This window comes from Pseudoalteromonas sp. A601, from assembly GCF_002165575.1.
Classification (GTDB): Bacteria; Pseudomonadota; Gammaproteobacteria; order Enterobacterales; family Alteromonadaceae; genus Pseudoalteromonas.
In genome coordinates this window covers 115,344-173,014 of sequence record NZ_MXQF01000008.1, presented here as the reverse complement: position 1 = coordinate 173,014, position 57,671 = coordinate 115,344, and the positions used below count along the sequence as shown (strand labels likewise).

Here is a 57,671-nt window from a genome sequence, read left to right as displayed (position 1 = left end):
CAAGCAGGTACGCCTCGCTTAAGTGTTAAGCAAGATTTTGATAAAGACAAGGGTATTTTGACCTTATCTGTTATGCAATCTGCACCTGTTAATCAACCCGATAATGCGCCTTTACATATTCCATTTGCAATCGAGTTACTAGATGAGAAAGGGCAGAGCATTACCTTATCATTTAATGGTAAAGAGCTTGATTCTGTACTTAATGTTACTGAATGCTCGCAAGAATTTAAATTTGATGGTTTAACTAAAAGTCCTGTTGCGGTGTTATTAGAGGACTTTTCAGCGCCTTGTATTGTTGAGCAAACAACGGATGAAGCCAGTTTATTGCATATCATGCGTTATGCGCGTAGCGATTTTTCGCGCTGGGATGCACAGCAAAAACTCTTTGTTATGGCAGTTAAGCAGGCGATAGCTTCATCAACAGAAGTGAAGTTAAGTGATGCTGTTATTAGTGTATTTACAGCATTAATTAATAATTTAGAGGGTGATTTAGCTCTGACAGCAGAACTGTTAAAACTGCCAAGTTTTGATACATTAGCTGCAGAGTTTGATGTTATCCCTGTAGATAGCATCTTAAATGTCACTGAGAGGTTCGAACTGCAGCTGGCTCAAGAGCTGCAGTCAGCACTGCATAATTGTTATAATCAACTTCATGATGATGGCTCAATCAATGCCAATGCAGTTGCTGTTCGAGCTTTAAAAGGGCAATGTTTACATTATTTGGCTAAAACTGAAGATAATCGCGTAACGACATATCTATCGCAAGTTGCTCAGTCAACAAATATGACCAATGTACTAGCGGCATTAAGTGCAGCAGTCAAAGCACAGCACCCGTTAACAGATGAATTGTTAAATGGTTTTGATGGTCAATGGCGCCATGACGTACTGGTTATGGATAAATGGTTTGCATTACAAGCTATGCAAAGTAAGCCTGATGCCATAAAACATATTCAAAGCTTGTATGAACACCCTTGCTTTGATTTTTCGAATCCAAATCGTGTACGAGCCCTGGTTGGTAGTTTTAGTCACTTTAATACTGCACAGTTTCATCGTATTGATGGAGCAGGTTATGCGCTATTAGGCGATTTGCTGATTAAACTCAATGCGATAAATCCACAAAATGCCTCAAGAATGCTTACACCATTTATGTCATGGCGGCGTTACGATGATACGCGTTCAATGGCAATGAAAGCTCAGCTAGAGCGATTGTCACAACTGGAAAATCTCAGTGATGATTTATTTGAGAAAGTTGAGAAAGCATTAGCTTAAGCATGCGCGAGTATTACTTTTTACTAAATCTGACGTATAAACAGTGTATGGATTATTACGATGGTAAATATACGTCAGTACAAGTAACTGAAGATGGTGGTAAAACAGTACGTTTTGCTGCCCATCATTTGCGACCTTTTATTTCATCTTTGGGGGTTAGAGGGCGGTTTAGGTTGTTGCTTACAGCCGAAAATCAATTTATTAGGCTTGAGCGAGTAAGCTAAAAAATTTAAAATATTCCACATTTATATTATCTTTTTGTTAATTCAATTTGTCCTATTGTTAATTTACGTGTATAAATTATCTGGTAGGACGTCTTACCATTACGTAAACGCTAACTAAATTGTAAATTAATGGTTGTTTCAACGCGTTCTATTTGTAATTTTTATGTTTCGGTTCTATCGTTACTACTACACTAAAAACAACAACTTGATCACAAAATGACCCGCGACAGGGGGAAACACACAATGATAAGAAGATCGCTTTTTGTTAAAAACAAAATAGTTTTAGGCCTAGCAGCTGCTTCGTTAGGTTTATCCACTGGCGTAGCTCAAGCCGCTAACTTTGATGTTGGTGGCTTTGATGTTACGTTCGATTCAAACTTTTCTTATGGACAAAGCATACGTATAGAAGACCGTGACTTTGCGCTGATTGGTAAAAGTAATAGCCCTGCACTTGATTGGACTGGTTATAACCCTTCAATTAACAACATTGTTTATTCTTCACAAGATGTGTGGGCACAACCCGGTGCTTATTCTAATAATGGTGATGCAGGAGATTTGAACTTTGATAGCGGTGAATCATTTTCTAAGTTACTCAAAGGCACACATGACCTATCTATAAGCAAAGACAATTTTGGCTTATTTACTCGTTTTATGTATTTTTATGATTTTGAATTAATGGATGGCGACCGCGCCTATGTTAATCCAACATCAGGTGGTGGCGTCGATCCATGTGATGACGACGACACTAAAGAGCAAGTGTGTGCTGATCTGCGTTTACTTGATGCCTATGTTTGGGCCAATTTTGATTTGAATGATGGTAATAACCCACTTTCAATCCGCCTTGGTCAGCAAGTGGTTAACTGGGGGGAAAGTACTTTAATCTCTCATGGTATTAACGTTAACCCTGTTGATATAGATCGTTTAAAAGCGCCTGGTGCAGAACTTAAAGAAGCGTTTATCCCTGTAGGTATGTTATGGGCGTCTTTAGGCATAACTGAAAATTTAAACCTTGAAGCTTTTTATCAATATGAATGGCATGAAACACGCTTGCCTGCTGCCGGTAGTTATTTTTCAACTAATGACTTTGCCTCTGAAAATGGTTATCAGCAGAATATCCAATTAGGTTTTACTTCAAACCCTGATATTGATTTGGAGTTCTTAACAAATAGTTTAAACAGCTTAGATGATATTGTCCGATCACAAGGTGTTGATCCAACCAGTGATCAAGGTAAAGAAATGATGGAAAAGATGTATCTAGCTTACCCAACTAAGGTTGCACTTAAAGGGAAAGGAAATGCTGGTAAATTTGAACCCAAAAATGGCGGTCAGTACGGTCTACGCTTAGGTATGTTCTTACCTGAATTAAACGACACGGAAGTTGCACTGTATCATATTAACTACCATAGTCGTCGACCATTAATTTCGGGTAAAGTTTCTAACTTCGTCGATAAAAAAATTGAATTAGATGAGAACGGAATAGAGAAAATAGTTGAAGTTAATTCTTTAGGACAAGATATTAACTATATTTTAGAGAACACTATAAATGCTGATAACGTTACAAGCCTAAATGCATTTACTCAGGGGGTTCTAGAATACCCCGAAGATATCAAATTGTATGGGCTTAGTTTTAATACATCATTAGGTGAAACTGCTTTTGCTGGTGAATTTGCGTTTCGCCAAGATGAACCATTGCAAATTGATGACGTGGAGTTATTGTACGCAGGTATGCCTGAACAATTAGCTGCTGCTGGCCTAAACCCTGAATTAGAACGCATATCACAGGTACCAGGTGATGCAAAAACAAAACTCCCAGATGGGACTGTTTTTAGTAGTGCTGTTGCGCCTGGTGACTTAGCTGCTGGGTATATTTTAAGAAACACAGCACAGCTTCAATTTACAGCAACACACCTGTTTGGACCATCGCTTGGTGCTGATAGTTGGGCTGTTGTGGGTGAAGTTGGCGGTGTTAGAATTAATAACATGCCTGAATATGACGAATTGCGTTTAAATGTTTCTGGTACTGGGCGCAGTGGTGTAATTACGGGCCCAGGCAGCGATGATTATTCAACACTTCACTTAGGTTTATCAAATGGCCCAGAAACGAACCCATTCCCGACGGCATCTGCTTGGGGTTATCGTTTAATCGCCAAAGGTGATTATTATAACTTCTTTAAAGGGGTTAACTTCTCACCTCGCTTTGTATTTTCACATGACGTAAATGGTATTACACCAGACCCTATGTTCCTATTTATTGAGGATCGCAAGTCATTGGGTGTAACTGCCAACTTTAATTACCAAAATGCATGGTCTTTTGACTTCAGCTACAACTCTTTCTGGGGTGGTGGCGCAACAAATACTTTCTCTGACCGTGATTACGTTTCTTTCAATATTAAATATTCAATTTAAGGGTATCATCATGATAAAAAAACCTACCCTCATCGCATTAGCTGTTTGTGGTTTACTTTCGACTACGTCAGCTGTTGCAAAAATGTCTGCAGAAGAAGTTGCACGTTTAGGCAAAGACTTAACACCTGTTGGCGCTGAAAAGGCCGGAAATGCAGATGGCTCTATTCCAGCTTGGACAGGTGGTATAACAAAAGCACCTGCTGGTTATACACCTGGTATGCATCACCCAGATCCTTATGCCGATGACAAAGTACTTTTTACAATAGACAAATCAAATGTTGATAAGTACAAAGAAAATTTAAGCCCTGGACAAGTAGCTTTATTTGAAGCCTACCCAGAGACATTTAAGATGAATATCTACAAAACTCACCGTAGCGCGTCTAACCCACAATTTGTGTATGATGCTACGAAGCAATATGCGCCAACTGCAGAGTTAATTGAAGGCGGTAATGGTATAAAAAATACCGCCATTGGTATTCCTTTTCCCATTCCAAAAGATGGTTTAGAAGCTATTTGGAACCACTTATTACGTTATCGTGGTTTGTCGATTGAACGTTTTGGTGGTCAAGCAGCCCCAACCGCATCGGGCTCTTATAATATGGTTGGTTTTGATGAGCAGCTACTTGTTAAGTACTCTGATCCAAAAGCAACGCCGGCCGAGCTTCAAGAGTCTAATATTCTGTTTAAGTTTAAACAAAAAGTGACACAACCTGCGCGCCTTGCCGGTACTGCACTGTTAGTGCATGAAACCATGGACCAAATTTTAACTCCTCGCCAAGCTTGGACTTATAACACTGGTCAACGTCGTGTTCGTCGTGCGCCAAATGTTGCTTATGACGCACCGGGTACAGCAGCTGATAGCTTACGTACTACCGATGATTTCGATATGTTTAATGGCTCACCTAATCGTTATTCGTGGACGCTAAAAGGTAAAAAAGAACTTTATATCCCTTACAACAGCTATAAATTACACAGTGATAAGCTAGAGTATGATGATATTTTAATGGCCGGTCACATTAACCCTGAGCATGTGCGTTATGAAAAACACCGTGTTTGGGTGGTAGAAGCAGATTTAAAAGAAGACACTCGTCATATCTATAAAAAGCGTGTTTTTTATATTGATGAAGACAGCTGGCAAATTCATGTAACTGATATTTATGATAACCGCGACCAGATGTATCGTGTGGCTATGGCACACGGCCTAAACTACTATGATGCATTAACAAACTGGAGCACGCTTGACGTATATCATGATTTGAACTCTCGCCGTTATCTAGCAATTGGTTTAGATAACCAAGAAAAGATGTACGATTTTTCTAAATCGTTTAATGATAATGAATTTACATCTAACGCGTTACGTCGCGCAGGTCGTTAAAATTTAACTGGCACCTAATAAGTTAGGTGCCTTTTTCAAGCCGCGTTTGTCTTTCTGACACGCTCTGGTATTTCCATTTGCATGTCTTTTTCAAACTCACTCTCCTCAAGGCGATTTTAAACTATGAAGTATTTGCTTTATGCAGGGTTAAGTACCTTAGCAAGTCTTACTTTTGTACTGTCGGCAGCAGAGCCTCTGCCTGCAATAAGCGCAACAAAGGCTGATAAAACACTGTTAACTGATATTGAATTTAATGGTGATAAACTTGTTGCAGTTGGCAAGCATGGGACAGTTATTACCAGTGCTGATGCTAAAACGTGGCAGCAAGCAACAGTGCCAACACAAGTTTTACTTACAGCAGTCAATTTTATTGACTCGCAACAAGGTTGGGCATGCGGCCATGATGCCACCATTATTAACACCACAGATGGTGGGGAGAAATGGCAACTGCAACACGTCAAAGAGTCGCTTGATAAACCATGCTTAGATATTTTATTTAATACTAAGCAGCACGGCTTTGCGGTTGGTGCTTATGGTATGTTTTATGAAACTTTTGACGGTGGCTTAAATTGGAACAAACGATTTTTAGATAGCCTGCTTTTTGCAGAGGACCGTGATTACCTCAATGATCTCAAAGAAACAGACCCACAAGGGTATGAGGCGGAAACGGCTTCTATTCTCCCACATTTCAATCGAATTTTTAAAGCAGATAATAAATTAATGCTGGTGGGTGAAATGGGTTTATTAGCACACAGTGTAGATAACGGTAAAACTTGGCAACGAGATGAAGAAATTTACCCAGGGTCTTTTTTTGCATACGCACAAAATACGCAAGGTGAAGAGCTTGTTGCTGGTTTAAGAGGTAATATTTTTACTCGCACCGCGCAAACTAATTGGCAACATATTCACAATGATAAAACCGCAACAGTAAACAGTATTTTGGATACTGGTAAAGATGGCTGGCTACTATTAGCAAATAGCGGGGTCATTTTTCACTATAAAGGTGGCACGCTTAACTTAGAGCAATTACCAGATGGTAAATCAATATTAGATGCTGTTTTATTCAAAAAACAACTTATTATGGCATCAGAAAATGGCATTAAAGTGAAGGAGATGACTCCATAATGCAGGGTTTATTAGACTTTTTAGAAAAGGCTGTGTTTCGTCATCGCCTCATGATGATTATTACTTTTGCTGTGATCAGTTGTGTTCTGGCATTTAAGGCAACACAGATTCAGCTTGATGCATCTTTTAACAAAAATATTCCGCTAAATCATGATTACATGAAAGTGTATTTAAAGCATGAAAAACAGTTTGGTGGCGCAAACAGTATTTTAATCTCGGTGTGTGATGACAGTGGTAACATTTTTAATCCTGAGTTTTTTACTCAATTAAAAGCCGTACACGATCAATTATATTTCATTCCAGGCGTTAACCGTCCCTTGGTTAACTCAATATTCTCTCCTAGTGCTCGGTTTGTTGAAGTTGTTGAAGATGGTTTTGCTGGTGGGCCAATCATCCCCGCTAATTTTAAGGCTGACAAACAGGGCTTAAGTGTTGTAAAAGAAAACATCGAAAAAGCCAAAGTTGTAGGCCGAATGATAGCGTCTGACTACTCGTGTGCCATGGTGAGCGCACAACTTTTAGAAACTGATCCGCAAACACAAGAAAAGCTCGATACACTGGCCTTTGCACAAAAACTAGAAACGCAAATTCGTGAGCCATTAAGTACAGATAAAGTCAGTATTCATATTATTGGTTTTGCTAAAATGGCCGGTGATATAGCAGAGGGTGCAAAAGGGGTTGTGCTGTTTTTTGCTATTGCTATTGCCTTTACTTTTATTATGGTTTGGTTGTTTTGTGGCAGCTTAAAACTGACTATTTTGCCCATTGCCTGCTCAATAATTGCAGTGGTGTGGCAGTTAGGCTTGCTCTCAAGCTTAGGGTTTGGTCTGGATCCTATGTCAATATTAGTGCCATTTTTAGTCTTTGCTATTGGTGTAAGTCATGGTGTGCAGATGATAAATGCCATAGGTAAGAAAGTAGCTGAGGGCCGTAGTACCCGTATTTGCTGCCAATCAAGCTTTAGGGCGTTATTGGTACCTGGTGGTATTGCTTTGCTTTCAGATACGGTAGGGTTTTTAACGTTACTTACTATAGATATTGGCATTATCCGTGAGCTTGCGATTACTGCTAGTTTAGGCGTTGCTGTTATTATTTTTACAAATTTGATTTTACTCCCTGTTTGGGCGTCGTACATGCGCTTTGAGAACACAGTAAAAATTAAAGCGGGCAACACAGCAAAACCAAATGTATTAGATGCTCTGCGTGAGTTGTTAGTAAAAGCGACGGATCCTAAAATTGCAAAAGTAATCATCGCATTAACCTTGGTGCTGTTTGCGGTTGGTTATTGGCAAGCAGACAAAATGCGCATTGGTGATTTGCATGCTGGCGCGCCGTCGTTACATCAGGATGCTCGTTACAACCAAGATACCTTTTTAATATCGGACAAATACACGATTTCCTCGGATATATTAAAAGTTATTGTTGAGGCGTACCCAGCAGCTTGTACTGAGCATGATGTAATGGAACGTATTAGTCGATTCCAATATAAGGTTGAGAACTTAAGTGGCGTTCAATCTGCGGTCAGTTTAAGTTCGGTAGCACAGTCAGTAAATGCCGGGTATAACGAGGGCAATTTAAAATGGCAAACCTTACCGCGCAATACCGCAAGCTTAGTTCAAGCCAGTGCGCGAGTAGAAACAAGCACCGGCTTATTAAATGGTGATTGCTCAGTTATGCCGGTTATTATCTTTTTAGATGATCATAAAGCTGAAACGATTGATAACGTAATAGCCCGTGTTAAACAATTTGCTGCTGAAGAGAAAACAGATAAATTGCAGTTTAAATTAGCGTCTGGCCCAGTAGGGGTGATGGCAGCAACAAATGAATCGGTTTCAGCTGCCCAACTGCCAATGATGATTTATGTTTATGGTGCGGTCATCATATTATGTTTGATCAGCTTCAAGAGCGTTAAAGCAACCATTGCAGTTGTTTTACCTTTGTATGTTGTATCGACATTAGCACAAGCGTTAATGGTGCAATTACAAATAGGGTTAACGGTATCAACATTACCTGTTATCGCGTTAGGTGTGGGTATCGGGGTTGATTACGGGATTTATATCTTGTCATCAATGATGGGGCAATTAAAGCAAGGTGTCGCGTTACCTATTGCTTATCGCAATGCATTAGCTGAACGTGGTAGTGCGGTTTTATTTACAGGTATAACGTTAGCGATTGGTGTGAGCACATGGATTTTCTCTGATTTGAAGTTCCAAGTCGATATGGGCATCTTACTAACCTTCATGTTCTTGGTAAATATGTTGGGTGCTGTGTTGTTATTACCCGCTATTGGCAGTCTACTCTGGACTGACCAGAAAAAATAATGTGAATAGTTTTGCTCCTAAATGGCCAGTAATGGCCATTTATATCTATAATTTGTGAATAGATGACCAAATAGCTGAAATGCTTAAAATGTTTTCATCGAAAGGGCTGTTTATTAGTTCTAAAAGGGTTAGAATTTAGCTGACTCCACACAATATAAATTGCTGTACAAATTTCCCCTCTATTTTAGATGGGTATAGATTTAAGGAACATGTAATGACACAAAATGAAGGGCAAGCCTCGGTTATCCTAGATAATGTCTGCAAGCTAATCCAGAAAAAAGTTCACGCTGATAATGTGTTACTCGTTGAGAAATTTGCCAAGTCCTTGTACAGCAATATGTCTAGAGAAGATTTGGCACATCGCAACGATAGTGACTTATATGGCGCTGCACTTAGCCTATGGAACTCGCTAGAAAAAAATAACTCTGATGATGCGGTGATCCGTGTTTTCAATCCAGAAGTAGCAAAAGATGGTTGGCAGTCGTCTCACACGATTGTTGAAATCATTGCTAAAGACATGCCATTTTTAGTTGATTCTGTACGTATGGCCATGAATCGAGCAAATATTGCGTCGCATTTACTTTTACACTCTCCATTAAAAGTAAAACGTGATAAAAATGGTAAAATATCTGCTATCTCCAATTTAAAAGTCGATCAAGAATCAACGTCTACTAAAACAGTTTTCTTTATTGAAATTGATCGTCAAACGGATTCGTCAGTGATTGACTCATTTAAGCAAGAGCTTGAATCGGTCATGGTTGATGTATCAACTGCTGTGGAAGATTGGCAGCCAATCCGCGAAAAGCTAATTGCGGTAAGCAAAGAGCTACCAAAGCGTAAAAATGTTGAAAACAAAGTTGAAGTTGCAGAAACCGTCGAGTTTTTAGATTGGTTAGTAAAAGATAATTTTACCCTAATGGGCTATCGCCAATATGACCTAGAGCCAGTGCAAGGCGACTATAAGTTGCAAGGCAAGATGGATACTAGCCTGGGTTTAATGAAAAACACCACTGATGAGCATGCCCGTTTATTATCAGAGCTGCCTGAAGCCGCTCGTCTTGAGGCGCGTAGCAGTAACCAGCTTATCTTAACAAAAACTAACTCGCTGTCTCGCGTTCATCGCCCTGCCTATATTGATTATGTAGGTGTTAAGCGCTTTGACGATAAAGGCAATGTGATTGGTGAAGACCGCTTTATCGGTTTATTTTCTTCTAGTTTTTATAATAACAGTGCTGTTGATGTACCTGTATTAAAAAGTAAGATTAACCGCATTATGGAAATGTGTGATTTTGCTAAAGGTACCCATGCATACAAAGCGGTGTTAAATATTTTAGAGACCTATCCACGTGATGAATTAGTTCAGGCTCGCGAGCATGAACTGTTAGAAGTTGCAATGGGTGTATTACAAGTGCAAGAGCGTGATATGTGTCGCTTATTTGTGCGTAAAGATGCATATGGGCGCTTTTTCTCGTGCATGGTTTATGTACCACGTGAGCGTTATAACACAGCGCTACGACGTGAAACACAATCAATATTAGCGAACGCATTTAATTCTGACGATAAAGTCGAATTTACTACTTTCTTCTCTGAGTCTACATTGGCACGAACTCATTACACTGTGCGTGTGACTAACAACAATATCGAATATAAAGTGAAAGACATCGAAAACAATTTAATTGAAGCGGCCCGTACTTGGGAAGATAAACTGCAAGCAGCGTTGCTCGAATCTGCAGGTGAAGCTCGTGGCAATGATCTGAACCGTAAATACTGCAGCGGTTTTGCACGTGCTTACAAAGATGAAGTATTACCAAGTGCTGCGGTAGTCGATATCGAAAAACTTGAATTATTAAACGATGAAAACAAGTTAGAAATGTTGTTTTACCGCCCTCAAGAAGAAGCGAATAGCAACATTGTACGTTTAAGCTTATTCCATAAAGATGAACCTATCCATTTATCAGATGTCATGCCAATGCTTGAAAACTTTGGCCTGCGTGTAATTGGTGAAACACCTTATTCAGTTAAAACCAGCGATGGTCGTATAAACTGGATCATGGATTTCTCAATGTTACTTGATAATCAAGGCGTTGCAGATTTTGATAAAGTGTCAGCGCGTTTTCGTGCAGCGTTAACCAATGTATGGGGTAATCGTTTAGAAAATGATGGCTTTAATCGCTTAGTGTTAATGGGTGGTTTAACAGGCCGTGAAGCGTCTATTTTACGTGCATACGCTAAATATATGCGCCAAATCGGTGTTACTTTCTCGCAAACTTATATTGAAAGTACATTTGCAAATTACCCGCATATTGCTACTCAGATTGTAAATCTATTCGCTAAAAAGTTTTCTGTTAAAAATCCTGCGAGTGAAAAAACACTCGAGAAGCTTGCTGCGCAAATTTACCTTGAACTTGAGAATGTCGCTAACCTAGATGATGACCGTATTATACGTTTATACGTTGATATGATTATTGCCACGTTACGTACTAACTATTTCCAAAAAGATGAAACAGGTCAGTTTAAATCATATGTTTCGTTTAAAGTGAAACCTAGCTTGATCCCAGATATGCCATTACCATTACCGGCATTCGAAATCTTTGTTTACTCACCTCGCGTGGAAGGTGTTCATTTACGAGGTGGTAAAGTTGCTCGTGGTGGCTTGCGTTGGTCAGATCGTCGTGAAGATTTCCGTACTGAAGTACTTGGCTTGGTTAAAGCACAACAAGTTAAAAATACAGTAATAGTCCCTGTTGGCTCTAAAGGCGGCTTTGTTTGTAAGCAATTACCGAGCGAGCGTGAGGCATTCTTCAAAGAAGGCCAAGAATGCTACAAAATCTTTATCCGTGGTTTATTAGATATCACAGATAACATCATTCAAGGTGAAATTGTGCCGCCGGTTGATGTAACTCGTCATGATGAAGATGATGCATATTTAGTCGTTGCTGCTGATAAAGGCACTGCAACTTTCTCTGACATTGCAAACGGCATTGCGAATGAATATAACTTCTGGCTCGGTGATGCATTTGCATCAGGTGGTTCAGTGGGTTATGACCATAAAAAAATGGGTATTACAGCCCGTGGTGCTTGGGAGTCGGTTAAACGTCATTTCCGCGAAATGGATGTTGATTGCCAATCAACCGATTTTACCGTTGTGGCAATTGGTGACATGGCAGGGGATGTATTTGGTAATGGTATGCTGTTATCTAAGCATATCCGCTTGCAAGTGGCATTTAACCATATGCACATTTTTGTGGATCCAACGCCAGATGCAGCTGCTACTTACCCAGAACGAGAGCGTTTATTTAACCTACCACGTTCATCGTGGGAAGACTTTAATAAAGATTTAATCTCTGCCGGTGGTGGTGTTTTCTCTCGTGCGGCTAAATCAATTAGTCTAAGCCCTGAAATGAAAAAAATGTTGGGCACTAAAAAAGCCAGCATGACACCAAACGAGTTGATCAAAGCATCACTCATGATGGAATTTGATTTACTTTGGAACGGTGGTATCGGTACTTACATTAAGAGCAGCAAGGAAAGTGATGCAGATGTAGGCGATCGGGCAAATGATGCGCTACGTATTAATGGTGGCGAACTCGGTGCGAAAGTATTTGGTGAAGGCGGTAACTTAGGCGCGACCCAATTAGGTCGTATTGAGTTTGCTGCTAAAGGTGGTCGTGTTAATACTGACTTTATTGATAACGTGGGCGGTGTTGCATGCTCAGATAACGAAGTTAATATTAAAATTTTACTGAACGGTTTAGTGACGGCGGGTGATTTAACACGTAAACAACGTGATGAATTACTTTACTCTATGACCGATGAGGTGTCTGAATTAGTATTAGAAGATTGTTATCGCCAAACACATACGCTTTCGATTACTCAATCTAAAGGTTCTTCAACTCTTAAAGAGAAAGTACGCTTTATTCATGCCCTTGAAAAAGATGGCAAACTTAATCGTGCTATTGAATTCATTCCTACAGACGAAGAGCTTGCGGAACGTGCTGCAGCGGGTAAAGACTTAACGCGTCCAGAGTTATCAGTGTTAGTGTCATATTCTAAAATGGTGCTAAAAGAATCCCTAGTAACAGAAGAGATCACTGAAAACCCGTATTATCGCCAACTCTTAGTTAACTCTTTCCCAGCTCCACTACGCGAGAAGTTTAATGACGCAATGGATAACCATCCACTGCGTAAAGAGATCATCGCCACTAAATTAGCCAACAATATTGTTAACGATATGGGCTTGAATTTCATGGTGCGCATGCAAGAAGAAACAGGCGCAAACGAAGCTGAAATTGCCTTGTGTTATTCTGTTGCGAATGAAATTTTCCAAATGAGTGATACATGGGATGCAATAGTAGCGCTTGATAATAAGATCCCTGCGGCGGTGCAAACAGAAATGTTATACCAACTTCGACGTACTGTTCGCCGTGCTACACGTTGGTTCTTACGTCATCGTAATAAAGCGTTAAATATTGAACAAACCATTGCCTTCTTTGCACCTACATTTAGCGATTTAAGCGAAAATTTAAATAGCTATATGGTAGAAAAAGAAAGCGAGCGTTTAGTTCAATCTGCAGAAAAATTAACCCAAAGTGGCGTACCTGCTGATTTAGCAACACGAATTGTTGCACTATCAAGCTTGTTCTCAGTAATGGATTTAGCAGAGGTTGCTAATAATTCTGGACGCAGTATTGATATGGTGTCTAATACCTACTTCAAACTAGGTGCACGTATGGGGTTACATTGGTTCTTAGAACAAATAACCAACCAGCCTGTGGCAAATCATTGGCAAGCCCTTGCTCGTGCATCGTACCGTGAAGAGCTAGATTGGCAACAACGTACACTTGCTGAAGTGGTACTTAATGGCTTTGAAGGCGATGACAAAGACGTTGATAGTCAAATAGATCATTGGATGGACAGCCAAGATTTATTACTTAAACGTTGGGAGCAAATGTTAGCAGAGTTTAAGACTTCGCAAAGTCATGACTTTGCCAAGTTCTCTGTGGCATTACGTGAACTTATGTTACTTAGCCATAACTGTGATACACCGGCAAAATAACTTACGCGTTTTCTAACGTGATAATAATGAGTTAATAGCTTACAATACCCCAGCCTAGTCTGGGGTATTTTTTTATATAGAGGATTTTTTAATGTTTTATGATCTTGCTCGCCGTTTTATGTTCACCCGTGATGCGGAATGGGCCCATGAGTTTGCATTACATAATTTACGCCGCTTTACTAATACACCATTTAGTGCCGCGTGGTCGCAATCAGTGGCTGATCGCCCAGTTGATTTTTTGGGTTTAACGTTTAAAAATCCCGTAGGTTTAGCAGCAGGACTTGATAAAAATGCTGAATGTATTGATGCATTTTCGCAAATGGGCTTTGGTTTTATTGAAGTAGGTACTGTTACACCACGGCCACAAGCGGGGAATGACAAACCACGTATTTTCCGTTTACCTGAGTCAAACGCAATAATTAATCGTATGGGCTTTAATAATAAAGGCGTTGATAATTTAGTAAATAACGTCAAGGCGGCTAAATATGATGGAATTTTGGGGATCAATATTGGTAAAAATAAAGATACCCCAAATGAGCAAGGCAAAGACGATTATATTCACTGTATGCGTAAAGTATTTGAACATGCGTCATATATTACAGTAAATATCTCTTCACCGAATACCCCAGGGCTACGTGATTTACAATATGGTGAAGCACTTGATGACCTTTTACAGAGCCTTAAAAACGAGCAGCTTGATTTAATTGCTAAACATAATAAGCAAGTACCTATGCTAGTTAAGATTGCGCCGGATCTGGATGAGGTGCAAATTGGCCAAGTTAGTGAGTCTTTGATCAATAATAAGATCGATGGAGTGATTGCCACAAATACCACTCTTGAGCGTACAGCAGTGCAAGGACAGCAATACGCTAATGAAGCAGGAGGCTTATCTGGTCAACCTGTGCGCGCACGCTCAACCCAAGTGGTTAAAGAGCTTAAGCGTCTTACACAAGGCAAGCTACCTATTATTGGTGTAGGTGGGATTGACGATGCTGCCAGTGCAAAGGAGAAGTTTACCAGCGGGGCTGATCTGGTACAGGTATACACAGGATTTATATATAAAGGCCCACAATTGGTAAAAACGATCCTCTCGGGCTTATAAGGATCAGTTATCTAAGCTTTTGATCGTTCAATAAATGTTCTAATAAAATATTTATTAAATGGTCAAAAGCCGCTATAATCCTCATTTATGCAGTAAGTTTTAGGAGCAATGGGGAAGCACATGTTACAAGCATCAAAACAATGGAAATGGATAGCTTGTCCTACAAATAATCGCTTATTGGTCGATCTAGACCAAGATATGCAATTGTGCACGCCTTATAAACTTCGACAACTTACCGACAGCGCTTTATCGGAGCCTAATTTTAGTTTAGAAGATGCAGCTTTTTATCAGCAAGTATATCAATATCTTGATGGTTTTAATTTATGGCAAGCAGCCCAGCTTTGTCAGATTGCGCTTAATGCTACTGCGGCAAAATTTCATTTAAAACCTGTGCTTGCTAAAAGTTGGTTTTTTGAACCGTATACAGGCCATGAGCCAAGTGTAGAGGCAATAATTAAGTTACAATCTCGTATTCAAACGGGAGAATTTTTAATAATTGACCACAGTGATGACGCATCCTTGTGTATTAGTTTGTCTGAGCATTATCAACTAGATGAAAACCTGAGCTTGAACCAGTTTGAAGCAATCCGTGTACTTAACAATCGAGTACACCCAATTTATACCCACGCACAAAACAGTAAAACAGCCTAAGCAAATTTTTTATTGTTAACCCCTTTATCACGTGTTTGTATGCCAACCTATGTTATAATCCCGCGTAATTAGCTACTAAGGGTTTTTACTTTGCAATTTATCGCGCTTACTTCTATCGGAATCGAAAATTTATTGGTTGATGAACTTACTGAAATTGGGGCTACTGTCACCAAGCAAACAGTGGGCTCTGTGCGTTTTGACGCGGATACAACACTAGCACAAAAAGTATGTTTAATGAGCCGTTTCGCGACCCGCGTTATGATGTTGATTGAAGAAAAAGAAGGCGTTAATGACAAAGATAGCCTGTACAAATTTGCCCGTCTACAACCATGGCAAGAATGGTTTGGGCCGACTCAGACTTTTGCTGTTGATTTTAATGGCACGAATGATTCATTGAAAAATACGCAGTTCTCTGGCCTTGTGATCAAAGATGCGATTGTTGATTACTTCAATGATTTATATGAACAGCGTCCTAATGTTGATAAGCAAGATGCTAACGTGCGTGTGGTAGCGCGTTTATCTCGACAAGGTGTGGCAATGTACATCGACTATTCTGGCCCGCGTTTGTCTGAACGTGGTTACCGTGAAGGACAGGGTAAAGCACCTATCAAGGAACACTTAGCTGCAGCACTTATTAAGCGCAGTGGTTGGCTTGATAATGTACAACAACCTTTATTTGATCCATGTTGTGGTGCTGGCACTATTTTAATTGAAGCCGCAGGTATGGCTCGAAATGAAGCCCCAGGCTTATTTCGTGAAGGGTTTGCTTTTGAAAGACTGCCAAGCTTTCGTGTTGCGAAATTCAATGCATTAAGAGAAGAGCTTATTGCTCAAATTACAGATCCTAAATTATGGCTAATTGGCCATGATTACGACGGGCAGGTGTTAAGTAAAGCCGTCGATAATGCCAAGCGCGCAGAGCTCGGTGATATTATTAAATTTAAGCAAAGTGATGCCACTAAGCTGACATCTGTTGCAAAATTACCTGGTGTAGTGATTTCAAACTTACCTTATGGTGAACGTATAGGTTCAATGGCAGAGTTGGTTGATTTACATCGTAGTTTAGGCACGGGGTTTAAAAAGCACTTTAATAATTGGAAGCTGGCTCTTTTGGGCATGGATGAAAGCCTCTTTAAGCTTTTAAAATTAGTTAAACTTAAACGTTATAAATTTAAAAATGGACCGCTTGATGTGGTATTAAATTTATATCAGTTAGACGATAAGCAAGTCAGTCAAACAAGTGAAGATAAGCCTGCGCTTAATTTTGAAGGCTCAATGTCTTTTGCAAACCGTGTTAAAAAGAACAAACAAGGTTTAAAAAACTGGCTCAAGCAAAATGATGTGCAAGCGTACCGCGTTTACGATGCCGATATCCCAGAATATAACGTGGCAGTAGACGTATATGGTGACTCAGCAGTTATCTTCGAGTATGCCGCGCCAAAAGAGATTGATGACGCAACAGCGCATAAACGCCTGCAAGATGTGATCACTTTAACCGCTCAGCAGCTTAAAATTGCCCCAGAAAATATCGCTGTAAAAGTTCGTAAAAAACAAAAAGGGGAGGAACAATACACCCCAATGGCTAAGCAAAACCGGACTCAAGTAATTGAAGAGTTTGGTGCTAAATTTAAAGTTAATTTGTTTGATTACTTAGATACAGGTTTGTTTTTAGATCACCGCTTAGCGCGTCGCTATATTCAACAAAATGCCAAAGATAAACGCTTTTTGAATTTATTTGCCTATACCGGAACTGCTTCTGTGCATGCCGCCCTTGGTGGAGCTAAAGCGATTACGACTGTTGATTTATCTAAAACTTACTTAAAGTGGGGGCAAGATAATTTTGAGTTGAACAATATTAGTAATACTCGCTACCGTTTTGAGCAAGCTGATTGTCTAAAATGGTTAGAATATGCAACAAGCCAGTATGATTTGATTTTTTTAGATCCGCCAACATTTTCAAACTCTAAGCGAATGAAAGATGCATTTGATGTACAGCGAGATCATATCAAGTTACTAACCTGGGTGAAAAAGATTCTTAGCCCATCAGGCACACTTATATTTTCAAATAACAAACGTGGTTTTGCGATGGATGAGGTTGGCTTAATCGGTTTAGGGCTCAAAGCGATTAATATTTCAGAACAAACATTATCGCCAGACTTTAAACGTAATAAGCAAATTCATAATAGCTGGTTAATTACGCATGGCTAATTGGACTTTGTACCATACCGATGGCTGTCACCTTTGTGAGCAAGCCCATGAGTTAATCGTCCCATTATTGCAAGACGAGCAGAATTTAAAGCTGGTGGATATAATGAGTGACGAAAAGCTCATTGCCGAGTATCAAATCAGTATACCCGTTTTAAAAAGCGAAAATGGCCAAATGTTATTTTGGCCATTTACTGCGCAACAAGTGCGTCAGTTATTTACGCAAACAGCATAAAAGAGTACATAAACAACATGGATTTAATCAGAATTTCAAAAGCGCAATTAGCTTACGGTACACACCCATTATTAGATGACGCTGATGCGGTGATAGAAACCGGTGAGCGAGTGTGTATAGTTGGTCGTAACGGTGCAGGTAAATCAACTTTATTAAAAGTTTTAGATGGCCAAGTTATTTTAGACGATGGTGAAATTAACCAGCTAGGCGGCATCAAAATTTCTCGTTTAGAGCAAGATCCGCCAAAAGGCGCCAGTGGTACTGTATTTGATTATGTTGCTCAAGGTATGCCTGAAATTGCAAACTTACTTATTGATTATCATCATGTCAGTACTCAACTACAAACTGAATGCACCGACAAATTATTAAACCAATTAGAGCGCTTATCGAATCAATTAGAAGCAGCGGATGGTTGGCGGTTTGATAGCCGTATTCAGCTTGTTCTTACTCGTTTAGAGCTTTCACCAGAAGCAAAACTTGAATCGCTTTCAGGTGGTTGGTTACGTAAAGTTGCATTAGCACGCGCTCTTGTCAGTGAGCCTGATTTATTATTACTTGATGAACCAACGAACCACTTAGACATGGACAGTGTTATGTGGTTAGAGCAATTTTTAAAAGAGTTTAAAGGTGGAATTGTCTTTATTTCTCATGACCGTGCATTCATCCGCGCGGTTGCGACCCGCATTTTAGATTTAGACCGAGGTAAACTGATTTCTTACCCAGGTGATTACGCGACTTATCTTGAGCAAAAAGCGCATGATTTAAAAGTTGAAGAAACACAAAATGCGCTTTTTGATAAGCGTTTAGCTGAAGAAGAAGCGTGGATCCGCCAAGGTGTTAAAGCACGTCGTACGCGTAATGAAGGGCGAGTACGTGAACTTAAGCAATTACGCGTTGAACGAAAGCAACGTGTAGAGCAGGTAGGTAAAACTGACTTTAATATCGAAACTGCGGATAGATCAGGCAAGCTTGTATTTGAAGCGAAGCACATTCATCATGCTTTCAAAGATAAAGTGATTGCTGATGACTTTTCTACTCTAGTAATGCGTGGCGATAGAATTGGACTGGTTGGCCCCAATGGTATCGGTAAAACGACACTATTAAAGTTATTATTTGGTGATTTAGCTGCTGATAGTGGTGATATCAAACAAGGCGTAAACTTAGAGTTTGCCTATTTTGACCAATATCGTCAAAAGCTTGATGAAGAAGCAACCGTGCAAGATAACGTTGCTGAAGGTAAGCAGGAAGTTATGATGGGCGGGCGTTCGCGTCACGTGCTTGGTTATTTGCAAGACTTTTTATTCCCGCCTGCGCGTGCTCGTACACCCGTTAAGGCATTGTCAGGTGGTGAAAAAAACCGCTTATTGCTTGCTAAGTTATTCTTAAAACCATCAAATATCTTGGTACTGGATGAGCCAACCAATGATTTAGACATCGAAACACTCGAATTATTAGAAGATATTATCAATCAATATCAAGGTACAGTGCTTATTGTAAGCCATGACCGTGAGTTCATTGATAACACATGTACCAGTGTATGGGCGTTTGAAGGTAACGGTACTATTACTGATATGGTAGGTGGGTATAGTGATTATGAAGCCTATGTAAACTACCTTGCGCAAGAGCAAAAAAAACAAGCGGCGGCACCCGTTAAAAAAGCAGAAAAGCCTGCGGTTAAAACAGCTAAAAACGACGAAAGTAAGGGCAATAAACTCTCTTACAAATTAAAGCTTGAATTAGAGCAATTACCCAGTAAGCTTGAGCAACTTGAACAAGCAATAGATTATCAGCAAGCGGTTGTTAATGATGCAGACTTTTTCAAACAAGACGCAAACATTACTTCTCAAGCATTGAACCATTTAGCACAACTTGAGTCTGACCTTGAAACCGCGTTAGAGCGCTGGGAAGAACTTGAAGATTTAAAGAATCAGTAGTAAGGACTAAAATGAAATATAAATTACTCGCTGCCAGTATTTTAGCGACAATAAGCACATCAGCTTTAAGTGCTACTTACCAATTGACCGAACTTGGTTCATTTGATGAAGCAAAACATAGTTATGTTACAGACGTAAGTGAAAACGGCCATATGATTGGCCTAGTAAATGGTTTATATAATTTACCTATTGATGTTAGTTATATTGATTTTACAGACAGTTTAATTGAAAGTGCTTATCGTGAGCGAGAAGAGTACTTTAAGCAAATTAAGAAAGAAATAAGCTTCACGCTTGACGATATTCAAAATAAAAACGCTGCGGCAACAAACTCTGATGCACACAGCTTTATGCTTTCTTTTTTAACTAATAAACAGGCAACTAATTCTGAATATCAAAAGCTCGCCAACCTTGCTGCGATAAGATTTTCAGAGGATGGTTCACCAGCGCAAGAACAAGTGTTTTTTGATATTGGTTCTGTTGATTTTAGTGGTTTAACCCGTTCAACCAGTAACATTTATAACGCCATTGCCGATGATGGTGTTTCAGTAGGTTGGGGCAGTGCACCTTATGAAAAAGTTTTATTCACACCAGATGGTCAAGATAAGGAAGAAACCCATTTTGAACGAGAGTTTATTTCTCGCGGTGTTGTTATTTCTGACTCAGGTGTAGCGTTCCCATTGTTCCCTGATTTTGATGAATATGGTGGTATTAGTTCAGCCGGTGATATCGTAAAGACTAATAGTGGCTACACAGTAGTAGGCCAGGTTTCAACGGGGATACCTGAAGATAGACAAGAAAATATTGATGATAACTGTGATGGAGAAGATGAATTAATCAGTGTTTGTATAGAAAATATACACAGAAGTTCATCGTCACAATTATTTGACTTACGGGCAGTCAAGTGGAAACTGGATTCTAGTTTGAATATCGTTGATACTGAAATACTCGGCCTTGGATTGACACCGGATGAAGATGAGGGTGCTGCATTTATAAGTAATGCGGTAGGGGTTAATAAAAACGGTATAGCAGTAGGCTATTCTTCAGTTCGATATGTAAAAGACTCTGACACCATTTTATCGTTACCCGTTTATTTTAAAGATGGTAATGTTACAGAGATAGTCGATCAAGAAGATGATTGGTTTGGTGGTAAAGCTATTAGCATCAATGAGAATGATGTAATAGTTGGCTACGCTACTAAGTATATTGAAGGTGCCTCACGGTTTAAATTTTTCTATCATGATATCGCATCGGGTAGCACGGTTTTTCCGACTGATTACTTTAATAGCTCAAGCTCATTTGCCAATGATATTAATGATAATGGTTATATTGTAGGTGAAGGTGAAACTGATGTATTTAATGTTGGGTCTCGTCGTCGCGAAGGTTTCTTGTATAAGATAGGTGAAGATAGCATTACTAACCTTAACGACTTGCTACCTTGTTATGAGGAAGACGGTGAAACACGTTACAAATACGTTGTTTCAGAGGCGAAGTCTATTAATAACAACAACGAAATCTTTGGTGTTGCAACCAAAACGGTTGAAAAAACAGATACATTAGGCGGTGTAGTTACTGATATCAACGGCGATATAGAATACGAAAGTGTTTCTGTAGCAGTCAAGCTAACCCCAATTGATGGTGAAGTCGATAGTTGTACAGATCCAGAAACAGAGACCTATGAGCGTCAATCAGCAAGCTTCCCATGGTATACCTTACTATTGCTGCCACTAGTTGGTTTGCGCCGCGTATTTCGTTAATTTTAACTAGCTCTAAAAACAAAAAGCACGCTATTTAGCGTGCTTTTTCTATCTATTTAGCCATTATATTTAACGGCTCAGTTCACCTCGTAAATTATCCTGCATTAAGTGACGAATGGTTTCCACTTCAAGCTGCTGACTGAATAAGTAATGCAGTTTAGTTAAACATGCTTCTAGTGTCATATCATAGCCGCTTATTACGCCAATATTTAATAAGGCGTTCCCTGTCGCATAGCCACCCATATTGACATGACCTTTTAAGCACTGAGTCAGGTTAATAATGACCATACCACGTTTACTGGCACTAGATAGTATGTCTAAAAAATCAGGGTCCTGAGGGGCATTTCCTACACCAAAACTTAATAACACCAATGCTTTTATGTTGTCGTTAACCAAGCTTTTAACTACAGCGTGGCTAATACCTGGGTAAAGGTATAAAACGCCAATAGGTTGTGGGGTGATATTGGTTACTTGGAGTTCGTTTTCAACATAGGGGCTAAGTTGCCCTTTTAATAATTGTATGTTGATACCAGAGAGCGCGAGAGGGTCTAAATTTGGGGATGCAAATGCATCAAAGCCATCTGCGTGCGCTTTGGTAGCTCGATTACCTCGAAAAAGCTGGTTGTTAAAAAACAAGCTAACCTCAGCAATTGGGTAGTTAGCTGCTAAGTACATGGCATTAAGTAAATTAACTTGTCCGTCAGAGCGAAGTTGTGATAATGGAATTTGTGAGCCGGTCACAATAATAGGTTTAGTGAGGTTTTCAAACATAAAAGATAATGCCGACGCGGTATAAGCCATGGTGTCAGTTCCATGAAGTACAACAAAACCGTCATAGTCTTGGTATTTATTTTTAATATCATCGGCAATGAGCTGCCAATGTTCAGGAGACATATCAGAGGAATCTATCAAAGGGCAATATTCGTGAATGTCAAAAAAAGGCATTTCATCACGGTTAAATTCTGCGTTATTAGCCACTGTTTCGGTCAAAAAGCCTTCTGCAGGAATATAGCCGCGGCTTGATTTTTTCATTCCTATGGTACCGCCAGTGTAAGCGATATAAATACGTTTACGTTTCATAAAAAAGCCCAGTAAAAAAACTGGGCTTAGTATAACCTGTGTAGGTATAGAGTACAGTCGAGAAGGACTAATTTACTGAATAACGTTACACACTAAACAACGAGAATAGATATTCTGTGGATCATTATAATCTTTTAAATCATTGATCTCAGTACTTAACTTTTTCACGATAGAGTTAAGATCTGTTTGACTCGCTAGCACACTTTGTGTGGTGGTTGAGTTGCCAATAAATGCTTTAACAGAGGCATTACCAAAAATGTCCTGCATCATCTGCTCTTGTGGTGTTAAGCTTTGTTTAATTGTTTTGACTTCATAAAAATCGAGTTTTGCTAGAGCTGCGGCCGCTTCAATGGCATCTTGCTTGTTACCTAGCTTATCGACTAAGCCAAGCTCTTGCGCTTGTGAGGCAATCCAAACACGCCCTTGTGCGATACTATCAACTTGTTCAGGTGTCATGTCACGTGCATCAGCCACAACATCTAAAAAGCGACGGTAAGCATCTTCAACGCTAAGTTGAATAACCTGAGCCATTTTTTCGTTTAGTGGGCGAGTGATTGATAAACCAGCCATTTCAGTGGTCGCGACACCATCAGAATATACGCCAAGTTTAGCCATACTGTTTTCAAATGTCATAAAACTACCAAATACACCAATAGATCCAGTAATCGTACTTGGTGCAGCCCAAATTTCATTAGCGGCAGAGGCAATCCAGTAACCTCCTGATGCCGCAACAGAGCTCATTGAAGCAATAACAGGCTTACCAGCTGCTTTAAGTGCAAGTACTTCGGCACGAATAACTTCAGATGCAAACATGCTACCGCCACCTGAATCAATACGTAGTACCACTGCTTTTACTTTATCATCTAGGCGTGCTTTACGAAGTAGGGCTGCCGTTGAGTCACCACCGATTTCACCCGCTTTACGTTCACCATCAACAATAGTTCCTTTAGCAACAACAACAGCGACTTTTTCCGTAATTGGGTTGTCAAACTCCATGGGTGGTTTAACTAACGATAAGTATTCATGGAACGACACTTGATTGAATGTTTTACCGGTTTCTTCAGCGCCTACAATATCAATTAACTGTTGACGAATTTGCTGATTGGTTTTTAATGAATCAACCCACTGATTTTCTAATGAGTATTTACCAGAGTCACCATTGACCGCTTGCATTTTTGTAAGTAACTCATCCATCGTTTCATCAAAATTTGATTCATCAAAAGGGCGTACTGCTGCAACATCACGCTTATATTCTTGCCATAAAGCACCTAACCATACACGGTTAGCTTCTTTTGCTGCATCAGACATATCATTGCGAATAAAGGGTTCAACAGCTGACTTGAACGTACCAACACGGAAGATATGTTGGGTAACGGCAAGTTTTTCTAAGGCATCTTTAAAGTACAGTGGGTACATGCCATAACCTTCAATTGCTACTCCACCATAAGGGTGCATAGCAATCTCATCAGCATGAGCGGCAATGTAATACTGCGCTTGGGTGTAATAATAACCTGTTGCAATAACTTGTTTATTTTGCGCTTTAAAACGTTCAATAGCGTCAGTGATTTGTTTTAACTTATTAAGGTGTGCACTGGGCATTTTTTGAAGATCAAGCAGCATTACGCTAATTCGCTCGTCTTTAGACGCTTGATCAATGACTTCAATAATGTCATCGAGTAGTATTTCAGCCGGAGCTTCGTTACCCATAGTGGCATCATTAATCGCAGCTTCAACAGGGTCGACATAGGTTTTCTCTTCAACGATTGGTCCGTTGAGGTTTAACCGTAATACAGACGTATCTGCAACTTTAATTTCATCCTCATCACTTGTTATTGCAACGATAAAAAGAATAACAAGTAATACGAATAATAAATTGAGAACTAAACGGCGGGAAAAATTTAACCCAGTCCAAAGTCCTTTAAATACCTTTGCTATCAAAATAAATCCTTAATTTGGTACAGCTTATAACTAGCACTATCTTAGCTCAGAATAAAAAATAATTTAACTGTTAAATCGTAACTAAGTATTTATGAAAGGCAAAACTAACCTAAACTTATTGACATATTTTACATTTATTACCTGATTTGTTGCTTATTGCTTGCCAATCAAGCAGAATTCACTAATGTATAGAGGTTAGACCAGTTGATTGGGGCACAGAATGTTAGAACAACAATTACAATTAAAGCACACACAATTACGCAATCGTTTAGTTATGGGCTCGATGCACACAGGCCTTGAAGAAGGTTGGCACAATCGAAAGCGTTTAAAAGCGTTTTACGAAGCACGGGCGAAAGGCGGCACAGGTATGATCATTACTGGTGGTTACAGCCCTAACCTAAGAGGTAAATTAACACCTATATCGTCTTCATTTAATAATTTTTATGATGTGATCAAACATAAAGCATACACCGATGTTGTGCATCAACATGGCGGAAAAATTTGCTTACAATTATTACACGCAGGGCGTTATGCATATCACCCCTTTAATCAAGCACCGAGTGCAATTAAAGCGCCTATTAATCCGTACAAGCCAAAAGCAATGTCATTGGGCTCAATAAAAAAAACCATCAAAGATTTTGCTCACTCAGCAAAACTTGCTGAAAAAGCAGGCTACGACGGTGTTGAAATCATGGGCTCAGAAGGTTACTTAATTAATGAATTCATGGCTCCTCATACAAACAAGCGGATTGATGAATACGGTGGCAGTTTAGAAAATCGAATGCGATTAGCAATCGACACCGTAAAATCTGTACGTGAAAAAGTGAGTGATAAGTTTTTAATTATTTTTAGGTTATCAGTGGTTGATTTAATTCCTAATGGCTCGACTCCTGATGAAGTGGTAATTCAAGCAAAAGCTTTAGAGCAAGCGGGTGTAGACATATTAAACACAGGTATTGGTTGGCATGAAGCAAGGGTACCTACCATTGCCAGCATGGTTCCAGCAGGCGCGTTTAAAGAAGCATCTAAACGTTTAAAAGAAGCTGTTAAGTTACCTGTAATCGCGGTAAATAGAATTAATACTCCCGATATAGCTAATGATATCTTAAATGCAGGTGAGGCTGATTTGATCTCCATGGCAAGACCATTACTTGCTGATCCTGACTTTTTTAATAAATATAAAACCCAACAAAGCAAGCAAATAAATATTTGTATTGGTTGTAATCAAGGCTGTTTGGATCATGTATTTAAAGGTAAACGCGCAACGTGTTTAGTGAATCCACAAGCCGGGTTTGAGCTAGATTATCCACTACACAAAACTAATAAAACAAAAAATGTATTGGTGGTTGGAGCAGGACCCGCAGGACTATCTGCTAGTTGTTATTTAGCGCAAAAAGGTCATCAAGTAACCCTTATTGATAAGAAGGCAGACATGGGAGGGCAGTTTAACCTAGCAATGCGTATCCCTGGTAAAGAAGACTTTAACCATACACTGACCTATTTTATAAATGAACTTGAACGTTTGAACGTCACAATTGAACTAGGAAAAGCATATTCTCAGCAGATGCTAGAAGATTACGATGATATTGTTTTCGCAACAGGGGTAAGACCTAGAGAAGCTTCCTTTGAATGTACTGATGGTATGCGTGTTTATGCCTATGATGAAGTGATCAGAGGTGAAGTAGAGTTAGGTAAATCAATTGCAATATTAGGTGCTGGAGGTATTGGTTTTGATATGGTCGCTTTTTTAACAGAAAAACGCGAGCAATCTATTAGTGAGTTTAAGTCACAATGGGGTATTGAATGTGAACCATCGCCGCACAAAGATAGTCGTCAATTGTATATGCTCAAACGAAGTGCAGGGCGCTTTGGCAGTGATTTAGGCAAAACAACCGGCTGGATCCACCGCCAAGTAGCTAAACAACATGGCGTAAAACAAATTGCTGATTGCCAATATTTAGGCTTCAATAAGCATGGCTTAACTATTAGCGTAAGTGGAGAAGAGCAAGTCTTACCTGTAGATACTGTAATTGCTTGTATAGGGCAGGTTTCAAATAATGAAGAGTTGAGTTCGCTTAGTGAAAACCCTAAGGTGCATGTAATTGGTGGTGCAAAGTTGGCTGCCGCTATAGATGCTAAACGCGCAATCTATGAAGCATTACAGGTTGCCCGTAAAATTTAACTGAAATAATCTCTCGTTCATAGCGGTCTTGTTGTTAGTACAAGTTAAAAAGGCGCGACCGCTATGATAAATACACTTCTCACTAGTTATAACTATTCAATTAAAAAATTAGCTATATTGGATGGCATACCTTCATTATTATTTCGCTTAATTCTCGCACCAGTGATGATTATTGCCGGCTATTCTAAACTTAACCTAAGTGTTGATTCAGTAGGGTTGAGTGAGCTGTTCCTAGCATCGCCAGATATAGTTGCATGGTTTGGTAATGAGCAATGGGGTTTAGGTTTACCGTTTCCTGATTTACTTGCCTTCTTAGCTGGTTGGAGTGAGTTTTTAGGAGGATGGTTTTTATTACTTGGCTTATTTACTCGCGTTATTACGATTCCACTAATGTTCACTATGGTTGTCGCAGCAACCACAGTGCATTGGGGTAATGGTTGGTTTGCTATAACACCAACAAACCCACAAACGAGCGCAGCACAAGTATTAGATTGGTTGTCTATACCTGGGGCAAAAGACAGCTTAGCCAATTCTCTTGAGGCACAGCAACGTATTGATAAAATTAAAACCTTGGTTAATGAACATGGCTATCCAGAGTACCTTTACGAAACAGGAACCCCCGTTATTTTGAATAATGGTATCGAATTCTCAGCAATTTATTTTGTTATGTTGCTCAGTTTATTCTTTACCGGCGGCGGCCGTTTTGTCAGCTTAGATTATTGGTTGTACTCAAGAGTTAAGGGAGAGTAGGAGTTAATCAAAGTGACAGTGAGTAAATTTATCTTAAATAAAAGGTAACCATGATTTAACGCCATACACTTTTATTTGCTTTACTATTTTTTGGTAATAATTATTTTACCGATAAGTCGTATTTGAGCACGAGCGCATCAATATATCGCGAGCGCAGAGTATGTTGCTTTTCATGATCAGCACCATGGCTCAATGCACGGTTTAATAACTTCATGGCGGGATGTAGCCGTGTGCGTTCATCTTGATTAAGACACGCCTTAGTGCGAAGTTCAGTGATGTCGTCTACCACTAAACGGCCAATATCAACAGCCGCTATTTCGTCAATTAAGCCGTTTTGTGTTAGTACACCATACTTACTGCATAAAAACTGTTGCCATACTTGTTGCAGGTGTTCTTCAACTTCACTACCAAATAGTTCCTCGTTAAACTCAAAACCTTGCTGTGCAAGCTTATTCAGTGCAGCCATATATTGCTGAGCAAAGTAATTAAATGCTTGGCTTGATGACGTTATTTTTTGCTTTGTTAAGCCTTGGCCCCAATTAACACACCCGCGCGGGTAATAGTCGTCGTACTCTTCACATTCATAAAGGCCGGAATATGAGCTACAACTTAACTGATTTTTAATGCAATAGCTGGGTTTAGGAAATAGTCCCGACTCCTGCCATAGTAAGAGCGTGTCTTCGTCGATTGCTAGGGCCTGACAAAGCTCTTCACTGTGATAAAAATGGGTTGCTAAAAATCGTGATAAACGCATAAATTGATACTCGAAGTAAAAAAATAATAGTACTGTTTATTTGTACAGTTGTTTTATTTTGTCTTACACTCGGTCATAACACAAGTTATTTTATTAATTAGGCTTTGCAAAACTCCCAAAATAAGTTCATTTATGTTACAAATACTGCAAGTTTTTTTAAGAATATATTTTTATGCGCAGCCTAGAACAAATTAAACAAGCAAGTCTTATCACAGCAATTAAAACCCCATACTTATCAACGGGTGAAATTGACCTTGCAACCTATGATCAATTAGTTGAGCAGCAAATTGCTGGTGGCGTTGATGGCATTGTTGTCGGCGGCACAACCGGTGAAGGCCAGTTAATGAATTGGGAAGAGCATTTGATGCTTATTGCGCACAGCGTTAATAAATATTCAGATAAATTAATTATTGTAGGTAATACAGGAAGCAATAATACCCGTGAAGCAATAAAAGCAACGGAGTATGGTTTTGCTAGCGGTATGGATGCAGCGCTGCAAATTAACCCTTATTATGGTCGTACATCAATTGCGGGTGTTAAAGAGCACTTTAAACGAGTGTTGGCGATTGGACCTGCATTTATTTACAATGTTGCAGGGCGTACAGGGCAAGACTTGACCCCCGATATTATTGAACCTTTAGCTCAGCATGAGCACTTTATTGGTGTTAAAGAGTGTGGTGGTAATGAACGTATCGAACATTATGAGCAACAAGGAATAGCATGTTGGTCAGGTAATGATGATGAAGCTCATGATGCTCGTCATATTTATAAAGCACATGGTGTAATTTCAGTCACATCGAACCTAATACCAGGGTTGTTCCGCCAATTAATGGATACAAAAAACGTTGAGCTCAATCGTTCATTACAGCCATTAATGAATTGGTTATTCTGTGAGCCTAACCCAATTGCAATCAACACTGCATTGATGATGACAGCGGCGGTTAACCCAGTATTTCGTTTACCGTATGTACCATTAAGCGCCCAGCAACAAGCTGAAGGTATTGAGCTGATAAACGCACTATCTGTTGAAGACATTGTTGGAAACACGGCTAAGCTATTACAGCAAGATGATTTAATTATTGGTTAGTGATGTTTATGCGATTATTTTAAAAGTCACCTAAGGGTGACTTTTTTGTACCATGCTGATTAGCCGTGTGGTTAAATCTGAATTTTGAATATAAAAAAACCAGCTGAATGAGCTGGTTTTTAAAATAAACAAATTACTTATTTAGTAAGTTGCACTGCCTTTGGTACGTGGGAAGGCGATAACATCACGTACATTGCCCATGCCTGTTACATAAGCAACTAAACGCTCAAAGCCTAGACCAAACCCTGAATGCGGCACTGAACCGTATTTACGTAGGTCGCGGTACCAGCTGTAGTCTTCTTTATTAAGACCCATTTCGTCTAAACGTGCATCAAGTACATCTAGGCGTTCTTCACGTTGTGAACCACCAATGATTTCACCGATGCCAGGTGCAACGACGTCCATAGCAGCAACCGTTTTTCCGTCTTCGTTTTGACGCATGTAGAATGCTTTAATATCACGCGGGTAGTTTTTAATAACGACCGGTGCTTTAAAGTGTTCTTCTGCAAGGTAACGTTCATGCTCAGACTGTAAATCTACACCCCATTCAACGGCATATTCAAATTTCTTACCGCAAGCTTTTAATATTTCAACAGCGTCAGTGTAATCAACTTGAGCAAAGTCTTTTTCAACAAACTCTTCTAAGCGCGATATAGCTGTTTTTTCTACACGTTGTGCAAAAAATTCCATATCATCACGGCGCTCTTCAAGTACGGCTTTAAATACATACTTCAGCATGTTTTCAGCAAGCTTTGCAATATCTTCAAGATCTGCAAACGCAACCTCTGGTTCAACCATCCAAAACTCAGCAAGGTGGCGAGATGTATTTGAGTTTTCAGCGCGGAAAGTAGGGCCGAATGTATAAATCTTAGACATCGCAGATGCATAGGTCTCACCATTTAACTGACCAGATACTGTAAGGAATGCTTCTTTACCGAAGAAATCTTCGCTGTAATCAACATCGCCTTTATCTGTACGCGGCAAGTTTTGCATATCAAGCGTAGACACGCGGAACATTTCACCAGCACCTTCACAGTCACTTGCCGTGATGATAGGTGTACTGATCCAGTAAAAACCTTGTTCGTGATAAAAACGGTGAATAGCTTGTGCTAAACAGTTACGTACACGTGTTACGGCACCAATAATGTTAGTACGCGGGCGTAAATGGGCGTGTTCACGTAGGTATTCGATACTATGGCGTTTAGCAGCCATAGGGTATGAGTCTGGGTTTTCTACCCAACCTAATACTTCAACCTTATTCGCTTGGATTTCGAATGACTGACCTTTGCCTTCAGATTTAACCAGTACACCAGTGACTGATACAGAGCAGCTTGCTGTTAAGCGGGTCACTTCTTCGTAATTATTCAGTGAATTAGGCACTACCGCTTGAATTGCGTCAAAACATGAACCGTCATGAACGGCTAAAAATGAAATTCCTGCTTTTGAATCGCGGCGAGTACGGATCCAGCCTTTTACTGTTACTTGGCTGTCTACCGCAACCTTGCCTTTTAATAGCTCTGAAATCGCTAAGTGGCTCATCTTCACTCCAATGATATAAGTTGCCTACATTAATAAATGTGTGCTTTGTTGCACTTGAACCATGTATCTTACCTTTGAACGGAAAATAAAAAAACATGTGGATGCAACTCTTTGTCGTTTCTTTATGCTTTTTTTGTCGAAATTTGATATTTTTTTATAAAGCGGCGGATTATTAATCACCATTGTAAATTAATGTCTCTTAAATATGCGATTAATGTCGCTTTTGTGGCATTATAGGTTTTTGATAATCTAGCTAATTAACCAACTAACAATTATAGGTTCCATGAAACAAGTTTTTATTTTACGCGGACTACCAGGCTCAGGTAAGTCTTATTATGCGCAAAACCTTGCTGATGAGCTCGTGCTGGGCGATCAAAGCCAATACTTGATATGCTCAACTGACGATTATTTTTACAACGAGAAGGGTGAGTATAAGTTTGATAAATTTAAATTATCACAATTTCATAATTTAAATTTAGCGCGCTTTATAAATGCGCTTTCGCAGTCAATTCCCTTGGTTATTGTAGATAACACCAATATAAAAAAATGGGAATTCATCGCCTATAGCCAAGCTGCAGTAGCGCTTGGGTATCAAGTCAAAGAAGTGATTGTAGGCGAGGTGAAAGATAAATCGATGCAACACTTATATGCAAAACGTAATGAACATAATATTCCACTTCGCATGATCAGCAAAATGGCTTACATGTTTGAATGGTAAGCCATTCAAACATGGTAATTTAAGCTATTTAAAGTGGCTTCCCTCTATCGCACAATAAATAGCGTTGCTGAGGGTGTTTATATCTGCTTTTGTGCTGATATACGGTGGCATTAAGTAAATAAGTTTACCAAATGGCCGTACCCATACCCCTTGACTGATAAAGTAAGCTTGAATTTTTTCAACGTCCACTGCATGTGTTAATTCAACAACTCCAATAGCGCCTAACGTACGTACATTTTTGACCTGAGCAAGCTCAGTGCATCTGTGCAAGGAGCTTAATGCATCGTTTAAAAGTGCAATCTGCTTTGCCCAATCTTGTTCGATTAATAAGTCAATGCTTGCACAAGCGACCGCACAGGCCAGTGGGTTACCCATAAACGTAGGGCCATGCATTAATACACCTGCTTCTCCTTCACTTATACCAATAGCAATTTTGTCCGTGGTGAGTGTGGCTGAAAGAGTCATTGTGCCACCAGTAAGTGCTTTACCAATGCACATTATATCAGGCTCAATTTGGCTATGCTCAACGGCAAACATTTTACCTGTACGGCCAAATCCTGTGGCTATTTCATCGCAAATTAATAAAACGTCATACTTACTACATAATTGGCGAACTGTTTTTAAATACTCTGGGTGATAAAAGTTCATGCCTCCAGCATTTTGCACAATCGGCTCAATAATAAATGCTGCTACATCTTGGTGGTGAGCTGCGAAGTACTTAGCTAATTGATGTGCCTCATGGTGATCAAAAGTCTGGCCAAATTGACTAACAGGGGCTGGGATAAATACATGCTCAGGTAAAAAGCCGCTGTATAAGGAATGCATTGAATTTATTGGGTCGCACACACTCATCGCAGCAAATGTATCGCCGTGATAGCCTTTAAGCGGAGTCATGAGTTTTTGCTTTGTTGTAATGCCTTGGCTTAACCAATACTGTAAGGCCATTTTGATGGCAACTTCAACGGCTACAGAGCCGCTATCTGCTAAGAATACTTTTTGTAAGCTATTTGGCGTAATTGCTACCAGCTTTTTACATAGCTCAATAGCAGGTTGATGGGTAATACCACCAAACATAACATGACTCATTGTATCGATTTGGTGATGCATAGCGGCTTTTAATACAGGGTGACCGTAGCCGTGAATAGCACTCCACCACGATGCCATACCATCAATTAAACACTCACCGGTTGCTAAGTATATTTTATTATCTTGAGTGTGGGTTACCGGATATACCGGCAAAGGCTGCGTCATAGATGTATAGGGGTGCCAAATGTGCTGACGATCAAAATCAAGGTCTATCGTTTGTTTTTTGTTCATTAGTAAACTTATTTGAGCTTCGGTTCGTTGACAATGTTACGCCAAGTCGTAGACTAAGCCAATATCCACCGTCATGAAAATAAAAAGAGAGAATTATGGAGTTTGCAGCCGTTCGCCACGATTGGACACACAAAGAGGTAAAAGCACTTTTTGAGATGCCATTTAATGATTTATTATTTAAAGCGGCGTCAGTTCATCGCGCTAACTTTAACCCGAATGAAGTGCAAATATCGACTCTGCTCTCTATTAAAACAGGCGCCTGCCCAGAAGACTGTAAATACTGCCCGCAATCAGGACATTACAAAACAGATTTAGAACGTGAACGCCTGCTTGAAGTTGAAAAAGTAGTTGAGCAAGCTCGGGTCGCAAAAGAAAAAGGCGCAACCCGTTTTTGTATGGGCGCTGCTTGGTCAGATCCAAAAGACAGAGACATGCCATACATTTCTAAAATGGTTAAAGAAGTCAAAGAGCTCGGCCTTGAAACATGTATGACACTGGGCATGCTTGATAATGACAAAGCCCATGCATTACGCGATGCAGGCCTTGATTATTATAATCATAACCTTGATACATCGCCTGAATATTACGAGCAAATTATTACCACACGAACATATCAAGACCGCTTAGACACCATAGGAAATGTGCGAGATGCAGGTATGAAAGTATGTTCTGGCGGAATCGTTGGCATGGGCGAGCAAGCTTCTGACAGGTTTGGTTTATTAATGGGGCTGGCAAATTTACCACAGCAACCAGAAAGTGTGCCTATTAATATGTTGGTTAAAGTAAAAGGTACGCCACTTGAAAATGTTGACGACTTAGATCATTTTGATTTTATCCGCACCATAGCCACCGCGCGTATTATGATGCCACATAGCTATGTGCGTCTATCAGCAGGGCGCAACGCGATGAACGAACAAATGCAATCAATGTGCTTTTTTGCAGGCGCAAATTCAATTTTTTATGGTGATAAACTGCTTACCACAGAAAACCCTGAAGCTGATGCCGATATGAACCTAATTAAAAAGCTGGGTATGAACCCTGAAAAACGCCACGATTATTCAGATGAAGCACATGAAGCCTCATTGATTTCACAAGTGGCAGACAAAGCTACGTCTGAGCTGTTCTACGAAGCATAATGGCCTTTACATACCTTAAAACGCATCTTCAACAACGCCAAGAAGATGCGCTGTTGCGTGAGCGACAGTTAGTCAGCCAATCTAATGCACGTGAAATTACAGTCAATGGTAAAACGTATCTCAACTTTGCCAGTAATGATTACTTGGGCTTTGCTCAATTCGATGCGCAAATTGAGGGTGCTCAGCTGGGCAGTCATAGCTCACCGCTTGTAACAGGGTATACTGGTACAGCACAAGAGTTGGAAGCATTTTTATGTGGCAAGCTTGGTTATGAGTCGGCCCTATTATTTAACAGCGGGTTTAGTGCTAATAGCAGTGTATTAAAAGCGCTATTTCAAGATAAACACGCTGCGCAGCAAAGTGTGATGTTTCATGACAAATTAAATCACGCCAGTTTACTTGACGGTGGCTTAGGTTCTCACGCTGCGATGATGCGATTTAACCACAATGACATGCAACACTTAACATCACGCCTTGAAAAATCAAAAGCGACGAATAAATTAATTGTCAGTGAGGGGGTGTTCTCAATGGATGGCGACAAAGCCCCCATAGCTGAGCTCGCTGCAATAGCTAAACAGCATAATGCATGGTTGATGATTGATGACGCCCATGGGTTTGGTGTGCTAGGTGAGAACGGACTAGGAAGCTGCGAGAAAATTAAACCCCAGCTTTTAGTTATTACATTTGGTAAAGCCGCTGCAACTAGTGGAGCGTGTGTGCTCGGAAGTAAAGAAGTGATTGATTATATGCTGCAATATAATCGTGATTATATTTACTCTACTGGTATGTCACCGCTCATTGCACAGCACACATTGGCGAGGTTAAAACACATCACATCTGAGTGCGGTAATAAACAACGCGCAAAATTAGTGGCTAATATTAATCAATTTAAAACGCTCGCCAAACAACACAAAATTGCACTGATGCCATCATCTACTGCAATCCAACCCATTGTACTTGGTTGCGCCGAGCAAACCTTGCACGTGGCTAATAAGTTAAAACAAGTTGGTATTTGGCTCAGTGCTATTCGCCCCCCAACAGTGCCATTTAATACAGCGCGATTACGAATTACACTCACGGCCGGTCATAATTGTGATGACATAGAACGACTCGTTAATGAACTGGTTAATAGTTTATGAGTGCATTATTACGCAATAAAATATTGCAGCCTTTGCAAGGCGATACATTAGCAAAAAATAAAACAGCCGCGAAGTTTTCCCAGGCCGTAACTAACTATGCTTTATATGCTAACGTGCAAAAGCGCGCCGCAAATGAATTATTTAAAAAAATTAATCCTCAGCATGCACATACCTGTATAGACTTAGGTGCAGGGCCGGGGGTTAATCTTGTAAAGCTCAATAAGCATTTTGATTACGTATTACCATTTGATTTAAGTATCGCTATGTTAAAACAAAGCAATGTAGGTAAAACTGCTATATGTGGCGATATGGATGCTTTGCCTTTTCAGTCTTCATCAGTTGATGCACTATTTAGTAACTTTGCTGTGCAATGGTCTGCTAATTTAGACTATTTACTTAATGAGGTTATGCGAATATTAAAACCGGGTGGGCGGGTATATTTAAGCTGCGTGTGCGATGGTTCATTAAACGAAATAAAAACAGCGTTTAGCGCTGTTGATAACCAAACCCATGTTAATGAATTTCATTCGTTTGAACAAATAAATCAATTTGTTGAAAATACTGGTTTTATCATTAAGAATGCTGAATTAAAATGCTACCAAGACGTTTACCCAAGCCCTCTGCATGCGTTACGTTCCATTAAAGCAATTGGGGCAACACACTTACACAGCCAAAATAAACGCCAAGGTTTACTGACTAAGTCAGCATTAAAAAAAGTGTGCGAACAATACCCATTGATAGCAAATCAGGTTGCGGTTAGTTACCAAGTAGCGTTGTTGAGTTTACAAAAAGAGTAACAAATTTATGAAACAATTTTTTATCACTGGTACTGATACTGATGCAGGTAAAACCCACGTTACCAGCTTGCTATTAAAACTACTTGCTCAGCATAAAAAAAATGCCATCGGTTTTAAGCCGCTAGCAGCTGGATGCGAAATGGCCTTTGATCAACTGGTCAATGCAGATGCATTGATGCTGATGGAAAGCGCAACAGTGAGTGCTAAATATGATGTAATCAATCCCTTTGCATTTGTACCGCCAATAGCCCCGCATATAGCAGCTGAACAAGTCGGTGCGACAATCACGCTTGATAAGCTAAGTAGTGCGTATACTACACTTAAACAACAAGGAGCAGAATACCTACTCACGGAAGGGGCTGGTGGCTGGGCATTACCAATTAATGACACCCACTACCTTTACGATTGGGTTAAAGCCGAGCAACTACCCGTTATATTAGTGGTTGGTATGAAGTTAGGGTGCTTAAATCATGCATTATTGACCGCTGCCCATATGCAAAGTTTGGGGATTAACTGCGTAGGCTGGATTGCTAATCAAGTAGACCCGACGATGGATGAATACCAGGCAAACCTAGATTCACTTAAAATACGTTTACCGTTCCCAATACTTGCTATTAGCCCATATAGTGAGCAAACACCTAAGTTACAAATATATAAAACCTTACTTAATACCTTGTCACTCAATGTTTAAGTGTTAAATGACAAAATGCTGGAGTGCAAATCTTGAAATAGCCTGCCTTAGTACACATATTAAGTCTATGACTACATTGCTATTGTTACTACGGAAACGACAACGAACATGACACACCCTTTTATTCAAGGCCATGCTCAAAATACGCACGCAAAAGCCGATTTTCAAGCACACAGAAAAGCTATGCCTAAAACGCGGGTGGGTATTTTAGGTGGAGGCACTGCAGGGGCAACAATAGCAATAAGATTAGCTGCATTGGGTATATATACCACAGTTTTTGAGAAAAAAAGTTCACTGATTGATGGCCCGCCTATGTGCCATTTACATGCAGGGGGAAATTTATATCGCGAAATCCCTGATGAAGACTGCATAGAATTACTAAAACAGTGTATAGATATTTTACGCCTTTACCCTTACACAATAGATGTACGCCCTACAGTATTTGCCGTGCCGACACGAGATGACGACTCACCAGATGATTTACTCCCTCGATTAGATAAGCTTACGCAGGTTTACAAAGAGCTGATAAAGCAAGATAGCAATAACCAAGTACTCGGTGAGCCTGATGATTATTATCAGCTTTTCAGCTACGAACAAATGGTTGTACTGTCTAAAAGGCAGCAAGTCACTGAGCCCAAAACACTTGAGCAATGGATGATCCCTGTTGCAAAACACTTAGACTTAAACAAAGTTAAATACCCACTTATTGTTGCCCAAGAGTATGGCTGGAATATATTTCGTTTATCAGCCAGTGCGCAACTTGCGCTTGCACAATATGAACATGCAACGATACTGACAAACACTTACGTCAAACAGGTAACAAAGGTTATTCCAGACGGAAATGCTAAAAACCAAGCAATAAAGTGGAACATTGAATACCAAAGAGATCAAAGCCACAGCAGTGAGACCATTGAGGTTGATTACCTTATTAATGCCTGTGGGTTTCAAATCGGAGAAATCGACGATATGGTGGGTGTTGATACTAAACGTATGGTTGAGTTTAAAGCGTCGTATATTTCTCATTGGCAGGGGGCTGGTGGACAAATGCCAGAAATTATTATTTATGGTAACCGCGGCACACCCCAAGGCATGGCACAATTAACGCCATACCCTAATGGCTATTATCAAATACACGGTATGACCAATGCCATAACATTATTTAACGATGGTCTTGTTGAAACACCTGCTAATAGTGCACAGCCTAAGCTTCCACATAAATACATAAATTATATTAGTGAAGGCTGGGATAAAGCAGCGCTACAAGCGCGCAGTCAAAAAGCCATTGATTACGTGGCTGAGTTTGTTCCTGCGTTTAAAAGCGCAAATATACAAAATAATGTACTGTTTGGTGGTCAGCAAATTCCAGGAGAAGACGATACACTGCGAGTAGCCGATGTGAGTTTATATTCGCACTTAAGCTATGCTCGTGCAGAAAATGTAAAGGCTTCATCAACGCTCACAGCTGCGGATGAAATTGTTGCTGAATTTACACAACTAGGCTTAGTTGGCAGTGAATCTGATATTAATCATCATCGAGTCAATCACCAATGGCCTTACTTAAAACAGAGTAATAATGAAGACATAACTCAAATGGCGCAAGTACTCGCAAAAGAACGTGGATTTCCTGTTGCGATGGCAGGTATAAATAACAGCCTAAATCTGTCTGAATCTTTCTAAATCAAGTGAAATATTACTTGGTAACATGCAGTTAGCTTTTATGATTGCTAATTTCATCCCCCAAAATATTTATTACCTAAAGTGATAAATAACCCTTGCTTTATGACATAGTTTGTCACAGAATAGCGCTGGCTAATGACCTAGTATGTCATTAGTCAGTGATGCTATGGCTGATCAACAATAGGTTAATCACTTAGCAATAGTCGTTATTTTGGAGAACATGTATGAAACGTGTATTTTTGTTTTTATTAACTAACCTGGCGGTTATGTTGGTATTAGGTGTTGTACTTTCAATAATAATGAGTGTGCTGGGCTTAAGCCATCGTAGTCTGGGTGGAATCTTACTGATTGCAACGGTATTTGGTTTTGGTGGTTCGTTTATTTCGTTGTATATGTCGAAATGGATGGCAAAAAAATCAACGGGTGCGCAGGTTATTCAGCAACCACGCAATGAAACCGAGCATTGGCTAGTAAATACGGTAGCTGAACAAGCAAAAAAAGCCGGTATAAAAATGCCTGAGGTAGCCATATACGACAGCCCAGAAATGAACGCATTTGCAACAGGTCCGAGTAAAAATAATTCGCTGGTGGCAGTAAGTACTGGTTTGTTACATAACATGACGCAAGATCAAGCAGAAGCTGTACTCGCCCACGAAGTATCGCACGTAGCTAATGGCGATATGGTAACCCTTACGCTGATACAAGGTGTGGTTAATACCTTTGTTATTTTTGCTGCCAAAGTATTGGCCGGTATCGTTGATAACTTTATTAATAGCGATGAAGAAGAGGGCGGCAGTAGCTGGACTTACTTCTTATTCGACATGTTATTCCAAGTATTATTTGGCGTGTTAGCGAGTGTGGTTGTGGCGCATTACAGCCGTAAACGTGAATTTGCAGCCGATAACGGTGCAGCGCATTTGGTAGGTGCAGATAAAATGCGCTCAGCGCTTGAGCGATTAAAGCAAAACCACCCATCGCAATTACAAGGCTCAATGATGGCCTTTGGTATTGCAAGCGGTAAAGGTATGGCAGAGCTATTTTCATCTCACCCACCGCTTGATGCACGCATAGACGCACTTCGTCGTTAAGCTTATACTTTAAAAAATATAGATAAAAGCCTGCATGAGCAGGCTTTTCATATTTAAAACTGACTATTGTGCTTGAATGATTTCAGTAATCCCTTCAGGCGAGAGTATTTCAATCCAATAACCGTCAGGGTCTTTTATAAAAGCTAAGCCTTTCATCGAGCCATCATCTGGTTTTTTAACAAATTCTACATCAAACTTGGCAAAGCGCTCACACGCTGCGTACACGTCAGGTACGCTAATGCCAATATGGCCAAAACCTTTGGGTTCTTCATTACCACTTACATAGCCGGTAAAGCTATCATCGTTTTCAGTGCCCCAATTATGAGTAAGCTCAATAAGTGCAGGGCGGCCAAATACCCACTCGGTCTTTTCTTTATCATCACCTTTTGGCATCTCTTGTTCATAACCTAAAAAGTACAGTGTAAATTTCATCGCAGGGAAGTCATACTTACCTAGTAGCTTCATACCTAATATGTTTTCATAAAATTCAAGCGATGGCTTGGGATCTTTAATACGCAACATAGTTTGTTGCATAACATAGCCTTTAGTGGCTTGTTCAATTTGCTCTGGGGATTCGTTATAGCTAGACATGGTAACCCTTACTGAAAATTATAAAGCGGAATAAATAATTATTGACCCATCATAATCAACCGTAAGATAAATTTAAACCGCTTTAAGTTATTCGAGAGTAACTCAACGTGTAAGAAGTAAATTTTATATAGTAAAGTGAAACTCTTTGATTTAACTTTTAAAATTGTAAATTTTAGTTACTTATATTAAAAGGAGAAAGTATGAAAACACTAAACATTATTTTTGGAATCGCATTACTCTTTGTTATTACAAATGCTAACGCAGTAGAGGGGCTAATTTCAGTAAAAAGCCCATTAAGTGCAAAAGCCACCATGAATAAGTTTGAACAGCTAGCCAAAAGCAAAGGCCTTACTATATTTGCACGAATCGACCATGCTGCAGGCGCTAAAAAAGTAAATAAAGAGCTTAACCCAACAGAAGTACTTACTTTTGGAAACCCAAAAGGCGGAACACCATTAATGCAGTGCGCTCAAACAATAGGTATCGATTTACCGCTAAAAGCACTGGTATGGGAAGACGCGCAATCGCAAGTGTGGTTAAGTTACAACGATCCTGCTTATATAGCTGAGCGCCATAACGCAGAAAATTGCCCAGCTGCTAAAAAAATAAGCAAAGTATTAAACACACTCGCAACAACTACGGTTAAGCAATAAATTAAAAAATGTAAGCAAGTAATGAGCACTTTCATTAAGCGTTAAAATAGAAAAGGAGTCATTATGTTTTTGATGATATGCAGGGTTTAATACGTGTACTTATAATTGGTGTACTAGGTTATGTAGCGCTGGTGTTTTGGCTGCGTCTATCGGGCAAGCGTACGTTATCTAAATGGAACGTATTCGACTTTATAGTAACCATTGCGCTGGGTTCTATTTTAGCCTCGGTGATTATTTCAAAAAGTGTGGCGCTGCTAGAGGGCATACTCGCGTTTGTTGTGTTAATAGGGCTGCAATACTTAATTACTTGGCTAAGCGTGCGCTCCTCTAAATTTGCTTCGCTTATAAAAGCAGAGCCCACGTTGTTACTAAGTGATGGTGAATACTGCACGGCTGCACTTAAGTCGCAGCGGGTAACTAAATCAGAAATTCGCGCCGCTATTCGTGGCGCGGGTATATTGGCCATAGAAGATGTAGCCGCCGTAGTGCTAGAAACCGACGGCAGTTTTAGCGTCCTTAAGCAAAATAACAGCGGCTTAAAAACCGCGCTGAGCGATGTAAGTGGTCATTAAATAATGCCCAACAAATTATCTAAGGCAGGCTGTTTACCTGCCTTAATTTGTATTAATGCCTAAGTTATTTAGCGTGCTGCTCTAATAAACTAAAGGTAGGTAGGCGCCATTTAAAACGTATTGACGCCATACGTATTAAGTATCCCGCAACAAGGCTTACAATAATGCTGATGTTGTCATCAATATTATAATGGTGCAGCGCTAAGTATAAGCAAGCAACAAGTAACGATACACTCGCGTAAAGCTCGTTATGCAATACCAAAGGTGCTTGGCGACATATTAAATCTCGCAGTAATCCACCAAATACACCGGTTACAACCGCAGCCACTGCACAAATACCATAATGCAGGCCCATATTTAGCCCAACTTGGCAGCCAATAATACTAAATGCCGCAAGCCCCAGCGCATCTAAGCGCATAAATATGCCTTTAAATTTAACTACCCATTTAGCAAGCCACGTAGTCACAATACCCGCAATACAGGTAATTAATAAATACTCTGGGTGCTGTACCCAGGTAAGCGGGTAATTGCCTAGTAAAATATCTCGAATGCTGCCACCGCCAATTGCCGTGGCGCTGGCTACCAGCACTACGCCAAACCAATCCATTTTCATTCGCCCAGCGCTAAGTGCGCCGGTCATGGCTTCTGCGGTAATACCAATAATATAAACAACGGTTAATAGCATGAAATAATCACTTAAAATACGTGCGTAAAAATAAGGTGTGGATTGTATAGATAAATAAAGTAAATAACGAATGAAAAATCGTACTAAAAACGGTTGATTTAGATAGAAATAACTAATGACAAAACCGAGTGTAAACAATCTGTTAAGCTAGTGGTTGTGTGGGTATGGGTTGATATGGATTAAAGGACATTTGGCCGCAAATTATAAATAAAATAAGTTGAGTTTTAGCTGTTTTTAGCGCGTTTATTTTTAAGCTTAATTTAATGGTTAAGTTAATTAGGTGTAGCGTAAAAATTAACGCGATATGAATATTTGGTTGCACTGTCATGATTTAGGAACGTATAATAACAAATGTTACCTAAATGGAATTTGCGTAATACGCAGCTTAAGCAGAACAGGTGGATACATGAACAAAGGATTGTTAAAGTCGTGGAAAACCGATAAAGGTTTTGGTTTTATTAAATCAGACACCCTAGAACACGACACCTTTATACACATTTCAGCGCTTAAACACGTGAGCCGCAAGCCTAAAGTGGGCGATACTATTTATTTTGAAGTTGCAACACAGTCCGACGGTAAAACAAAAGCAATTAATTGCCGCATAGAAGGCGTCGCAGAGCTTAAAGTCACACCTAAATTAGTGTCCGGTTTCATTGAATCACAACAAAAAACAGCTGGCTGTTCGCTTCACATTTTAGCCAACAATTTTTTGCTGGTTAGAACGGCGTAATCACCGTCCACTGGTGCTAAGCGGTCTGACACAGCTTTACTATTTATCTTTAAAATGTCTTCTCTTAAGTGCAGCGCCTCATAATCTCTTTGTGAATAATAACTTAAAGGGGTTTAGTTGGCTTTAAAACTAAAAAAGCCGCTTTGCAGCGGCTTTGATTCAGCATAAAATTTATTTCATTACTTGATATTGTGTTTAATCGCTTTGATAGCAGTGGCGCTGTCTTGCGCTTTTAAGGCTTCAAGAATTGCGCGATGCTCGTTAACGCATTCAGAGCTTGAGGTAATACGCTTGTAGTTTAAGCGCATACGCATAACATACGGATACCAAATATTAACCAGCTCTTCGCCACCAGCTTGGTAAACTAAGTATTGGTGGAACGATATATCGATTTTTGTGACTTCAGTGTAATCTTCACGTTCAAGGGCATCTTGTAGCGAAGCTAATATATCTTCTAAGTCTGCGATATTCTGCTCAGTTAAGTTGCCGTTTAGTTCTGTAACCGCATATTCTTCGATACTTCTACGTAGTTTGATCATTAACTTTTGCAGTTTAGGATCAAGTACGCTGTTTACTGATGCACCACAGTTATTTCGTGAAATCAATAAACCTTCTTTCGTCAATTGCAGTATTACATCACGAATAGGGCCACGTGATAAGCCAAAGCGTTCTGCTAATTCTTTTTCATTTAATTTAGTTTGTGGGGGCATCTCACCAGAAATAATATCTGAACGTAGCTGTTCAGCTATTTGATCTTTTACAGATAAAATTTTTGTTGGTTTAGTTGCGGCCATATTTTTTCCTACGTTTATTTTATGCTTTGTTTTTCTTTACTTAGTGTATATAAAAAAAAGCGAATGGTCTATTGTCAACACATTACAATAGACCACTATTTAAGCTTATTTTTTAAATCGGCGCTCGTACATTTCATTATTCACAGTTTTTGCTGCTTCAACCATTTCAGTATAAGGACGATCTGTGACTGTAATGAAACCAACGTTATAGTTCTCTCCATCATAAGCACGCCCAGTAATAGGTGAGTCTATGTATTGGAACCAATGAGCGCCAATGAAATATGGGTTGTCAAAGACTGATCGCATATAGTCAGTGTACATTTTTGCGCGGTCTTGTTGATTTGACGCATGGATAAGACCTGGGTGGAATAGGCCAGAGTCTAATGCGCCTACATGGAACTCACCAATAATAGTTGGCTTGTCGAATTCGCTTAAAAATTCCCATTTTTTAGGTTTAATGCCTTCTTTATATGCATTGAAGCTTATCACATCGACATGCTTTGCTGATGCTCGAACAACTTCAATTGGCATGCCCCAATCAGGAAAACGCGCGCCTAAATACAAGTGATTAGGTAAATGTTTATCCATTGCCGCATCAACTACACTAAAGTATTTGTCGGCGTAGGCGGTTAACATGATTGAAAAATCAGCAAGTTGATCGTTGTTTTTAACATCTACTTTTACACCTTTATCAAACTCCTCCCATGAGGCTAAATTTAAATGCCACACTTGATTGAGTTCGTTTATGTCAGTGTATTTTTGTTTCATTAAACGTGAGAATTCTGCTTTAGTTGGCACCGTGGCAGCATCTCTACCTAGGGTATTAATTACGATACCATAATGGCTTTGCACTGAATCAGGGCGGCCAAAGCTTTTTTCGTTATCAATAAATACGCCCACTGCCCAAGGAGAATTTTTTACTTCTTTGGCTACGTTTTCTACTGTTATGTTGGCACGTTCAGCAAAATGCGGGTCAAATACGTCAGGCATTGCACCCCAAAAGTCATTGCCGCTTGAAACTGTTTTAAAGTCACCGATGATCCAGCCATTAGCAAAGTAGGGGACTTGTTGGTTATCGTAGTAGCTTGGATCTGTCCAGTTACCGAGTGAGGTGAATCCCCAAGTGATCATGCGCTTTAGAGTAATTTCACGCCATTTTTGCATAAAATCAGTATTGTTTTGACCATATTTGCGTTCTAGGTTGGCAGAGTAAAAGCTGTAAGTTTCACCATGGGCTAGTGGACCTGAGTGAGCACTTTTACGATAGCCATAGTGTTTACCCATTGGCTCATCATAACTTGGTAACCATTCAAACAAATCTTTACGTACTTGTGATGCGACAAACCGGCTTGATAACGCTTCTTTATTAACTCGGTTTAAGCCTTTTGAGTCTTCAGGTGTTAAGCTTGATTCATTGGCACTTTTAAATAAGGATTGGTCAAAATCATAGCCCGTCAACGTGGTTGAGTTGGCAAGACGAATAATATCCAAACCGGTGGCTAAATAAAGGTAACCATCTGGGTCTACAAGAGACCATTTACCATTGTGTTTTGCTGTTCTAAAGTAGCCCGTGCCTTCTAACTTTGGACCTTGTGCCCAACCGCCGAAGCGTGAGCGATCTGTTGGACGCTGTGATAGCAGCTGTTGTGCTTCTTGTTTTTTATCTTCGATTAACTCAGCTTCCGAGTCTACTTTGTAGGCAAAGTCTTGTTTTGCATTTTGACCAAATTTATCAACAATGTGGGTTAAAAATTCAGTATCGAATTCAGGGTTTGTACGTAAATCGATTGATTTTATCTGCAATGCTTTATCATGCAATGCACTTTGTACGCTTAGAGATATTTTAGTAATACCTTTTAGGTTAAGGTTCTTTTTGCCCCACATAGAGATAAACTGAGTTTCATCGGATTGCCATGTTGCAGGGTTAGAGCGTAAGCCTGAGGTAAAGTTAAGCTCTACACTCTCATCACCTTCAGGGGTTGCTAAGTCGTGACCATCGAGTTTTGCATAATAGGTATTAAAGCCACCGATAGGTACATTCACTGTGCGGGTATAATTAGCACCGTCAATATCTGATATATCTAAGTAAATTTGTACTGAATGTTGGCCTGGGTTTGCAAGTTCAAAGGCAATATTGAAATCTTTAAATTGGCTCCAATTCCATGGAGTATCTGGGGTTAATGTGATACCTGAATAGAGGTTTTTCTTTGAATCAAAAGCAATATCAACAATGCCTGTTCTATTAGTAACTCTCGCACCGCGGGTATTCATTTTAACTGCTGTGTCAGCTGTATGCTGAGCATCATCTAACAAATGCAAGAGAGTTGTGCTGGTCTTTGTTGTAGCGGCTGTCTCGGGCTCTGACACGCTATTAGTCTGCTGATTACAGCCTGTTATTGCGAGTAACAGTGCTGTTACAGCTAGATTTTTTTTATATTTCATTATTGTCCAACCTTTTTTAACTATTTAACACACCATACACGAAAAATAATAAATTGAAAATTGTTAACAAAGTGCAATTTGTTTCATTGTGCTTAATTTAGTCTAATTTATTGATTTTTAATAATTTAAAATTTTAAAGAAATTATAAGCAACAATTCAATTTGCTAGTTTTTTCAAAATATATGTTGCATACGAGTTAATTATGAAATAACCTCAAATGAATCGCTCATGGTTAATTGTTAACAATTTAAGGGCCCGACTCCCTTACCGTTAATTTTTAAATTAATACCACACACAATGATAACAACAAAATTGGATAAAGATGTATGAATGGTAGCAACCGTAATGTGTTCTTTTTCGCTCTGGTAGTCGCCTTTGGCGGCTTTATTTTTGGTTTAGATGCTGCTTTGATCTCAGGTACGGTACGTTTTGTTTCTGCTGAGTTTAATTTAACTGATATACAAATTGGTACTGTAGTGAGCGCACCTGGTTTTGGTGTTTTATTTGCTCTGCTGATCACAGGTTATATATGTAATGTATTTGGCCGTAAAAATACGCTTATTGGTATTGCATTCATTTATATTTTTTCAGCTATTTCATCGGTATTAGCACCAAGCTACGAAGCGTTAGTCATTGCGCGTTTTATTGGCGGCTTAGCGTTTACATCGTTATCAGTCGCGGCGATGTATATTGGCGAAGTAGCCCCAGCTAAGTATCGTGGCAAGCTGGTTTCTATGATTCAAATAAATATTGTTGTTGGTTTATCCGCGGCGTATTTTGCCAATTACTTACTTGTTGAGTTATCGCAAAGTAGTTATCAATGGGTTAGCACTTACGCAGTGCAAGATAATTTATGGCGTTGGATGCTTGGGGTTGAAGTTATTCCTGCAGTTATTTGGTTTTTACTTTTATTTACTATTCCACAGAGCCCTCGCTGGTTGGTTATGAAGGGCAACGAAACACGTGCAAAAGCCGTGTTATTACGCTTAACGAAAAGTAGTACTCTGGCCGCTGAACAACTACAAATAATAAAAACGAGCTTAACTGATTACTCAGATAGCGGTAGCTATTTAGCCTCATTTAAACAATTACTTGATAGTCGTGTTCGTGCAGCTGTGATTATTGCGTTAACCATTGCACTGGTACAGCAAGTCACTGGGATTAACGCCATTATGTTTTATGCGCCAACCGTGTTTGAGCAATTGGGTGTGGGGACTGATGCGGCATTTTTAAATGCGGTGTTAATTGGTTTAGTTAGTATTGTGTTTACAGTGGTGGCTATCGTTTTGATTGATAAGCTTGGCCGTAGACCGCTAGTAATTGGTGGCTTAGCAACGGCAACGTTGAGCTTATTTATGTGTTATATCGGTTTTAGTCAAGCTGAATACAGCTTATCAGCAGAGCATATTGCTGAATTTTCAAGCTTAAATACAGTGACTGGGTTAGAGCAATTAATTGGTCAGGTATATCACAGTGATGTTGAGTTTAAACGTGCGTTGGCCACGGTGTTCTCTGCAGCACAACTACAAGGTTTTGAAAGCGACTTAATTCAACGTGCAGCAACAATTAATGCTCCGCTTATTTCACTCGGTATTGCAGGCTTTATAGCAGCATTCCACTTTTCAATCGGGCCTATAATGTGGGTTATTTTTTCTGAAATATTTCCAACCCGTATCCGTGGTGTTGCCATCCCAACGTTTGCCTTTATTGCCAGTGTTGTGAGCTACTTAGTTCAGCAGTTTTTCCCTTGGCAATTAAATAACTTAGGTGCGGCGAATATCTTTTTGTTTTATAGCATTAGTGGCGTAATAGGTTTTGCTTTACTTTATAAAATTATGCCAGAGACGAAAAACAAATCGATAGAAGAGATTGAAGAGCAGTTAGCCGGCGTATCAGCTAAAAAAGTATTGGAGGGTGTGTGAGTACTTTATTAGCGATAGGTGAATGTATGGTGGAGCTGGTTCCTCAAGGTGTCAGCGAATGTAAGCAGTCCTTTGCCGGTGATACCTATAATGCTTTAGTGTATGCAAAGCGTTTTGCACAGCAGTTAAATTGTGAATTATTTACAGCGGTTGGGGAAGACGTATTAAGTATCAACATGCTTAAAAAGTGGCAACAAGAAGGCATTAGCGCTAAACAGGTTATAAAAACCAGCAAACATAACGTGGGGATCTACGCGATATCAACAGATCAACAAGGTGAACGTAGTTTTGACTATTGGCGCGAGCAGTCAGCTGCTAAATATATGATGCAGTTGTTTGCTGCCAAACCATTTGATTTAGGTTTAGGTAAGAATGACTGGGTGTTTTTTAGTGGTATCAGTTTAGCCATTCTTGATGATAAATCAAAACAAGGACTGCTCGATTTATTAGTCAGTTTAAAACGACAAGGCTGCACCATTGCGTTTGACCCTAATTACCGTGCCCGTATGTGGCAATCAAAAGAGCATGCAATTGACTGGTTAGAGCGCGCATACCTAATCAGTGATCTCGTATTGCCTGGGCTTGATGACCACCACACCTTATTTGGTCACACGGATATTGGTGAAATAGTCCAATATTGCCAACAATTTGCTGTTAATGAAGTGGTGGTAAAAGCCGGTGATAAAGGCATGCAGGTGTTTTGCCAAAATAGTTTAACGGCACAATGCTCATTTAATCCTGCGCCACAGCAAGTTGACAGCACCGCGGCAGGCGACTCTTTTGCCGGCACTTACTTAGCAGCCAGGATGACTCATCATGAACCACAATCCGCATTACATATAGCAGATAAAGTTGCCTCACAGGTTGTGCAACATCAAGGCGCCATTTTATCTTTAGACGTTTACCAAGCGCTTAAATTAAGCAGTGCAAAGTAAGGAATAGACATGTCCGATAATCAACAAAAATTAAGTTTAGCGAGTCTGCGAGCAATCGAAAGAGGCTATGACAGCCGGGGTCCTCAATGGTTAACCGAATTTGATGTAACACCATTAAAAGGTGACTTTGCATATCAAGAAGGCGTTATTCGTCGTGATCCATCATCAGTTTTGTATATTGAGGGTGTTTATCATTGTTGGTACACCAAAGGCGAAGGCGAAACATTAGGTTTTAATGCGAATGACCCAGAAGCAAAGGTATTTCCTTGGGATTTGACAGAAGTGTGGCACGCTACTTCAAAAGACAGTATTACGTGGCAAGAACAAGGTGTTGCCATTGCCCGTGGTGAAGCGGGTCAATACGATGATAGAGCTGTTTTTACGCCTGAGGTCTTTGCTCATTTAGGTAAGTACTATTTGGTTTATCAAACAGTTGAAACACCTTATACCAACCGTCAATATGAGCATATTGCTATCGCCCATGCGGATTCACCTTTTGGACCATGGCACAAATCGCCTGCGCCTATCGTAAGTCCAAGCAAAGATGGTGTTTGGTCTGGGGAAGAAGACAACCGCTTTGCCGTTAGTAAAAAAGGTAGTTTTGATAGTCATAAAGTACACGATCCCTGTTTAGTTTTTTTCCAAAATAAATTTTACCTGTATTACAAAGGTGAAACGCAAGGTGAGGGCATGAACTTTGGCGGGCGCGAAATAAAACATGGCGTTGCAATTGCTGATGACGTAATGGGCCCGTATGTAAAATCAGAGTTTAACCCTATCTCTAACAGTGGTCATGAAGTGGTGGTGTGGAACTTCAGAGGCGGAATTGCCAGCCTACTGACAACTGACGGTCCTGAAAAGAATACTATTCAATTTGCTAAAGACGGTATTAATTTTGAAATCATGGCACATATTAAAGGCGGGCCTGAAGCCATTGGCTTATACCGCCCAAGCAAAGGCTTTGATGAAAACCCTGCGCCAGGCCTAAGTTGGGGGCTGTGTCATAAATATGATGCTAGTTGGAATTGGAATTATATTTGCCGCTTTACACCGCGTAAGCAAGTGCTTGATGCCGGCACATTTCAAAATAGTAATTAAGGTTTGCAGTAATGAATAATCAAAATAGCCAATTTGACCCAACTGAACACCCACATCGTCGATTTAACCCTTTATTAGGGGAATCAGTATTGGTATCACCGCATCGGGCTAAGCGCCCTTGGCAGGGCCAAGAAGAGAGTGTTGATCATGAAATTAAACCCGCTTATGACGAAAATTGCTTTCTATGTAAAGGTAATACGCGCATAAACGGTGAAGTAAACCCTGATTATGAAGGGACATTTGTTTTTACCAATGACTTTGCTGCACTGCGTGAAGATGTACCTGATGTCGCGTTTGATGATCCATTATTTAGTATGCAAACTGAGCGCGGTACTGCACGAGTAATCTGCTTTTCGCCGGATCACTCGAAAACCTTGCCTGAATTGTCTTTGGCAGAAATTACCAATGTGGTTGTAACGTGGCAGCAGCAATGTAAAGAGCTATCACAGACCTACCGCTGGGTACAAGTGTTTGAAAACAAAGGCGCTGTAATGGGTTGCTCTAATCCGCACCCGCATGGACAAATTTGGGCGCAACATCAGTTACCTAGTTTAGTCGAACGCAAGCAGGCTAACTTAAAACAATACACCCAGCAGTATGGGTCAAACTTATTGCTTGATTATGCCAAACGAGAAGTGGAATTAGATGAGCGCGTTGTATGTATCAATGATGACTGGCTAGTGGTTGTGCCTTATTGGGCTGCGTGGCCATTTGAAACGCTATTATTACCGCGCTTTGCGATAACCAGAATGACTGATTTGACAACAGCTCAGCAAGTCAGCTTAGCTGGGGTGATCAAACAAATCACAGTTAAGTACGACAATTTATTTCAATGTTCATTTGCTTATTCAATGGGGTGGCATGGTGCGCCATATGATGATCAAGATGACTCATTTTGGCAATTACATGGCCAGTTTTTTCCGCCATTACTTCGCTCTGCAACCGTTAAAAAGTTTATGGTGGGTTATGAAATGATGGCCGAAGCTCAGCGTGATATAACGCCAGAGCAAGCCGCTACCATTTTAAAACAGCAATCACTGACGCATTATAAAGAGGTGAAATAATGAACATTGAAAGCAATGCCCGCAACGTATTTTTATCTCATTACGGACGTGATGCTGATTTTGTTGTAAAAGCACCGGGCCGAGTAAATCTAATCGGCGAACACACCGATTATAACGATGGCTTTGTACTTCCTTGCGCCATTGAATATGCCACTTATATTGCTGTAGCTCCACGGACAGATAACATGGTGAATGTGTTAGCACTTGATTGTAACAACGAAATTGACAGCTTTGTGCTAGGCCAAGAAGTAGCTCATCACCCAAGTCAAAGTTGGAGCAATTATGTGCGCGGTGTGGTTGATGAATTACAAAAACGCGGTCATGTGTTGTCGGGCTGTGATATTTGCATTACAGGCAATGTGCCGCAAGGGGCCGGATTAAGTTCTTCGGCCGCCTTGGAAGTCGGTGTTGCTTATGCCTTTAACCATTTATGTGATTTATTTATTGAACGTAAAGAAATCGCTAAAATTGGTCAAGCGGCTGAGAACAATTTTGTAGGTTGCAACTGCGGCATTATGGATCAATTAATTTCCGCGTGCGGTCAACAAGGTCAAGCTTTAGGAATTGATTGCCAGTCTTTAGATTTAATTGAAGTGAGCATTAATGCAGGCATGACCATCATGATGATCAATTCAAATGTAAAACGTGGTTTAGTTGATAGCGAATACAATTTACGCCGCGAACAATGCTATGACGGTGCAAAAGCATTTTCAAAACCAAGTCTGCGCCATGTCTCTATTGAAGAATATGAAGCAAATAAAGCGCAGTTAGATGAGCAAGTTGCAAAGCGTGTTGAGCATATAGTGTATGAAAACGCGCGGACGCTATCGGCAATGCAAGCCTTCACAAATAATGATATTGCTACGTTAAGTAAGCTGATGGCACAAAGCCATCAGTCTATGCGCGATTTGTTTGAAATCACCACACCAGAAATAGATACCCTCGTGGAAATTATTAACAGTGTATTGGGGAACAAAGGTGGAGTACGTATGACTGGTGGTGGCTTTGGCGGTTGTGTGGTTGCGTTTGTACCAAATTGTATGGTCGAAGAGGTTAGTGCGGCAATTGAAGCTAATTATCAGCAACAAACCGGTATAAAAGAAACTATTTATACCAGTTTACCTGCATCAGGCGTGTCAGTAATTAGAGCATAAGGGTGGTTAAATGAAAAAAGTACTTGTCACTGGTGGTGCCGGATATATTGGCAGTCATACTGTATTGAGCTTATTACACAGTGGTTTTGAGGTGGTTGTTATTGATGATTTGAGTAACTCAAGTCGTGAATCACTAATAAGAGTCGAAAAGCTAGCACAAAAAAAAGTAGAGTTTATTCATGCAAATTTACTGGATAAAGATAAACTCAAAGCGACATTTGACGCCCACGATTTTAGCTCTGTAATTCATTTTGCAGGTTTAAAAGCGGTGGGTGAATCAATGCAAAAACCATTGAGCTATTACCAAAACAATTTGATATCAACACTTAATTTATGTCAATGCATGGCAGAATTTAATGTTAATAAACTGGTGTTTAGTTCATCAGCAACAGTTTATGGTGAAGATGCAAAACCACCTTATACTGAAGAACTCCCGCTGAGCCGCGCATCAAGTCCTTATGGGCAAACCAAAGTCATGATTGAGCAAATGCTGCAAGATATTGTAAAGGCCAGTACATTACAGGTAGCAAGTCTACGTTACTTCAATCCTATTGGTGCTGACAAAAGTGGTTTAATTGGCGAAGACCCATTGGGTATTCCAAATAATTTGATGCCTTTTATCGCGCAAGTAGCGGTTGGTAAACGTGACAAACTATCTATTTTCGGGGGCGATTACCCAACTGAAGATGGCACTTGTGAGCGTGATTATATTCATGTAAGTGACTTAGCCAATGGCCATGTTAAAGCACTGCAGTGGTTAAACCTTCAACAACAACCCATTTATGAAGCATTTAACTTAGGCACGGGCAGTCCATTTTCAGTATTAGCTATTGTGAAGAGCTTTATACAACATACAGGTGTTGATATCCCGTTTGAAATGGCTCCTAGACGCAGCGGTGATTTACCTGCATTTTGGGCACAGTCTAGTAAAGCAGAGTCATTACTTAACTGGCAATGTCAGTACACCTTGGCTGATATGATGAAAGATACATGGCACTGGCAAAGTAAAAATCCACAAGGTTTTTTAAGCGAGTAACAGTGATGCAGACAATTACGCTTAAACAGCACAACGGCTTAAACGTGACTTTAAGTAGCTATGGCGCCACTATTCGAAGCATTGAGGCGCCTAATGGTGATCACCTTGCCCTGTGTTATGAAAATGAAGACGATTGGCGCAGCAATGCTGCTTATTTAGGTTCTACGGTGGGTCGTGTTGCTAATCGCATTGCTGGCAGTAAATATCTCGGTGAAAAACGTGTTGTTAATCTCGTTGCTAATGAGGGCGCTAACCAATTACATGGTGGTAAAAAGGGCTTGAGCCATGTTGACTGGCAAGTTCTCGAGCACGATATCGACAACAATAGAGTGGTTTTTCGTTATGTTAGCCCTGACAACGATCAAGGTTTTCCAGGTCGTGTTGAATTTATTGTCAAGTATCAGCTTATTGATAACCAGTTGGTGATCACACTGCACGGTGCTCCGAGTGAAATCACGCCACTTAGTTTAACCAACCATATCTATTGGAACTTAGCGCTAAGTAAACAGCACGATATTACTGAGCACTTTGTGAAATTACCGGCAAGATTACGACTATTAAAAAATCAGCAAAATATTGCAAGTGGTGAATTTGCAAATGTTTATAACAGTCATTATGACTTTGCAGAGTTTACTAAGCTAGGCTCAGTTTTAACTGACAACGGCTTCGACGATTATTACTTATTAGACCCGCAAGGGTCCAAGCGATTACAACTTCACGGCTCTATTGTAAATAAAGCAACCGGCTATCAAGTTGATATATACTCAACTGCACCGGGTTGTCAGTTTTACACCGGGTTTTACCTTGACCCGCAATATAAGCACCTTGATGGTCAACAATTTGGCCCTTATATGGGACTGTGTATTGAGCCACATGAATTACCGAATGCAGTCAATCATCCGCACTTTCTAAGTACGCTTTACGCACCAGAGAAACCGTATTATCAGCAAATTAAATTTGAGATCCATTTGCCATCCGAATAAATAATCTTATACCTAATTTTTATTGGTTCGTTTTATCAGAGCTGTTATTGCTCGCAAAAAAGTATTAACAACATAGGCACTAGCAATTAAAAAGTTTGCTTCTTACTGATTTGATTAATTCAGTATATAACGCAAAGGCAGGCAGTGATGGCTCTATACATAATTAACCCTCTATTAAAATTTCAAGATTGTTAACAAAATACAGTTGACAATGATTTGCTAATCATATTATTGTTTACAAAATGATAACCTGACAACATAATAAAACCTTCAATGGGGAACACACATGAAAACCATCAACAGTGTATTTAAACTCAGTGCTATAGCCGCAGCATTATTGACAACTCAATTTGCTTATTCTCAGCAAGAAGAAAAAGTTAAAAAGGCCGAGGAGGATATTGAAGTAATCGAAGTCAGTGGCTTAGCGGCCAGTGTTAAAAAATCGATAAACGATAAACGCTTTGCAGAAAATGTTGTTGATTCAATCAACGCAGAAGATATCGGTAAATCAACCGACCAAAATATTGCAGATGCGTTATCGCGAGTAACAGGTGTTTCTGTACAGTCTGTTGATGGGCAAGGTTCACGAATTTCTGTACGTGGTGCAAATTCACAACAAAATAATATTAGTATGAATGGTGTACAACTTGGCTCAACAGGAAATAGCCAAGGTGTAGATTTATCACAATATTCGTCTGATATTTTATCTAAAATTGAAGTTGTAAAAACTCCAAGTGCTGACCATGAAGAAGGGTCTTTAGGTGCTAATATTAATTTAACCACCACTAAACCTTTAGATTTAAGCTATGAAATAGCCACCATGACTTTAGAAGGTCGGTATAACGACTTATCAGAACAAGATAACTATAAAATATCAGGCACGCTCTCTAAAAAGTTCTTTGATGAAACCTTTGGTGTTGTTATCACAGGCGTAAAAGAAACCAACTCATTTCGAAAAGATCAATACTCAGCAATCGATTGGTTTGCAATTACATCGCCACTGGCTACCAATACTCAGGGCGATGTTGTTGAAAATGTATCAGGTATTGCACCTAGAACAACAGCTTACCAGTATTTTGAAAACAGCCAAGACCGTGCCAATGTTAACTTAGGCCTGCAATGGTTGATGAGTGAAAACACTGAGTTTAATTTTAATGCAAATGTAAGCCAGCAGAATATTGATAATTCGATGCATGGTATAAGAACTCGTTTTTTAGAACATAAAAACCTAGTTGAAGGCGAAGATCCTGGGCTTGCAAATGGCCCCGCTGAATATACTGATCCTGAAGCAAGTTGGCGTACAATTGATGAAGAATCAAATACTTTCACAAAATTTGTGAATCGCTTTGGCGCTGGTGATTTAACTCAATCTGAATCTGAATTTGATAACAAAAGTAACGTATTTTCGTTAGATATGACTCACCACTTCTCAGACCGCCTTGAAATGGACGCGGGCATTGGTTATTCAAAAGCTGAGCAAGTGCCTAAAAATTCAGTATTTGTAGGCATGCAAAACTATCAAAATATCAATGCATTTATTCTCAAAGGTGTACCACCAGAGGACATTGAGCCTGTTGGCTATGATTGTACTTCAGGCCCGTGTAAATTGGTTTCAGGTACTAGCAATATTGATTATGGTGAAAATGATACCTTTGGTGATCCACTCAACGTGTGGGATAACTATGGTACAACAGGTTTCAACCCTGATGAACTAAGAGCGCAACATTTAAGTTACATGACCAGAACATTAAACCGTGTTGAAGATGAGCAAAAATCAGCATTTGTAGATTTTGATTATATATTAGATTCTAATAATTTCCGTTCAGTTGAGTTTGGTGCAAAGTGGTCAAACCGCACCAAATATGTTGACGCGCAACAAGGTTTTTTTAACTCGGTTGCAGAAGGGGTTGTAGTAATGAACCCGTATACAGGCCAGCCTACAGTGCTTGGTAGTGGCCTGCGTGATATTACCGGTGAAATGGTCACTACTGGCGAAGAGTTTCCTGTAGATGACTTTATGGCTGGTCTTGGCTATGGTCGCGACAACATTACTGACGGTTGGTCACGGTTTTCAGCATTTAAAGCGTTTGAGGTAGCTCAAGGTGCATCAGATGTTGAATTTAATATTGATGACTCAAAAACGCGCAATGCTGAGCTTGATAATTTAGCGTTATATACAAAATTAAACTTTGAGCTAATGGATGGCCGCATTACCGGTGATGTAGGTGTTCGCTATGTAAGAACAACTGTAGAAGTACAAGGGGCGTCAGGTATTCAGTTTGCATCAGATCCAAATAACGTTGGTCGTTTGCAGGACCCGTTCAAACTGGAAGAGCTACGCGATACGAGTTTACCGTTATGTAGCGACATCGATTTCTATGGTAATAACTTTAACGATGATGTTCGTTGGTCTCGTGTTGATGGACTTGGTTATGACACTATGGGTACTGATGATAAGCGTGATGATGTAGCGCTGCCTGATCAAGGCCCATGTCATGACCCAAGAGCATTACAAGGCAACCCACAACAAACTGCTTGGTGGTTATGGCGTCATTCTGATGTATCTACAGAGCGGTATTACACTTATGGTGAGCGCAAATTTGATGAAAATGGTAACTTGCTCGCGACAGAAGATAGAAGCAAACGCTCATTTAAAGTAACGGGTGAGCATGAGTATGATTTGTTTTTACCAAGCTTAAACATCAATTATATACATGATGAAGATACGATTATTCGTTTTGCAACCTCAAAAACCATGGCGCGTCCGCAAATCGATTCTCTTCGCCCAGGCTTTACCGTAAACGAAACACAATGGGGTGGAGATAACCGTAATAACTGGATTCAATTAACGAACCCTCAACTTGATCCTCTTGAATCAATTAACTTTGATTTATCTTATGAATGGTATTTTAATGATTCAGGCTTACTAGCCGCAACCTTGTTCTATAAAGATATGACAAACTTTGAAGAATCAGAAACAGTTGTTACCTACATGGATGATTTACGTGAAGTTGGTTTAACAGAAGGAGAAGTATACGACCCGAATGATCTTGTACTTATTGCAGGTCAAGATAGTTTAGAAGGCTGTATGCCAAAACGCTTCCAAGGTGATGCCGAATTCCAACAGGATTGGTTATACTCTGGTGATTTAGAGCAAATGTGTGCCAAATTTAATACCACACGAATTAAAAATGGTAAGGGTGCAAGCATTAAGGGCCTTGAGCTGCAGTACATGCAAACCTACGACGACTTACCAGGAATTTGGTCTGGTCTAGGGGTGCAAGCAAACTATACGTTCCAAGACTCAGAGTATGAGCAAGAAGTATCATCTATTGATGATGATGTGAAATTGCCATCATTGGCCGTCGCTTATACACCAGAGCACAGCTATAACTTAACAGCTTTCTGGGAAAAAAATGGTCACCAATTGCGTTTAGCGTATCAAGGTACAACCGACCAGTT

General features: G+C 39.9%; 42 protein-coding genes and 1 pseudogene (2 of these 43 cut by a window edge). 34 read left to right on the top strand and 9 right to left on the bottom strand.

The window, feature by feature from the left end:
- The 13 genes from pepN to B5G52_RS08655 form a co-directional block, all read left to right on the top strand.
- Window positions 1–1,269, top strand: the end of a protein-coding gene (gene pepN, locus B5G52_RS08715; RefSeq protein WP_087532281.1) for an aminopeptidase N. 1,326 nt of this gene lie to the left of the window's left edge; only the last 1,269 of its 2,595 coding nucleotides appear in the window; its start codon lies off the left edge, out of view; the stop codon is at window positions 1,267–1,269.
- A 2-nt stretch (window positions 1,270–1,271) separates the two neighbouring features.
- Window positions 1,272–1,493, top strand: coding sequence for a DUF2835 family protein (locus tag B5G52_RS08710; RefSeq protein WP_087532280.1), 222 nt, complete (start codon window positions 1,272–1,274; stop codon window positions 1,491–1,493).
- Between the two features lie 243 nt (window positions 1,494–1,736).
- The gene (locus tag B5G52_RS08705) at window positions 1,737–3,899 is read left to right on the top strand and encodes a DUF1302 domain-containing protein (protein WP_087532279.1); all 2,163 of its coding nucleotides are present in this window, start codon (window positions 1,737–1,739) and stop codon (window positions 3,897–3,899) included.
- Window positions 3,900–3,909: 10 nt separating this feature from the next.
- On the top strand, window positions 3,910–5,274 hold the full coding sequence (locus B5G52_RS08700; protein WP_087532278.1) for a DUF1329 domain-containing protein: 1,365 nt from the start codon (window positions 3,910–3,912) through the stop codon (window positions 5,272–5,274).
- A 123-nt stretch (window positions 5,275–5,397) separates the two neighbouring features.
- Window positions 5,398–6,399 carry a YCF48-related protein gene (locus B5G52_RS08695; RefSeq protein WP_087532277.1) on the top strand — a complete coding sequence of 334 codons (1,002 nt, stop codon included), beginning with the start codon at window positions 5,398–5,400 and terminating at the stop codon, window positions 6,397–6,399.
- Window positions 6,399–8,720, top strand: coding sequence for an RND family transporter (locus B5G52_RS08690; RefSeq protein ID WP_087532276.1), 2,322 nt, complete (start codon window positions 6,399–6,401; stop codon window positions 8,718–8,720). The genes B5G52_RS08695 and B5G52_RS08690 overlap by 1 nt, the downstream gene beginning before the upstream one ends.
- A gap of 214 nt (window positions 8,721–8,934) precedes the next feature.
- Window positions 8,935–13,776, top strand: coding sequence for an NAD-glutamate dehydrogenase (locus tag B5G52_RS08685; protein ID WP_087532275.1), 4,842 nt, complete (start codon window positions 8,935–8,937; stop codon window positions 13,774–13,776).
- A 91-nt stretch (window positions 13,777–13,867) separates the two neighbouring features.
- Window positions 13,868–14,878 carry a quinone-dependent dihydroorotate dehydrogenase gene (gene pyrD, locus B5G52_RS08680; protein WP_087532274.1) on the top strand — a complete coding sequence of 337 codons (1,011 nt, stop codon included), beginning with the start codon at window positions 13,868–13,870 and terminating at the stop codon, window positions 14,876–14,878.
- A 120-nt stretch (window positions 14,879–14,998) separates the two neighbouring features.
- Complete coding sequence (locus tag B5G52_RS08675) at window positions 14,999–15,529, top strand: cell division protein ZapC (RefSeq protein ID WP_087532273.1); 531 nt, start codon at window positions 14,999–15,001, stop codon at window positions 15,527–15,529.
- 90 nt (window positions 15,530–15,619) lie between these two features.
- On the top strand, window positions 15,620–17,737 hold the full coding sequence (rlmKL, locus tag B5G52_RS08670) for a bifunctional 23S rRNA (guanine(2069)-N(7))-methyltransferase RlmK/23S rRNA (guanine(2445)-N(2))-methyltransferase RlmL (protein WP_087532272.1): 2,118 nt from the start codon (window positions 15,620–15,622) through the stop codon (window positions 17,735–17,737).
- Window positions 17,730–17,969, top strand: coding sequence for a glutaredoxin family protein (locus B5G52_RS08665; protein WP_087532271.1), 240 nt, complete (start codon window positions 17,730–17,732; stop codon window positions 17,967–17,969). Before rlmKL ends, B5G52_RS08665 begins: the two co-directional genes overlap by 8 nt.
- A gap of 17 nt (window positions 17,970–17,986) precedes the next feature.
- Window positions 17,987–19,903, top strand: coding sequence for an ABC transporter ATP-binding protein (locus tag B5G52_RS08660; RefSeq protein ID WP_087532270.1), 1,917 nt, complete (start codon window positions 17,987–17,989; stop codon window positions 19,901–19,903).
- An 11-nt stretch (window positions 19,904–19,914) separates the two neighbouring features.
- On the top strand, window positions 19,915–21,657 hold the full coding sequence (locus tag B5G52_RS08655; RefSeq protein WP_087532269.1) for a DUF3466 family protein: 1,743 nt from the start codon (window positions 19,915–19,917) through the stop codon (window positions 21,655–21,657).
- 69 nt (window positions 21,658–21,726) lie between these two features.
- Here B5G52_RS08655 and ansA read toward each other — a convergent pair whose 3' ends face one another.
- Both ansA and sppA read right to left on the bottom strand, forming a co-directional pair.
- Window positions 21,727–22,737, bottom strand: a complete 1,011-nt coding sequence (gene ansA / locus B5G52_RS08650; RefSeq protein ID WP_087532268.1) for an asparaginase — start codon at window positions 22,735–22,737, stop codon at window positions 21,727–21,729.
- A gap of 72 nt (window positions 22,738–22,809) precedes the next feature.
- Complete coding sequence (gene sppA / locus B5G52_RS08645; protein ID WP_087532267.1) at window positions 22,810–24,675, bottom strand: signal peptide peptidase SppA; 1,866 nt, start codon at window positions 24,673–24,675, stop codon at window positions 22,810–22,812.
- A gap of 220 nt (window positions 24,676–24,895) precedes the next feature.
- Between sppA and B5G52_RS08640 the strand changes: the two genes are divergently transcribed.
- Both B5G52_RS08640 and B5G52_RS08635 read left to right on the top strand, forming a co-directional pair.
- The gene (locus tag B5G52_RS08640) at window positions 24,896–26,857 is read left to right on the top strand and encodes an FAD-dependent oxidoreductase (RefSeq protein WP_087532266.1); all 1,962 of its coding nucleotides are present in this window, start codon (window positions 24,896–24,898) and stop codon (window positions 26,855–26,857) included.
- Between the two features lie 63 nt (window positions 26,858–26,920).
- Entirely contained in the window at window positions 26,921–27,607 is a 687-nt protein-coding gene (locus tag B5G52_RS08635) for a DoxX family protein (RefSeq protein ID WP_087532265.1), read from the top strand.
- A 100-nt stretch (window positions 27,608–27,707) separates the two neighbouring features.
- On the opposite strand, the gene B5G52_RS08630 is transcribed toward B5G52_RS08635, so the two are convergent.
- On the bottom strand, window positions 27,708–28,361 hold the full coding sequence (locus B5G52_RS08630) for a DUF6058 family natural product biosynthesis protein (RefSeq protein ID WP_087532264.1): 654 nt from the start codon (window positions 28,359–28,361) through the stop codon (window positions 27,708–27,710).
- 172 nt (window positions 28,362–28,533) lie between these two features.
- Between B5G52_RS08630 and dapA the strand changes: the two genes are divergently transcribed.
- A complete protein-coding gene (gene dapA, locus B5G52_RS08625) occupies window positions 28,534–29,448 on the top strand; it encodes a 4-hydroxy-tetrahydrodipicolinate synthase (RefSeq protein ID WP_087532263.1) in 915 nt (304 codons plus the stop codon).
- Window positions 29,449–29,589: 141 nt separating this feature from the next.
- Here the strand turns inward: dapA and asnS are convergent, their stop codons facing one another.
- Window positions 29,590–30,987, bottom strand: a complete 1,398-nt coding sequence (asnS, locus tag B5G52_RS08620; protein WP_087532262.1) for an asparagine--tRNA ligase — start codon at window positions 30,985–30,987, stop codon at window positions 29,590–29,592.
- A 283-nt stretch (window positions 30,988–31,270) separates the two neighbouring features.
- On the opposite strand from asnS, the gene B5G52_RS08615 reads away from it, so the two are divergent.
- A complete protein-coding gene (locus tag B5G52_RS08615; RefSeq protein ID WP_087532261.1) occupies window positions 31,271–31,705 on the top strand; it encodes an AAA family ATPase in 435 nt (144 codons plus the stop codon).
- Window positions 31,706–31,729: 24 nt separating this feature from the next.
- Here the strand turns inward: B5G52_RS08615 and bioA are convergent, their stop codons facing one another.
- Window positions 31,730–33,022, bottom strand: coding sequence for an adenosylmethionine--8-amino-7-oxononanoate transaminase (gene bioA / locus B5G52_RS08610; protein WP_087532260.1), 1,293 nt, complete (start codon window positions 33,020–33,022; stop codon window positions 31,730–31,732).
- Window positions 33,023–33,117: 95 nt separating this feature from the next.
- On the opposite strand from bioA, the gene bioB reads away from it, so the two are divergent.
- The 6 genes from bioB to htpX all read left to right on the top strand — a co-directional run bounded on the left by bioB (window position 33,118) and on the right by htpX (window position 39,550).
- Window positions 33,118–34,158: a biotin synthase BioB gene (gene bioB, locus B5G52_RS08605; protein ID WP_087532259.1), complete on the top strand. Its 1,041-nt coding sequence runs from the start codon at window positions 33,118–33,120 to the stop codon at window positions 34,156–34,158.
- Window positions 34,158–35,297, top strand: a complete 1,140-nt coding sequence (locus tag B5G52_RS08600; RefSeq protein WP_087532258.1) for an 8-amino-7-oxononanoate synthase — start codon at window positions 34,158–34,160, stop codon at window positions 35,295–35,297. The genes bioB and B5G52_RS08600 overlap by 1 nt, the downstream gene beginning before the upstream one ends.
- Window positions 35,294–36,094 carry a methyltransferase domain-containing protein gene (locus B5G52_RS08595; protein WP_087532257.1) on the top strand — a complete coding sequence of 267 codons (801 nt, stop codon included), beginning with the start codon at window positions 35,294–35,296 and terminating at the stop codon, window positions 36,092–36,094. The genes B5G52_RS08600 and B5G52_RS08595 overlap by 4 nt, the downstream gene beginning before the upstream one ends.
- 7 nt (window positions 36,095–36,101) lie before the next feature.
- Window positions 36,102–36,785 (top strand): dethiobiotin synthase, encoded by a 684-nt coding sequence (bioD, locus tag B5G52_RS08590; protein WP_087532256.1) that lies wholly within the window; start codon window positions 36,102–36,104, stop codon window positions 36,783–36,785.
- 108 nt (window positions 36,786–36,893) lie between these two features.
- Window positions 36,894–38,462 carry an FAD-dependent oxidoreductase gene (locus B5G52_RS08585; protein WP_087532255.1) on the top strand — a complete coding sequence of 523 codons (1,569 nt, stop codon included), beginning with the start codon at window positions 36,894–36,896 and terminating at the stop codon, window positions 38,460–38,462.
- 224 nt (window positions 38,463–38,686) lie between these two features.
- Complete coding sequence (gene htpX / locus B5G52_RS08580; protein WP_087532254.1) at window positions 38,687–39,550, top strand: protease HtpX; 864 nt, start codon at window positions 38,687–38,689, stop codon at window positions 39,548–39,550.
- Between the two features lie 63 nt (window positions 39,551–39,613).
- On the opposite strand, the gene gloA is transcribed toward htpX, so the two are convergent.
- On the bottom strand, window positions 39,614–40,141 hold the full coding sequence (gloA, locus tag B5G52_RS08575) for a lactoylglutathione lyase (protein ID WP_087532253.1): 528 nt from the start codon (window positions 40,139–40,141) through the stop codon (window positions 39,614–39,616).
- Window positions 40,142–40,341: 200 nt separating this feature from the next.
- Between gloA and B5G52_RS08570 the strand changes: the two genes are divergently transcribed.
- Both B5G52_RS08570 and B5G52_RS08565 read left to right on the top strand, forming a co-directional pair.
- Window positions 40,342–40,794: a DUF302 domain-containing protein gene (locus B5G52_RS08570; protein ID WP_087532252.1), complete on the top strand. Its 453-nt coding sequence runs from the start codon at window positions 40,342–40,344 to the stop codon at window positions 40,792–40,794.
- A gap of 77 nt (window positions 40,795–40,871) precedes the next feature.
- The gene (locus B5G52_RS08565; RefSeq protein WP_087532251.1) at window positions 40,872–41,366 is read left to right on the top strand and encodes a DUF421 domain-containing protein; all 495 of its coding nucleotides are present in this window, start codon (window positions 40,872–40,874) and stop codon (window positions 41,364–41,366) included.
- A 64-nt stretch (window positions 41,367–41,430) separates the two neighbouring features.
- Here the strand turns inward: B5G52_RS08565 and B5G52_RS08560 are convergent, their stop codons facing one another.
- Window positions 41,431–42,051, bottom strand: coding sequence for a trimeric intracellular cation channel family protein (locus B5G52_RS08560; RefSeq protein ID WP_087532250.1), 621 nt, complete (start codon window positions 42,049–42,051; stop codon window positions 41,431–41,433).
- A 406-nt stretch (window positions 42,052–42,457) separates the two neighbouring features.
- On the opposite strand from B5G52_RS08560, the pseudogene B5G52_RS08550 reads away from it, so the two are divergent.
- A pseudogene (locus B5G52_RS08550) lies at window positions 42,458–42,676 on the top strand (cold shock domain-containing protein); the annotation flags it as partial.
- A gap of 284 nt (window positions 42,677–42,960) precedes the next feature.
- Here B5G52_RS08550 and B5G52_RS08545 read toward each other — a convergent pair.
- Together B5G52_RS08545 and B5G52_RS08540 are read right to left on the bottom strand one after the other, a co-directional pair.
- Complete coding sequence (locus tag B5G52_RS08545; RefSeq protein WP_087532248.1) at window positions 42,961–43,575, bottom strand: GntR family transcriptional regulator; 615 nt, start codon at window positions 43,573–43,575, stop codon at window positions 42,961–42,963.
- Window positions 43,576–43,680: 105 nt separating this feature from the next.
- Entirely contained in the window at window positions 43,681–46,017 is a 2,337-nt protein-coding gene (locus B5G52_RS08540; protein ID WP_087532247.1) for a beta-galactosidase, read from the bottom strand.
- A 326-nt stretch (window positions 46,018–46,343) separates the two neighbouring features.
- Between B5G52_RS08540 and B5G52_RS08535 the strand changes: the two genes are divergently transcribed.
- From B5G52_RS08535 to B5G52_RS08500, 8 genes are all read left to right on the top strand, one after another.
- Window positions 46,344–47,939 carry an MFS transporter gene (locus tag B5G52_RS08535; RefSeq protein ID WP_087532246.1) on the top strand — a complete coding sequence of 532 codons (1,596 nt, stop codon included), beginning with the start codon at window positions 46,344–46,346 and terminating at the stop codon, window positions 47,937–47,939.
- A complete protein-coding gene (locus tag B5G52_RS08530) occupies window positions 47,936–48,874 on the top strand; it encodes a sugar kinase (protein WP_087532245.1) in 939 nt (312 codons plus the stop codon). The genes B5G52_RS08535 and B5G52_RS08530 overlap by 4 nt, the downstream gene beginning before the upstream one ends.
- A 9-nt stretch (window positions 48,875–48,883) precedes the next feature.
- On the top strand, window positions 48,884–49,972 hold the full coding sequence (locus B5G52_RS08525) for a family 43 glycosylhydrolase (RefSeq protein ID WP_087532244.1): 1,089 nt from the start codon (window positions 48,884–48,886) through the stop codon (window positions 49,970–49,972).
- 11 nt (window positions 49,973–49,983) lie between these two features.
- On the top strand, window positions 49,984–51,036 hold the full coding sequence (locus B5G52_RS08520; RefSeq protein ID WP_087532243.1) for a UDP-glucose--hexose-1-phosphate uridylyltransferase: 1,053 nt from the start codon (window positions 49,984–49,986) through the stop codon (window positions 51,034–51,036).
- Complete coding sequence (galK, locus tag B5G52_RS08515; protein WP_087532242.1) at window positions 51,036–52,190, top strand: galactokinase; 1,155 nt, start codon at window positions 51,036–51,038, stop codon at window positions 52,188–52,190. Before B5G52_RS08520 ends, galK begins: the two co-directional genes overlap by 1 nt.
- Window positions 52,191–52,200: 10 nt before the next feature.
- Window positions 52,201–53,226, top strand: a complete 1,026-nt coding sequence (gene galE, locus B5G52_RS08510; protein ID WP_087532241.1) for a UDP-glucose 4-epimerase GalE — start codon at window positions 52,201–52,203, stop codon at window positions 53,224–53,226.
- Window positions 53,227–53,231: 5 nt separating this feature from the next.
- A complete protein-coding gene (locus tag B5G52_RS08505; protein WP_140394311.1) occupies window positions 53,232–54,209 on the top strand; it encodes an aldose epimerase family protein in 978 nt (325 codons plus the stop codon).
- Window positions 54,210–54,495: 286 nt separating this feature from the next.
- Window positions 54,496–57,671 carry the 5' portion of a TonB-dependent receptor gene (locus tag B5G52_RS08500; RefSeq protein ID WP_087532239.1) on the top strand. 283 nt of this gene lie beyond the right edge of the window, so 3,176 of the gene's 3,459 nt are visible here — the first part of the coding sequence; it begins with the start codon at window positions 54,496–54,498; its stop codon lies beyond the right edge, outside the window.

What these genes read in the sequence shown, in the direction of transcription:
- B5G52_RS08710 (WP_087532280.1), top strand. Translation starts at nt 1,272, where the DNA reads ATGCGCGAGTATTACTTTTTACTAAATCTGACGTATAAACAGTGTATG.
- B5G52_RS08705 (WP_087532279.1), top strand. Translation starts at nt 1,737, where the DNA reads ATGATAAGAAGATCGCTTTTTGTTAAAAACAAAATAGTTTTAGGCCTA.
- B5G52_RS08700 (WP_087532278.1), top strand. Translation starts at nt 3,910, where the DNA reads ATGATAAAAAAACCTACCCTCATCGCATTAGCTGTTTGTGGTTTACTT.
- B5G52_RS08695 (WP_087532277.1), top strand. Translation starts at nt 5,398, where the DNA reads ATGAAGTATTTGCTTTATGCAGGGTTAAGTACCTTAGCAAGTCTTACT.
- B5G52_RS08690 (WP_087532276.1), top strand. Translation starts at nt 6,399, where the DNA reads ATGCAGGGTTTATTAGACTTTTTAGAAAAGGCTGTGTTTCGTCATCGC.
- B5G52_RS08685 (WP_087532275.1), top strand. Translation starts at nt 8,935, where the DNA reads ATGACACAAAATGAAGGGCAAGCCTCGGTTATCCTAGATAATGTCTGC.
- pyrD (WP_087532274.1), top strand. Translation starts at nt 13,868, where the DNA reads ATGTTTTATGATCTTGCTCGCCGTTTTATGTTCACCCGTGATGCGGAA.
- B5G52_RS08675 (WP_087532273.1), top strand. Translation starts at nt 14,999, where the DNA reads ATGTTACAAGCATCAAAACAATGGAAATGGATAGCTTGTCCTACAAAT.
- B5G52_RS08665 (WP_087532271.1), top strand. Translation starts at nt 17,730, where the DNA reads ATGGCTAATTGGACTTTGTACCATACCGATGGCTGTCACCTTTGTGAG.
- B5G52_RS08660 (WP_087532270.1), top strand. Translation starts at nt 17,987, where the DNA reads ATGGATTTAATCAGAATTTCAAAAGCGCAATTAGCTTACGGTACACAC.
- B5G52_RS08655 (WP_087532269.1), top strand. Translation starts at nt 19,915, where the DNA reads ATGAAATATAAATTACTCGCTGCCAGTATTTTAGCGACAATAAGCACA.
- ansA (WP_087532268.1), bottom strand. Translation starts at nt 22,737, where the DNA reads ATGAAACGTAAACGTATTTATATCGCTTACACTGGCGGTACCATAGGA.
- B5G52_RS08640 (WP_087532266.1), top strand. Translation starts at nt 24,896, where the DNA reads ATGTTAGAACAACAATTACAATTAAAGCACACACAATTACGCAATCGT.
- B5G52_RS08635 (WP_087532265.1), top strand. Translation starts at nt 26,921, where the DNA reads ATGATAAATACACTTCTCACTAGTTATAACTATTCAATTAAAAAATTA.
- B5G52_RS08630 (WP_087532264.1), bottom strand. Translation starts at nt 28,361, where the DNA reads ATGCGTTTATCACGATTTTTAGCAACCCATTTTTATCACAGTGAAGAG.
- dapA (WP_087532263.1), top strand. Translation starts at nt 28,534, where the DNA reads ATGCGCAGCCTAGAACAAATTAAACAAGCAAGTCTTATCACAGCAATT.
- asnS (WP_087532262.1), bottom strand. Translation starts at nt 30,987, where the DNA reads ATGAGCCACTTAGCGATTTCAGAGCTATTAAAAGGCAAGGTTGCGGTA.
- B5G52_RS08615 (WP_087532261.1), top strand. Translation starts at nt 31,271, where the DNA reads ATGAAACAAGTTTTTATTTTACGCGGACTACCAGGCTCAGGTAAGTCT.
- bioA (WP_087532260.1), bottom strand. Translation starts at nt 33,022, where the DNA reads ATGAACAAAAAACAAACGATAGACCTTGATTTTGATCGTCAGCACATT.
- bioB (WP_087532259.1), top strand. Translation starts at nt 33,118, where the DNA reads ATGGAGTTTGCAGCCGTTCGCCACGATTGGACACACAAAGAGGTAAAA.
- B5G52_RS08600 (WP_087532258.1), top strand. Translation starts at nt 34,158, where the DNA reads ATGGCCTTTACATACCTTAAAACGCATCTTCAACAACGCCAAGAAGAT.
- B5G52_RS08595 (WP_087532257.1), top strand. Translation starts at nt 35,294, where the DNA reads ATGAGTGCATTATTACGCAATAAAATATTGCAGCCTTTGCAAGGCGAT.
- bioD (WP_087532256.1), top strand. Translation starts at nt 36,102, where the DNA reads ATGAAACAATTTTTTATCACTGGTACTGATACTGATGCAGGTAAAACC.
- B5G52_RS08585 (WP_087532255.1), top strand. Translation starts at nt 36,894, where the DNA reads ATGACACACCCTTTTATTCAAGGCCATGCTCAAAATACGCACGCAAAA.
- htpX (WP_087532254.1), top strand. Translation starts at nt 38,687, where the DNA reads ATGAAACGTGTATTTTTGTTTTTATTAACTAACCTGGCGGTTATGTTG.
- gloA (WP_087532253.1), bottom strand. Translation starts at nt 40,141, where the DNA reads ATGTCTAGCTATAACGAATCCCCAGAGCAAATTGAACAAGCCACTAAA.
- B5G52_RS08570 (WP_087532252.1), top strand. Translation starts at nt 40,342, where the DNA reads ATGAAAACACTAAACATTATTTTTGGAATCGCATTACTCTTTGTTATT.
- B5G52_RS08565 (WP_087532251.1), top strand. Translation starts at nt 40,872, where the DNA reads ATGCAGGGTTTAATACGTGTACTTATAATTGGTGTACTAGGTTATGTA.
- B5G52_RS08560 (WP_087532250.1), bottom strand. Translation starts at nt 42,051, where the DNA reads ATGCTATTAACCGTTGTTTATATTATTGGTATTACCGCAGAAGCCATG.
- B5G52_RS08545 (WP_087532248.1), bottom strand. Translation starts at nt 43,575, where the DNA reads ATGGCCGCAACTAAACCAACAAAAATTTTATCTGTAAAAGATCAAATA.
- B5G52_RS08540 (WP_087532247.1), bottom strand. Translation starts at nt 46,017, where the DNA reads ATGAAATATAAAAAAAATCTAGCTGTAACAGCACTGTTACTCGCAATA.
- B5G52_RS08535 (WP_087532246.1), top strand. Translation starts at nt 46,344, where the DNA reads ATGAATGGTAGCAACCGTAATGTGTTCTTTTTCGCTCTGGTAGTCGCC.
- B5G52_RS08525 (WP_087532244.1), top strand. Translation starts at nt 48,884, where the DNA reads ATGTCCGATAATCAACAAAAATTAAGTTTAGCGAGTCTGCGAGCAATC.
- B5G52_RS08520 (WP_087532243.1), top strand. Translation starts at nt 49,984, where the DNA reads ATGAATAATCAAAATAGCCAATTTGACCCAACTGAACACCCACATCGT.
- galK (WP_087532242.1), top strand. Translation starts at nt 51,036, where the DNA reads ATGAACATTGAAAGCAATGCCCGCAACGTATTTTTATCTCATTACGGA.
- galE (WP_087532241.1), top strand. Translation starts at nt 52,201, where the DNA reads ATGAAAAAAGTACTTGTCACTGGTGGTGCCGGATATATTGGCAGTCAT.
- B5G52_RS08505 (WP_140394311.1), top strand. Translation starts at nt 53,232, where the DNA reads ATGCAGACAATTACGCTTAAACAGCACAACGGCTTAAACGTGACTTTA.